Annotated in this window: 52 protein-coding genes, 1 tRNA gene and 2 pseudogenes (1 of these 55 cut by a window edge); 20 read left to right on the top strand and 35 right to left on the bottom strand. The window is 50.9% G+C overall.

Going from position 1 to position 57,191, the window contains the following annotated elements; genetic code table 11:
• The 7 genes and pseudogenes from ACW73I_RS08155 to ACW73I_RS08125 form a co-directional block, all read right to left on the bottom strand.
• Window positions 1-750: the 5' portion of a transporter gene (locus tag ACW73I_RS08155; protein ID WP_458028757.1), read on the bottom strand. Its footprint begins 579 nt before the window's first position; 750 of the gene's 1,329 nt are visible here — the first part of the coding sequence; its start codon is at window positions 748-750; its stop codon lies beyond the left edge, outside the window.
• Between the two features lie 166 nt (window positions 751-916).
• Complete coding sequence (locus ACW73I_RS08150) at window positions 917-1,399, bottom strand: hypothetical protein (RefSeq protein WP_458028756.1); 483 nt, start codon at window positions 1,397-1,399, stop codon at window positions 917-919.
• Between the two features lie 21 nt (window positions 1,400-1,420).
• Window positions 1,421-2,116, bottom strand: coding sequence for a C39 family peptidase (locus ACW73I_RS08145; RefSeq protein ID WP_458028755.1), 696 nt, complete (start codon window positions 2,114-2,116; stop codon window positions 1,421-1,423).
• Between the two features lie 6 nt (window positions 2,117-2,122).
• Window positions 2,123-2,461, bottom strand: a complete 339-nt coding sequence (locus ACW73I_RS08140; RefSeq protein WP_458028754.1) for a hypothetical protein — start codon at window positions 2,459-2,461, stop codon at window positions 2,123-2,125.
• Between the two features lie 99 nt (window positions 2,462-2,560).
• Entirely contained in the window at window positions 2,561-3,757 is a 1,197-nt protein-coding gene (locus ACW73I_RS08135; protein ID WP_458028753.1) for a hypothetical protein, read from the bottom strand.
• A gap of 281 nt (window positions 3,758-4,038) precedes the next feature.
• On the bottom strand, window positions 4,039-4,887 hold the full coding sequence (locus ACW73I_RS08130) for a winged helix-turn-helix domain-containing protein (protein WP_458028752.1): 849 nt from the start codon (window positions 4,885-4,887) through the stop codon (window positions 4,039-4,041).
• Between the two features lie 733 nt (window positions 4,888-5,620).
• Window positions 5,621-5,945: pseudogene (locus tag ACW73I_RS08125) on the bottom strand (ATP-binding protein); the annotation flags it as partial.
• Between ACW73I_RS08125 and ACW73I_RS08120 the strand changes: the two are divergent.
• Together ACW73I_RS08120 and ACW73I_RS08115 are read left to right on the top strand one after the other, a co-directional pair.
• Window positions 5,945-6,342: pseudogene (locus ACW73I_RS08120) on the top strand (IS66 family transposase zinc-finger binding domain-containing protein); the annotation flags it as partial. The pseudogenes ACW73I_RS08125 and ACW73I_RS08120 sit on opposite strands and share 1 nt — an antisense overlap.
• A gap of 481 nt (window positions 6,343-6,823) precedes the next feature.
• Complete coding sequence (locus tag ACW73I_RS08115; RefSeq protein WP_458028751.1) at window positions 6,824-7,336, top strand: O-acetyl-ADP-ribose deacetylase; 513 nt, start codon at window positions 6,824-6,826, stop codon at window positions 7,334-7,336.
• Between the two features lie 14 nt (window positions 7,337-7,350).
• Here ACW73I_RS08115 and ACW73I_RS08110 read toward each other — a convergent pair whose 3' ends face one another.
• Window positions 7,351-7,896: a class I SAM-dependent methyltransferase gene (locus ACW73I_RS08110; RefSeq protein ID WP_458028750.1), complete on the bottom strand. Its 546-nt coding sequence runs from the start codon at window positions 7,894-7,896 to the stop codon at window positions 7,351-7,353.
• Between the two features lie 159 nt (window positions 7,897-8,055).
• Between ACW73I_RS08110 and ACW73I_RS08105 the strand changes: the two genes are divergently transcribed.
• Both ACW73I_RS08105 and ACW73I_RS08100 read left to right on the top strand, forming a co-directional pair.
• Window positions 8,056-8,132: transfer RNA gene (locus ACW73I_RS08105), tRNA-Asp, on the top strand.
• Window positions 8,133-8,271: 139 nt separating this feature from the next.
• Window positions 8,272-8,700, top strand: coding sequence for an Hsp20/alpha crystallin family protein (locus tag ACW73I_RS08100; protein ID WP_458028749.1), 429 nt, complete (start codon window positions 8,272-8,274; stop codon window positions 8,698-8,700).
• A 48-nt stretch (window positions 8,701-8,748) separates the two neighbouring features.
• On the opposite strand, the gene ACW73I_RS08095 is transcribed toward ACW73I_RS08100, so the two are convergent.
• Entirely contained in the window at window positions 8,749-9,246 is a 498-nt protein-coding gene (locus tag ACW73I_RS08095) for an NUDIX hydrolase (RefSeq protein WP_458028748.1), read from the bottom strand.
• A gap of 71 nt (window positions 9,247-9,317) precedes the next feature.
• Between ACW73I_RS08095 and ACW73I_RS08090 the strand changes: the two genes are divergently transcribed.
• A complete protein-coding gene (locus ACW73I_RS08090) occupies window positions 9,318-9,911 on the top strand; it encodes a TetR/AcrR family transcriptional regulator (protein ID WP_458028747.1) in 594 nt (197 codons plus the stop codon).
• Here the strand turns inward: ACW73I_RS08090 and lplT are convergent.
• The 7 genes from lplT to ACW73I_RS08055 all read right to left on the bottom strand — a co-directional run bounded on the left by lplT (window position 9,886) and on the right by ACW73I_RS08055 (window position 18,802).
• Window positions 9,886-11,058: a lysophospholipid transporter LplT gene (gene lplT, locus ACW73I_RS08085; protein WP_458028746.1), complete on the bottom strand. Its 1,173-nt coding sequence runs from the start codon at window positions 11,056-11,058 to the stop codon at window positions 9,886-9,888. The genes ACW73I_RS08090 and lplT overlap by 26 nt on opposite strands.
• A gap of 17 nt (window positions 11,059-11,075) precedes the next feature.
• A complete protein-coding gene (locus ACW73I_RS08080) occupies window positions 11,076-11,867 on the bottom strand; it encodes an NYN domain-containing protein (RefSeq protein WP_458028745.1) in 792 nt (263 codons plus the stop codon).
• A 3-nt stretch (window positions 11,868-11,870) separates the two neighbouring features.
• On the bottom strand, window positions 11,871-14,024 hold the full coding sequence (locus ACW73I_RS08075; protein WP_458028744.1) for an AMP-binding protein: 2,154 nt from the start codon (window positions 14,022-14,024) through the stop codon (window positions 11,871-11,873).
• 210 nt (window positions 14,025-14,234) lie between these two features.
• A complete protein-coding gene (locus ACW73I_RS08070; protein WP_458028743.1) occupies window positions 14,235-15,377 on the bottom strand; it encodes a hypothetical protein in 1,143 nt (380 codons plus the stop codon).
• A gap of 89 nt (window positions 15,378-15,466) precedes the next feature.
• Window positions 15,467-17,434 carry an IPT/TIG domain-containing protein gene (locus ACW73I_RS08065; protein ID WP_458028742.1) on the bottom strand — a complete coding sequence of 656 codons (1,968 nt, stop codon included), beginning with the start codon at window positions 17,432-17,434 and terminating at the stop codon, window positions 15,467-15,469.
• Between the two features lie 187 nt (window positions 17,435-17,621).
• The gene (locus ACW73I_RS08060) at window positions 17,622-17,975 is read right to left on the bottom strand and encodes a glycine zipper 2TM domain-containing protein (RefSeq protein WP_458028741.1); all 354 of its coding nucleotides are present in this window, start codon (window positions 17,973-17,975) and stop codon (window positions 17,622-17,624) included.
• 101 nt (window positions 17,976-18,076) lie between these two features.
• Complete coding sequence (locus ACW73I_RS08055) at window positions 18,077-18,802, bottom strand: DUF6901 family protein (protein WP_458028740.1); 726 nt, start codon at window positions 18,800-18,802, stop codon at window positions 18,077-18,079.
• A gap of 95 nt (window positions 18,803-18,897) precedes the next feature.
• On the opposite strand from ACW73I_RS08055, the gene ACW73I_RS08050 reads away from it, so the two are divergent.
• Window positions 18,898-19,437 (top strand): response regulator, encoded by a 540-nt coding sequence (locus ACW73I_RS08050; RefSeq protein ID WP_458028739.1) that lies wholly within the window; start codon window positions 18,898-18,900, stop codon window positions 19,435-19,437.
• A 73-nt stretch (window positions 19,438-19,510) separates the two neighbouring features.
• On the opposite strand, the gene ACW73I_RS08045 is transcribed toward ACW73I_RS08050, so the two are convergent.
• Both ACW73I_RS08045 and ACW73I_RS08040 read right to left on the bottom strand, forming a co-directional pair.
• Complete coding sequence (locus tag ACW73I_RS08045) at window positions 19,511-20,815, bottom strand: HD domain-containing phosphohydrolase (protein ID WP_458028738.1); 1,305 nt, start codon at window positions 20,813-20,815, stop codon at window positions 19,511-19,513.
• A 2-nt stretch (window positions 20,816-20,817) separates the two neighbouring features.
• Complete coding sequence (locus ACW73I_RS08040) at window positions 20,818-22,614, bottom strand: bacteriohemerythrin (RefSeq protein WP_458028737.1); 1,797 nt, start codon at window positions 22,612-22,614, stop codon at window positions 20,818-20,820.
• A gap of 93 nt (window positions 22,615-22,707) precedes the next feature.
• Between ACW73I_RS08040 and ACW73I_RS08035 the strand changes: the two genes are divergently transcribed.
• Window positions 22,708-23,109 carry a hypothetical protein gene (locus ACW73I_RS08035; protein ID WP_458028736.1) on the top strand — a complete coding sequence of 134 codons (402 nt, stop codon included), beginning with the start codon at window positions 22,708-22,710 and terminating at the stop codon, window positions 23,107-23,109.
• Window positions 23,110-23,114: 5 nt separating this feature from the next.
• Here the strand turns inward: ACW73I_RS08035 and ACW73I_RS08030 are convergent, their stop codons facing one another.
• From ACW73I_RS08030 to yfbR, 3 genes are all read right to left on the bottom strand, one after another.
• Window positions 23,115-25,304, bottom strand: a complete 2,190-nt coding sequence (locus ACW73I_RS08030) for an EAL domain-containing protein (RefSeq protein WP_458028735.1) — start codon at window positions 25,302-25,304, stop codon at window positions 23,115-23,117.
• Complete coding sequence (locus tag ACW73I_RS08025; protein ID WP_458028734.1) at window positions 25,291-25,680, bottom strand: response regulator; 390 nt, start codon at window positions 25,678-25,680, stop codon at window positions 25,291-25,293. Before ACW73I_RS08025 ends, ACW73I_RS08030 begins: the two co-directional genes overlap by 14 nt.
• A gap of 487 nt (window positions 25,681-26,167) precedes the next feature.
• A complete protein-coding gene (yfbR, locus tag ACW73I_RS08020) occupies window positions 26,168-26,773 on the bottom strand; it encodes a 5'-deoxynucleotidase (protein WP_458028733.1) in 606 nt (201 codons plus the stop codon).
• A 142-nt stretch (window positions 26,774-26,915) separates the two neighbouring features.
• Between yfbR and ACW73I_RS08015 the strand changes: the two genes are divergently transcribed.
• The 4 genes from ACW73I_RS08015 (at window position 26,916) to ACW73I_RS08000 (ending at window position 32,689) form a co-directional block, all read left to right on the top strand.
• Window positions 26,916-28,184 carry a glycosyltransferase gene (locus ACW73I_RS08015; RefSeq protein WP_458028732.1) on the top strand — a complete coding sequence of 423 codons (1,269 nt, stop codon included), beginning with the start codon at window positions 26,916-26,918 and terminating at the stop codon, window positions 28,182-28,184.
• Between the two features lie 141 nt (window positions 28,185-28,325).
• A complete protein-coding gene (locus tag ACW73I_RS08010; protein WP_458028731.1) occupies window positions 28,326-28,487 on the top strand; it encodes a hypothetical protein in 162 nt (53 codons plus the stop codon).
• A 444-nt stretch (window positions 28,488-28,931) separates the two neighbouring features.
• A complete protein-coding gene (locus tag ACW73I_RS08005) occupies window positions 28,932-30,359 on the top strand; it encodes a toll/interleukin-1 receptor domain-containing protein (RefSeq protein WP_458028730.1) in 1,428 nt (475 codons plus the stop codon).
• The gene (locus tag ACW73I_RS08000; RefSeq protein WP_458028729.1) at window positions 30,356-32,689 is read left to right on the top strand and encodes an nSTAND1 domain-containing NTPase; all 2,334 of its coding nucleotides are present in this window, start codon (window positions 30,356-30,358) and stop codon (window positions 32,687-32,689) included. Before ACW73I_RS08005 ends, ACW73I_RS08000 begins: the two co-directional genes overlap by 4 nt.
• Window positions 32,690-32,802: 113 nt before the next feature.
• Here ACW73I_RS08000 and ACW73I_RS07995 read toward each other — a convergent pair whose 3' ends face one another.
• Together ACW73I_RS07995 and ACW73I_RS07990 are read right to left on the bottom strand one after the other, a co-directional pair.
• Complete coding sequence (locus tag ACW73I_RS07995; protein WP_458028728.1) at window positions 32,803-34,206, bottom strand: efflux transporter outer membrane subunit; 1,404 nt, start codon at window positions 34,204-34,206, stop codon at window positions 32,803-32,805.
• Window positions 34,196-34,798 carry a TetR/AcrR family transcriptional regulator C-terminal domain-containing protein gene (locus ACW73I_RS07990; RefSeq protein ID WP_458028727.1) on the bottom strand — a complete coding sequence of 201 codons (603 nt, stop codon included), beginning with the start codon at window positions 34,796-34,798 and terminating at the stop codon, window positions 34,196-34,198. Before ACW73I_RS07990 ends, ACW73I_RS07995 begins: the two co-directional genes overlap by 11 nt.
• 79 nt (window positions 34,799-34,877) lie before the next feature.
• On the opposite strand from ACW73I_RS07990, the gene ACW73I_RS07985 reads away from it, so the two are divergent.
• The 3 genes from ACW73I_RS07985 (at window position 34,878) to ACW73I_RS07975 (ending at window position 38,084) form a co-directional block, all read left to right on the top strand.
• Window positions 34,878-35,903, top strand: a complete 1,026-nt coding sequence (locus ACW73I_RS07985; protein ID WP_458028726.1) for an HlyD family secretion protein — start codon at window positions 34,878-34,880, stop codon at window positions 35,901-35,903.
• 84 nt (window positions 35,904-35,987) lie between these two features.
• A complete protein-coding gene (locus ACW73I_RS07980) occupies window positions 35,988-37,487 on the top strand; it encodes a DHA2 family efflux MFS transporter permease subunit (RefSeq protein ID WP_458028758.1) in 1,500 nt (499 codons plus the stop codon).
• A gap of 96 nt (window positions 37,488-37,583) precedes the next feature.
• A complete protein-coding gene (locus tag ACW73I_RS07975) occupies window positions 37,584-38,084 on the top strand; it encodes a cytochrome P460 family protein (protein WP_458028725.1) in 501 nt (166 codons plus the stop codon).
• A 41-nt stretch (window positions 38,085-38,125) separates the two neighbouring features.
• On the opposite strand, the gene ACW73I_RS07970 is transcribed toward ACW73I_RS07975, so the two are convergent.
• A complete protein-coding gene (locus ACW73I_RS07970) occupies window positions 38,126-39,061 on the bottom strand; it encodes a histone deacetylase family protein (RefSeq protein ID WP_458028723.1) in 936 nt (311 codons plus the stop codon).
• 143 nt (window positions 39,062-39,204) lie between these two features.
• Here ACW73I_RS07970 and ACW73I_RS07965 point away from each other — a divergent pair, with 143 nt between their 5' ends.
• Entirely contained in the window at window positions 39,205-39,645 is a 441-nt protein-coding gene (locus ACW73I_RS07965) for an NUDIX domain-containing protein (protein WP_458028721.1), read from the top strand.
• Window positions 39,646-39,666: 21 nt separating this feature from the next.
• Here the strand turns inward: ACW73I_RS07965 and ACW73I_RS07960 are convergent, their stop codons facing one another.
• A complete protein-coding gene (locus ACW73I_RS07960; protein ID WP_458028720.1) occupies window positions 39,667-39,927 on the bottom strand; it encodes a hypothetical protein in 261 nt (86 codons plus the stop codon).
• A gap of 258 nt (window positions 39,928-40,185) precedes the next feature.
• Here ACW73I_RS07960 and ACW73I_RS07955 point away from each other — a divergent pair, with 258 nt between their 5' ends.
• The gene (locus ACW73I_RS07955) at window positions 40,186-42,126 is read left to right on the top strand and encodes an aconitate hydratase (protein ID WP_458028718.1); all 1,941 of its coding nucleotides are present in this window, start codon (window positions 40,186-40,188) and stop codon (window positions 42,124-42,126) included.
• A 520-nt stretch (window positions 42,127-42,646) separates the two neighbouring features.
• Window positions 42,647-43,033, top strand: a complete 387-nt coding sequence (locus ACW73I_RS07950) for a hypothetical protein (RefSeq protein ID WP_458028716.1) — start codon at window positions 42,647-42,649, stop codon at window positions 43,031-43,033.
• A gap of 34 nt (window positions 43,034-43,067) precedes the next feature.
• Here the strand turns inward: ACW73I_RS07950 and ACW73I_RS07945 are convergent, their stop codons facing one another.
• The 3 genes from ACW73I_RS07945 to ACW73I_RS07935 form a co-directional block, all read right to left on the bottom strand.
• Window positions 43,068-44,432, bottom strand: coding sequence for an NAD-dependent succinate-semialdehyde dehydrogenase (locus ACW73I_RS07945; RefSeq protein WP_458028714.1), 1,365 nt, complete (start codon window positions 44,430-44,432; stop codon window positions 43,068-43,070).
• A 212-nt stretch (window positions 44,433-44,644) separates the two neighbouring features.
• On the bottom strand, window positions 44,645-45,106 hold the full coding sequence (locus ACW73I_RS07940; RefSeq protein WP_458028712.1) for a sll1863 family stress response protein: 462 nt from the start codon (window positions 45,104-45,106) through the stop codon (window positions 44,645-44,647).
• A gap of 74 nt (window positions 45,107-45,180) precedes the next feature.
• Window positions 45,181-45,465, bottom strand: coding sequence for a sll1863 family stress response protein (locus ACW73I_RS07935; RefSeq protein ID WP_458028710.1), 285 nt, complete (start codon window positions 45,463-45,465; stop codon window positions 45,181-45,183).
• Between the two features lie 375 nt (window positions 45,466-45,840).
• Here ACW73I_RS07935 and ACW73I_RS07930 point away from each other — a divergent pair, with 375 nt between their 5' ends.
• Window positions 45,841-48,315, top strand: a complete 2,475-nt coding sequence (locus tag ACW73I_RS07930; protein WP_458028708.1) for an NAD-dependent epimerase/dehydratase family protein — start codon at window positions 45,841-45,843, stop codon at window positions 48,313-48,315.
• A gap of 539 nt (window positions 48,316-48,854) precedes the next feature.
• On the opposite strand, the gene smbP is transcribed toward ACW73I_RS07930, so the two are convergent.
• The 5 genes from smbP to ACW73I_RS07905 all read right to left on the bottom strand — a co-directional run bounded on the left by smbP (window position 48,855) and on the right by ACW73I_RS07905 (window position 52,544).
• A complete protein-coding gene (gene smbP / locus ACW73I_RS07925) occupies window positions 48,855-49,361 on the bottom strand; it encodes a small metal-binding protein SmbP (protein ID WP_458028706.1) in 507 nt (168 codons plus the stop codon).
• A 171-nt stretch (window positions 49,362-49,532) separates the two neighbouring features.
• Window positions 49,533-49,976 carry a CBS domain-containing protein gene (locus ACW73I_RS07920; protein WP_458028704.1) on the bottom strand — a complete coding sequence of 148 codons (444 nt, stop codon included), beginning with the start codon at window positions 49,974-49,976 and terminating at the stop codon, window positions 49,533-49,535.
• A gap of 509 nt (window positions 49,977-50,485) precedes the next feature.
• Window positions 50,486-50,917 (bottom strand): YqaA family protein, encoded by a 432-nt coding sequence (locus tag ACW73I_RS07915; protein ID WP_458028703.1) that lies wholly within the window; start codon window positions 50,915-50,917, stop codon window positions 50,486-50,488.
• On the bottom strand, window positions 50,914-51,579 hold the full coding sequence (locus ACW73I_RS07910) for a gamma-glutamyl-gamma-aminobutyrate hydrolase family protein (protein WP_458028702.1): 666 nt from the start codon (window positions 51,577-51,579) through the stop codon (window positions 50,914-50,916). The genes ACW73I_RS07915 and ACW73I_RS07910 overlap by 4 nt, the downstream gene beginning before the upstream one ends.
• Complete coding sequence (locus ACW73I_RS07905; RefSeq protein WP_458028701.1) at window positions 51,552-52,544, bottom strand: amidoligase family protein; 993 nt, start codon at window positions 52,542-52,544, stop codon at window positions 51,552-51,554. The genes ACW73I_RS07910 and ACW73I_RS07905 overlap by 28 nt, the downstream gene beginning before the upstream one ends.
• Before the next feature lie 585 nt (window positions 52,545-53,129).
• On the opposite strand from ACW73I_RS07905, the gene ACW73I_RS07900 reads away from it, so the two are divergent.
• The gene (locus ACW73I_RS07900; protein ID WP_458028700.1) at window positions 53,130-53,405 is read left to right on the top strand and encodes a hypothetical protein; all 276 of its coding nucleotides are present in this window, start codon (window positions 53,130-53,132) and stop codon (window positions 53,403-53,405) included.
• Window positions 53,406-53,790: 385 nt separating this feature from the next.
• Here the strand turns inward: ACW73I_RS07900 and ACW73I_RS07895 are convergent, their stop codons facing one another.
• Both ACW73I_RS07895 and ACW73I_RS07890 read right to left on the bottom strand, forming a co-directional pair.
• On the bottom strand, window positions 53,791-55,110 hold the full coding sequence (locus ACW73I_RS07895; protein ID WP_458028699.1) for a PQQ-dependent sugar dehydrogenase: 1,320 nt from the start codon (window positions 55,108-55,110) through the stop codon (window positions 53,791-53,793).
• Window positions 55,111-55,156: 46 nt separating this feature from the next.
• Window positions 55,157-55,387 carry a hypothetical protein gene (locus tag ACW73I_RS07890; RefSeq protein WP_458028698.1) on the bottom strand — a complete coding sequence of 77 codons (231 nt, stop codon included), beginning with the start codon at window positions 55,385-55,387 and terminating at the stop codon, window positions 55,157-55,159.
• A 684-nt stretch (window positions 55,388-56,071) separates the two neighbouring features.
• Here ACW73I_RS07890 and ACW73I_RS07885 point away from each other — a divergent pair.
• Window positions 56,072-56,839 carry a hypothetical protein gene (locus tag ACW73I_RS07885; RefSeq protein ID WP_458028697.1) on the top strand — a complete coding sequence of 256 codons (768 nt, stop codon included), beginning with the start codon at window positions 56,072-56,074 and terminating at the stop codon, window positions 56,837-56,839.
• The last annotated feature ends 352 nt before the right edge of the window (window positions 56,840-57,191 follow it).

Genomic DNA, 57,191 nt, shown 5'->3' with positions numbered 1-57,191 from the left:
GTCTCCGATACCGATTCCACTCGAGGTAAAAGTTTCGTCGGCATAGCTGGGACTGAGATCTACCGGACGGGCTCGCTGGTCGTCGGTGCGATATACAAAAGGCGCGCGAAATTCGACTTCCCAACGATCGGTAATACCATAACGCGCCGCCAAGGTACCTATCAAGGTATTACGTTTAACCTGGCGGATATCGATCAAACCAACCGCCAAAGCAGGAAGAAAGGTATAGGCATCCAGAAAAACCCGGTAATTATCGCTATAAACATATTGTAGGGATGGTTCAAACACCAATCGGCCTTTCGGCGTCAATACGCCTCCCACCGACGAGCTGAGCCGTGGGATTTCAGGGGGCTTAGGCTTTTCCGAATAATCCGCGGGTGCTTGGCCGACCGGTTTAGCCGGTAATTGATCCGCCTGATGTTGAGCTTGAGCAACTGCCGGGACATTGGCGGGCTTTGCAGGCTGGGCCTTTGCAGTTTGAGGGGATTGTTGAGTTTCAGCAGGGCGAGATTGCTGAGCTACGGCTGGGGGCGATTGTTGCTGAGTTGCCGTCTGTGGCGATTGCCCGGTCAAAGCGTCCAGCCGCGTTTTCATCTGTTCAATAACCTTGTTTTGTTCGGCAATAATTTGCCGCTGATTTTCGAACTCTTTTTTTTGCTCGGCAACGAGTTTCTTGTATTCTTCGATCAAATCCGTCGTTGTCTGCGGCTCTGCGCTAACCTCGGGCACACTGACAAAAAGCAAGCTCATGACTAAAAGCGGCGCATCATAAGGTATTAATCTAAAATTATTCTTATTCTTGTATCGCATCAAATATGCCCTTTTCTTATCGCCCGGTTTTTATAAGTTACACGGCGCGATTTAGACTACCTTATTTGCAGTTAGCAATAAGTGCCAATAACTGTCCAATGAAAAACTATAGATTAGGACTGACTACATGATTAATTAACACGCTCCCGTGATTGTTTGTCAAACTACGCAAGTTACTAAGTTCTACGTTCACTATTCTCACACTTTGTATTAATTGATTATCAAGGCTGTTTTGAATAACGTCGCTGAGCACAGGCAAATTAACATTTTGAACATGATTATCCAGTCCGTTTTGCACTAATTGAAAATTATCCGGTAACTGAAAATTAGACGAAAGCGTCTCTACGCCATTGATGTTTACCGATCTCGCAATGCTGATGTATAAATTCATACCATTGGGCAACTCAAAACCGCCGCGCATCTCGCTGAGTACTTCATCCGAAACAGGTTTAAAATGAGCCAAATAATCATTGCCTCTAAGTTCTTCTACTGCGAGCACTGAATTTGATATGCTGTAAATACAGAGTAAATTGATTAACGCAAATCGAATATGAAACGATAAGGTTATACGGGATTTATAATCACTCATAGTATTATCCTCTCGCGCTTGCTAAAAATCCCAATATCCTGGTTGCAATAAATTGAACGTTGCTAAACTTTCCCTGTTCACCACATCCTCCAGAGGCGCTTTCGGATGTAGAGCCCATTCGTTTGGATCTTGAAAGTGATTATCAACTACCAACTGTTTATCGTTGATTAAAAAGAAAATACGATTTTCCCGCATAAGCTCGAAATCCGTTCTCGGCATTCTTTTTACACCTACCGCCGGATCCCCGACCAAAACCTCATGTTCGCTGATTCCTTTGACAATGACAAAATGCAAATAGCCGTTGTTATTAATGATCGTGATCGCCGGCGCATTGATTTTTACCAAATCATTTAGGTCGATCTTGTATCCATTGGCAATATAGCCATGTCGACCTAGATACATTTTCATATCAAGTAATGAGAATCCCTCTTTTTGTATTTTTTTCTGGTCTCCGTTTTCGTACATATCGACAAAAACAGTCTGCTCGTCAACCTTATCGTTGTAATGAAACGTCAACAAACTGGCCAACGCCGCTGAACCACAGCTAAAATCGAATTGTTGTTTATAAACTGTTTTAAAGCGTCTTTCCGCAAAACTGGTTACTGAAATATTAAAATTTCCGCCGCCTGCTATACCGTTTAAATTAAAAGAATCTGCGCGGGCTATAACAGCGACGAAAAATAATAAAATACAATAAACAAATGCAGATATTTTCATAAAATATCAAGGAATAAATGTCACATTATAAACAGTCGAATCTTGAATAATCACATTGTTGCCACTGTTTTGTATTATCGAAAACATCCCGCTCGCTCCTGCAAACGACCCATTGTCTATAGAATTAAAACCGCTGACATTACTCGTTGCGGAATTGCCTTCCAAAATTGCTATTGCCGTAGATTTACTTAAGACTATCGGAGCTAAAGCGCCTCTAGCTCTCTCGTTATCCAACTCTTCCAGCGTGACCGAGTTTGCCTGTTCGAGAAAATACTGATTTGCATTGTCGGCTTTAACAGTGGAATTAGAAGATATTGAGGTCGCGAATATAAGCCATGCAGCCATTATTGATCTTCTCATACTCAGCTCCCTTTTTTGTTAATTAAGAAGAAGCCGGCGAACGTTTTGTTCGCCGGCAAACCTTAATTGATTTAAATTAAGGGCTTACGGAGTAGGTTGACCGACATTAACATTGCCTTGGAAAGACACTTGTTGTTGCGTCAACGCACCGGCACCTGAGTTTTGAATTGACTGATTCAAACCGGCGAAGTTGTTGAACGAGTTATCGATGGTATTGTTAGTCGGCAGTGCTGCAAGTTCCGTAGGGATATATTCACCCATGCCGGCTCCGGTTACACTTCCGGCCAAATAGGAATTGTTAACCTGAGGTGCGCCACCCTCAGAGTTGATGACAGGAGATGCATCGCCGTAAGATTCCAATTTTGTGATGGTCTCGGTATATGTTGAAGTGGCCGCTCCGGTGTTAGATGAAGCGGAACCGTCACCTTTGGCCATTGAATGGTTATTGGTTGAAGTAGCCGTTCCGTCGCGACCAATTGCTGCAGCTTGATCGGAAGCTTTAGCCATGCTTTTGTTATTCGTGCTGCTATCGCTGTTATTGCTGTCTTTGGTGATCGTTTTGGTGTTAGTGTTATTTGAAGTGGAGGTTCCATCACGACCGACTGATGCTGCTTGATCGGAAGCCTTAGCCATACTTTTATTATTCGCGCTGCTATCGCTGTTATAGCTGTCTTTGGCAACGGTTTTGGTATTGCCGCTGTCGCTAGAATCAGTTGTGCTAGCAGTTCCGCTACCGTTGACTGCAGCGCCGCGATCGTCGGCGTCAACTTTGCCCTTGGCATTCACACTGCTATCGGTTTTAGTAATGGTTTTGGTATCCGTGTTGTTGGCGTCTTTGGTCAAAGTATTGCCACTATAGCTACTATCAGTTTTAGTGATTGTTTTGGTGTCGGTGTTGTTGGCGTCTTTGGTCAGCGTATTTCCGCTGAAGCTGCTGTCGGTTTTGCTGATGGTTTTAGTGTCAGTGTTGTTGGCGTCTTTGGTAATGGTTTTTGTATTGCCACTGTCGCTATTGTCAGTTTTGGTGATGGTTTTAGTATCGGTGTCGGTAACGTTTTTTGTGTAATTTTTCGTCTCGGTAGTGGTTACCGCGCCACCGGTTGCCGTACCGCCTTCACTAGCTGATGCATTGCCTTTACCGGTACTCGTAGCATCGACACTGGCGGTTTGGCTATCTGTCACTTCGTTTGCAGTGTTAGTAGGGTTCGCCCATGCACTGGAAAACGCACCTAAAGCCAAAAGAATGCCGGTTGTTAATACTTTTTGCTTGAACTGTTTCATTGTCGTGTCTCCAAACTAAGTTAAATTTTAAGATTCCATTGTCTCAATGGACTCAATGGAAGTGGAGCACATGATTGTTTAACATAACCAAACAACCGCAGCCACGGCTCTAGTATTTGTTATCTGGGCCTCAATTTTCCATAAAAAAAAGCTCAAAAATAGATTAAAAAATTGAGAAACGTAATTATTTTATTTACAAGCTTGTAATATCTATCGTAAGAAAAGCAGAATTAAACCGATCGCCGCTGACAGGCGTTTGTTCGACTATTGACAAAGTCTAATTATTGATAAACGTGATCGCAGTCCGCAATATCACATTTGTGCGTGTTTAGCTTATATCCAAACCCTTTTATCGTAATAATCCATTTTGGATCATTCGGATCCTTTTCGATCTTTTTTCTGAGTAAATGCATATATTGGTAAAGATCCGATTTCGTGGCTCGGTCATTTTCAGGCCAAATGCGGCTTAATATTTCGTCGGCAGTATAAATACGGTTTAAGTCTGACGATAGGAGTTCGATCAACTCGTATTCTTTGGGGGTAAGATCGATTTTATGCCCGGTCAAATAAACGCAGCGATTGTTATGATCGATATTTAAATCTTGTTCATAAACACTTTCGTCGGTCTTATAAGCTTGAAATTGAAGGGAAGGGTTACGATTAGTGGAACCGAACAATTTATGTCCGCGTCTTTCATTGAACGAGCGCCGCTCTCCATTACGCCTTTCGCGATGACGCCGCTCTTCAACACGGGGGGGGAGAACTGAAAAGTGGCGTTTTATTAGATTATCGATGTGAGCAACGTCTAATGGATATTGGAGCATCTCGTGCACCCATTCGGGTTTTGTGCAAAAATCGCCGTTACTAGTTTTATTCAAACCTATAAATACAACGTCGCCGTTTAATCTTTTGATATTGAAAAATGGGCCGCTTATCGATTTGCTAACACTTTCAAGTAAATCCATCGAAAAGAAAACCATATCCGGTGTATTTCTCTGCAATTCCACAAATCCAGACATATTTGTATGTGTTGAAACGATTCTAATGTCATTATAAAAACAGTAGGCCTTCAATAAGCCAATTATATATTCTTCGTTGCTGATAATCGCAATACTATTTATTTTGTTCATTTTTTTGATGATTTGTTTATAAAATAACTAGATGCCGCTATAATCAGTTTTTCGTACTTTTAATCTATTTTACAAGCCTAAAAAATTAAAATTTAAGCTGTGTATGAATTTGTTAAAATAATGCGGTTTATGCCGCTTCCCTGTTCTTAATAAACTGTTTGATCCAGTTCTAAGTAGCCACACCGTTTGAGCAGTGGTAGGGATCAGACCAACTCCTCAAGCAAAACCACGTTACTGGCATGCCGCCAAGGCCGACTTTGTATTATCTATACACCCACGCTCATTCATATTCGGAAAAGTACGTAAGCAGCAGCTTACAGCTTGGCCAATTTCACAGGTTTGCTGAGTAGTCTCGGAGCATGCGTAGTCTTATCAAAAAAGTAACGATAGAACTTTTCTACTTTGGCGGCGCAGAAATACGGTTATATCCAACGGTGTAGAGCCAATATTCTGGTCTTAGAGCCGCCCGGAAGGGTTGCAGTGTTTTGATTTTGATCGGGTTTGTTTGCAAGCCCGTTGGCGCCGGGCGAAAATTGACCCACCGTACCGGTTGAAATCTGACCAGGAGACGGAGCCGGTTTTTGGACTCGCCGGCTGTGGATAAGTGTAAAGGAAACGAATAGGCCCGGGTAGTATGCCATCCGTTTTCAAGCCGGATTTTTAGAACGGATTCTCCTCGTGCAAAATGTCTTCGGCTGTTTTTTTCGCTATGTTTGGCTTCTTCAGAGCTTTGCCGAAAGCGGTAGGATTCATTGTCTGTTTCAAGGATGTAGCAATGATGCGTCAGTCAATCCAGTAACGAGTGGTCATTTTGGCGTCACTGAACACACTGAACCATTCGGCAAAGGTCAAATTGATGGTGATGACTGCACGGGTTCGCTCGTACGACGGCATGGATGCAGGAGGTAGGGCAACACAGGAGCAGTTGCCGACAGTTTCAGTAGCAGGTGAAACAGCAAGACACCGCCGTCTTTGGAAAACGGCAGGTAGCCCAGTTCATCCGGAACGACCAAATCGGCTTGCATCAAGCGATAGGTCAATTTGCCTTGGTTGCCGGCCGCCAATACCACGTTATGCGGCATCGCCTTTGTCGCCTCATCTGCCGTGCACGGAACACCGCCGCGAACCGGAATCCTGCACCTGCGGCCAATGCGGTAAGGGGTCAAGATCGTCGAAGACATTAGTGAACAACTGGATGTCGAGCCGGCCAAGTTTTTCCGGCATCGCCATATCCGCCCGCAATATGCCCGCCGGCATTGCGAAACCATCACGGCGACACCGACTTGCGCTCTGTGGGTATTCCGCCGGCGGTCATTGATGGCGGCATGGCCGGCTGTCGGTTTGCCGACCTGGCTGATGATCGGCAAATTCCTCGACCATCTGCCGCTTTATCGTTTAGAACAAATCGCGGCGAGGGATGGCGTGATTTTGTCCAGTTCCACCCCGTCCGAATACAAACGAGCCGAGGGCCGTGACATGCGCAGCGAAGAGCGCCGACGCCTGCAGGCGGAAAAGAGCCTGCCCGCATTAACCGAGCTGAAGGGCTGGATTGCGTTGATGCGTTGCGCCGAAACCGGCGATCTGCCCATCGACAACAATCCCGTCGGGAACAGCATTCGCCCCATTGCTTGGGAAAAAGAACTGGTTGTGTGTGACACGAAGGAGGACTCGTGAACTAGCGTTTAAGACAGCAGCATGAGAACTCTATGCTCCAAATTGGACGGAGGAAGACCCTCCGGTCAGGACTTACAAGTGCACTGACCAAACGACCTGTAGCTGCTCAACCCTAAAGGACGACAAACTGCTACCGGTGATCTGGATTAAATCATAACCTACAATATCTGACGAGGTGGAGCGGTCGAGCGCTTACATAAAAATGACTGTATGTGTATTCGACTTAAGAGGTCGGATCGATTAGAAATAACAAGAGGGCTTTATGGTGAACCGTACAATTGAGGTGATACAAGGCGACATTACCCGTTTAAATGTGGATGCGATCGTTAATGCCGCGAATAATTCGTTGTTGGGCGGAGGTGGTGTCGACGGTGCAATCCATCGCGGAGCCGGGCCGCAATTGCTGGAAGAGTGCCGATCGTTGGGCGGGTGCGAGACAGGCGACGCCAAGCTGACCGGTGCTTACCGTCTTCCGGCCAAATATGTGATTCATACGGTTGGACCTATTTGGCGCGGGGGGGTGCAAAATGAAGCCGAATTGCTGGCGTCTTGCTATCGAAATTGCATGCAATTGGCAATCAGGAACGATATTCGATCGATTGCCTTTCCCTGCATCAGTACCGGCGTGTATGGTTTTCCGAAACAGCAAGCGGCGCAGATTGCGGTCGCCACGGTCAATCAGGTTTTGCGACAGTACGACGGCGATATCGCGGTGATGTTTTGCTGCTTTTCGCAGGACGATGCCGAATTATATTCAAGCGTATTATCCGATTAGCTTATATCCTTAAATCAAGCTTGCCGGCTGAAAAAGATCACGTCTTTGCCGATAATGTCGAGATGGCATTGATAATGGTCAGCCAGCCATTGCAGAGTTGAAGCGGAATAAAAACTAATATGGGTCATATCGTTTTTGTAGTGCCAACGGCTGAATGCTGCTGCATCAATGACCAGTTTGGTCATCAGGGCTAATATTCCATGCGGTTTCAGCAACGAAAATAGAATCTCGAATTCTTTGGCCGGCTGCCGGAAGTGCTCGGCCACCTCGGTGCAGGTCACAAAGCCGTAACGGCTTTGCAATAGCATAGGACGATAGGCATAAAACGGATCGAACACTTCGACCCGATGGCCCTGTTCGGCCAGCATTTGAGCCAGCGTCGGTCCGGGGCCGCAGCCGAAGTCCAGGCCGACCGAACAAGGCGGTAGTTTGGCTTGCAACGGTATCGCCAGGCGCGATAAAAATTGCCTATAACCCGGATCGTCGGGCCGATTTTCATGCCGGTCGTAGATGGCTTTTTCCCGGGCCAGGCTCAGATGCTGCTGAGCTGGTACGAACACTAAATGGCATTTGCCGCATCGGTAATAATCGCGCCGCTTGTCGCTATGGAATAAGAAGATGGATGTGCTGAAACAAAGGGGGCAGGCCGTAGCTGACATAAATTTTAGATGGCTATTGACGCGACTTAATTTTACTGTAGAATGCGCGGTTCTAATTGCGGAGCGGTAGTTCAGTTGGTTAGAATACCGGCCTGTCACGCCGGGGGTCGCGGGTTCGAGCCCCGTCCGCTCCGCCACTATGCATTCATCCGAATGTTCTTTCTCTATATTTCGAATATCGGTTTAAGTGTTTTTCAGGCTTGAAATTCCCGATACTGTCACCATAATTTCCTTGCAAAGAAAAACATTTTCGATCTAACGCAGAGGAGATTCAATATGAGCAGCTTAACCCCATTCGGAAGTCACAGCCTGTTTGATGATTTTTTTCGCGACATCAACCCCGGCTATTTTATCAAGCCTTTACACGGCGAACCGTTACCTTCGCAAATTAAAGTTGACGTAAAAGAAAATCCCAACGAGTTCGTCGTTGAAGCGGAAATACCGGGTGCGAATAGGGAAAATATCCATGTAGACATCGACGGGAATGTGATTCGTATTCGCGCTGAAATTAGCCAAGTCGACCGAGAAACCAAAGACGATAAAGTGTTGCGTAGCGAACGCTATTACGGCGAAGTATCACGCAGTTTCCAGTTATCGGCGGATATCGACGAAAGCGCCAGCAAGGCCCGTTATGAGAATGGCATATTGACCCTGAACCTGTTGAAAAAACAAAAACAGGCCGGTCAACGTATGACGATAGAATAAGTTTTGATGGGTCTATCGGGTGGGCGGAATTTTTCCGCCCACTTCAATCTACGCCGTTTCCCGATAACGGCGCCAAATCGTTTTAAAAGTTTCGGTTAGCGTTGCGTCATTTTCGGCTACGCGCGCGTCGATTTCGTTCTGTTCCAGCCAGCGTAGCTCGTCTATTTCATCAACGGCGTGATGAAAAGGGCCGTCGTGCCGGCAGCAATATACTTGTATAAACTCCATGCCCGAAGCAGGTGTTGGCTCCAGTTTGAATAAGGGCGTCAGCGGGGTGTCGATGCTCAGTTCTTCGCGTAATTCTCTCGGCGCGCAGCTACAATAGTCTTCGCCCCGGTCGACATGGCCGGCCGCGGAAGTGTCCCATAGGCCTTTATTCAAGTCCTTAGTCATCGAGCGCTTTTGTAATAGTAATTGCCGTTCGCCGTTAAACACTAATACATGAACCGCGCGGTGCCGCAAACCGAGCGCATGTATTTCACAGCGCGGGCGGTAATCGACAACGTTGTCGTATTCATCGACCACTGCGAGCAATTCATTGTTCATAGCAAACTATCGATTCCGATTGAAAGGTCGTGTATGGTAATAGTTTTTAATTGTGCCTGGTAGAGCAAAATATGGCCAGAAGAAGTGAACACACGTTAGAAGAAATTAGGGAAATGGTACTCGGTGCGGCGGAAACCATTGTTGTGGAACATGGTTTCAACGCTTTGACCGTACGGAAAGTCGCGATGGAGATCGGATATACGGTAGGCAGCATATACATGGTTTTTAAGAACATGGATGATTTGATCATTCATGTTAAAGGTAGAACGCTGGATGAGTTAGCTGACGAGTTGTCCGAAAGGCGGGAATTCGACTCTATCGAAGAGCATATCCTGGCCTTAGCCGATATCTATTTGACGTTTGCCTACAAAAATTTAAATCGATGGCGTATGATTTTTGAGCCGATTAACGATGTGCCCGCGCCGGATTGGTATCTGCAAAAAGTTGAGGATATGTTTTCCATCGTTGAACGGCTTTTTCAACAATTATGCCCCGAACAATCCAAGCCGCAAGTCAGTTTAGCTACTCAAGCGCTCTGGAGCGGCGTTCACGGCGTCTGCGTATTGGCTTTGAACGGTAGTTTAGGCAAAGTCGGTACCGATAATGCGCGTGCTACCGTCAGATTACTGGTGCAAAATTTTATTCGGGGTTGTACCCGGGCGTAGTCTCGGGTAATCTCAATACCACTAAAAATGTGGCGAGCAGTAATAAGACGCCTAATCCGAGTAAGGCGGCAATCGGGCTTACCTGTAACGAAGCCGCCAGCGTATAACTTCCTACCGAAACTAACATCGCGACATTTTGAAAGAAGTTTTGCATGGCCACAGCTCCGCCGCTGCCGATACTTTGTTGTCCCAGTTCTTGTAGCGCGGCATTGATGGGTACGATGAACATACCGCCCGCCGTGCCCATCAATAACAGCATGATACGCGCCGGCCAGACTGCATCGGTCAAGCTTAAACCCATAATGAATAGCGCCATCAAATAGGCGGGAATCCGGGCTCTACGCAAATGTTCCAGAGGAATCAAATGCGGTACCAAGGATGCTCCGGCGATGATACCTAGCGCCAAAAATAAGGTCAGATCGGCAATGTCGCTGGCATTATGCGACATCAATACTAAAGGAGCCCAGGCAATCAGGATTACACGTACGCAGGCGGCCGCGGCCCAAAAAAGCGACGCGCCCAACACGGCAAACCGTGAGCGAGGCATAGACAAAAAGCTGCGGATTTCACGCCAGAACAAACTGATTTTAGAGCCGCCGATAGCGGAGCGGCTGACCATGACCGGTAAGAACAGCGTGGCGGCTGCAGAAATAAGATACATAGCGACGGTTCCAGCGAGTGCCAGATTGATAGAGTAATCCGCCACTTTGGCGCCGACCATCATGCCGCTCAGTATGGCTAATATCGTCGAACCTTCGATCCAACTGTTGGCTTTGACCAATCCTTCGTGGCCGGCGAGCTCGGGTAAGATGCCGTATTTGGCCGGACTATATAAGGCTGCACCGGCTCCGACGATACAATACGCGATTAGCGGCTCGACATTCAAAAGCAACAAAGCCGTGCCCGCTGCTTTGATTAAATTGGCGACGATTAACACGCGTGATTTTGCGTGATTGTCTGCAAGACTGCCAACCCACGGAGCAAGCAGTACGTAGGCCACCAAAAATACGCTTTGCAGAGCCGGTACATACCAACTGGGCGCATGTTCGGTTTGCATTACCATCGCGATGACGGTGAAAAGTATGGCGTTATCGGCAAAAGCTGATAGGAATTGGGCGACTAGAAGAGGATAGATGTATTTACTCATGAACTTAGCTTATGTTTTCAAATTTTTGGTTGCCTTTTATCGCGGTAGAACACATGTAACTGATTTCCGCTACTTTTGATTTTTTCAAGCTTAATTTCGAAAAGATTGGTCGTTTCAATCAATGTGGAAAGCTTGGCGTAGCCATAATTTCTGGAGTCAAAATCCGGAAATTGCCGTTTAATCAAACTGCCGGCCAAGCCTAGCCATGCCCATCCATTTTCGTCAGAGCATTCATTCGCCGCATTTCTAAGCGTTTTAATCAGTTTCGTATCCATACACAGTTGCCGCCTGGTCCATTGACTTTTTTCGATTTCAAGGTTGTTGCCGAAAATCGGTGTTTCATCCGATTCTTCGTCGTCGTCATTATCCAACGATGTAAGGACATCGATATAAATAAAGTCATCGCAAGCGTTGCGAAAAGCGATAGGGGTTTTTCGCTCGCCGACGCCGTAAACACGAATTTGTGATTCTTTGAGCCGCGTGGCTAATTTAGTGAAATCGCTGTCGCTTGAGATCAGCGCGAAGGCATTGAAATTATTTGAATATAACAGATCCATTGCATCGATAATCATCGCAGCATCGGAAGAGTTCTTTCCTTGAGTATAGGAAAATTGTTGAATGGGTTGTATGGCCAATTCGTTTAAGGTGTCTTTCCAATTTTTTAATGATAAAGCAGCCCAATCGCCGTAGGCCCGTTTTACAACGATGTAACCATATTTTGACAATTCGGTGATGATTAGCTTTAACGATGTCAGTTGAGTATTCTCGGCGTCTATCAGTACGGCTAATTTCTTTTCTGCTTGGAACATTCGCTAGCTCTCGTTAAGCAGTAAGGAATCGGCCAATTGAGTGGAGGCCATGTAATCGGTTTTACCGGTGGGCAGCACCGGTAGCTTTTCCACCACAAACACTTTTTTCGGGAGACTAATGGTTGCCACCCCGGGCGAAGCTTCGGCCAAACCCTTGGCCGTGGCGCCTCGGCGGGTCGTCAGGAGGATCACTTGTTCGCCTTTTTTGGCCTCCGGTAAACTGATCGCGGCATGCTGCGCGTCAGGCCAGGCCGCGCCGGCTAATTGTTCTACCGCGGTCAACGAAACCATTTCGCCGCTGATCTTGGCGAAACGCTTGCTGCGGCCTTGAATCTTGATGAAACCGTCTTCATCGACATCGACAATGTCGCCGGTGTCGTACCAGCCCTCGCCGTATAAAGAGCAGGGCGGTACCAGTACGCCGGGGTTATCCGGCAATAGATAGCCTTTCATGATATTGGGGCCGGCAACGTGCAGTTTACCACCGTGTTGTATACCGGGAACGGCTTCCAGTTTGTAAAGCATGTCCGGCATCAGACGTCCGACCGTACCGGCTTTGTAATCCATCGCGGTGTTGACCGAAGCAACCGGAGAGGTTTCAGTGGCGCCATAGCCTTCCAAAACACGGATGCCGAATTTGTCGAACCACATTTGCCGGGTGCTTTCTTGGAGTTTTTCGGCACCCGCCACCACGTAGCGCAGACTATAAAAATCGTAAGGATGCGCCTTTTTTGCATAGGCGGCCAGGAAGGTGTTGGTGCCGAACATGATCGTGGCGCCGACCTCGTAGGCCATTTCCGGAATAATTGCATAATGCAAGGGTGAAGGATACAAGAACGTGGTCATGCCGTTCATGATCGGCAACATGGTGCCTACGGTAAATCCGAAAGAATGGAACATCGGCAGAAAGTTCAGCACGATGTCGGTCGCGTTAAAGTCGATGCGTGACTTGACCTGTTGGTGGTTGGCCAGCACGTTGGCATGCGATAACACCACGCCTTTCGGCGCGCCTTCCGACCCTGAAGTAAACAACACGACGGCGGCATCGTCGGAATCGTAGAAATGGCTTTTGTACCAATAGTCGGCGGTCTTGGCGCCGACAAGACCCTTTAATTTATCCAATGGCGTTAGCGCGGCCGCCATGTCCTCCAAATAAACCAAGTTTATAGATTGTTCTAGTCGGCTTGCGTCCTCGCTCAGATGCGCCAATTCGATAAATTTTCTCGAAGTCAATATGATCTTGATTTTGCCGGTGTTGCAGGCCGAAGCCATGCCGGTCGATCCGATGGAATAATTCAGCATCGCCGGTACACGACCGTATAGTTGGAGGCCGAATATCACGCTCAATGTTTTTGTGGTGTTGGGCAACAGGACACCGACCGTTTCGCCTTCCTTAGTCATCGGTTTAATCAGTCTGCCGAGGATTATGCTGCCGGCAATCAGCCTGTCGTAACTGACCGGTTTGCGTTCCATATCTTCTGCTACCGTGTGCTTACCCCCGTGTATCCGCCGGGCTTCCAGGAGTGCCGAGAACAAGGTTTGCTTATAGTGGCTGGTGGAAAACATGATTTCGGACATGATGTCGTACAACATATGCCCGCTGTGTCTGCGGCGGGCCTTGCCGGTAAACTGGCCGTGGGTGTCGATACGGGTCGGAGGCAGGATGTGTATGGTGATCGGCGGAAACCAGCGTAGGCGCACAATACCTTTTAATTTTGAAAAATGGGTATATTGAGCGCCATCGATGCGGATCGGCAATAGCGTTGCACCGGATTTGTCGGCCACCATGCCCGTGCCGTCGTAGATTTTCATCATGGAACCTGTGACCGTAATACGCCCTTCGGGGAAAATCACGGTTTTGGTGTCGCCTTGCAGATGATGGATCAGCGCTTTCAGCGAAAGGGGATGAGTCGGGTCCATCGGGAACACTTTGGAAAGGCGTAAAAATGGTTTAAGCCACCAAATTTGCGAGATTTGCGTGTTGATCGCAAAGGTAATGTCGTCCGGTAAAAATACCCCGAGCAGCAACGGGTCGAGGTATGAAGTGTGATTCGAGATGATCAATACCCGATTGCCGGCTTGCTGATAATTTTCCAGGCCATTGACTTTGACTCGGAAAAGTAGCGTCAATAAGCCGTGTAGAAATCGTTTTAACATAGTATGCCTCCTTGGAGGCGCATCTTAACAGACGCGCCGAAATTTGCAGGAGACAATATAACGACAAATTAATCAATGTTCAATTTATTGAGTTATTTCGCCGAATCGTTCGACGCTTTTTGAGCTCAGCGCCGGCCCTTGTCGTGGGCGGAAAACGATTGATCTAGAAAAAAGGCTGCGGATTAATTGACGCAGCCTCGGAAGCGAAATTTATCGTACAGCCTTACGGCGATAGGGCCAAAAAGCGATTAAACCGGTTCCCATTAGCCAAAATGGGGCAGGCAGCGGGACGGCGGGCGCCTCGATTTGCAGGTTGGCGGCGGCGTTTTGCGCGCCTAAATACGTACCCAAATCCGCAGCGTCGGGATGCGAGTCGCTACCGCTAAAAGGTTTGGCTTCATGCGTTTTAGGATCATATTCGCCGGCAAATTTAAAGAACTCATAACGACGTATGATCGATTCCGCACCGTTGCCTACCGGCGCGCCATAGCCCGATTCTAATTTGGCGGAATCGGGATTGCCCGGATCGTACTGCAGTAATTGCCATTCTATTTCGGTGTATTGCTTGGCTTGGTCGATGACGGGATTGCCGCCGATCAAATCTTCTAATTCGACATTATTTTCCAGTTCAGTAGTAAATACCTTGACCCAAATGGCCTCGCCAAATTGAGCCTCGCCATCTATTTCCGGTATTTCAGGTTCGGGACTTTCTATGCGGGCGACAACCACCGGCGGGGCCGGAGGCGCAGCCGGATCGGCCGGCGGTGGTGCGGCTTGTTCATTCCAAACCGGGGCGGGTAATACCACCTTGCCATTGCCATTGGTAAGCTGGCCGGCGTTCGAACCGTCATCATGCAGCCAACTATACGTTGTTTTGGTCGGATTAACGCTGGTGCCTACGCCGAAATGGTCGCACGGCGTGCCGGCGCCGTAACCGACGCCGCCGCCGGTCCAACAGTTGTCGCCCGGGGTGATGAAACTGCCGCTGGGGGTGCCGTAATCCCAACTCAGATTGCCGGGGTCCCATAGCGCGGTGTAGCGCACGATACTGCCGAAGTTCGTTCCGCCGTTGTCGTAAGACGTAATCTCGGGAGCGCCGTACCTGACGACGGCGTTGGCGGGATCGTATCCGCGGCCGCTGGGAAAACCGCGTCCGGGACCGCCAAACGTGTCGGTAATTTCGTTCGTACGGACGCCTTCAAGTTCGATTTCAAAGCCGTAAGCGGTCGAGCCGGTGTCGTTGATGACATCGAAGTTGCCTAAAAAACCGATTACGCTGGCCGATGCAATGCCGGGTAGTAAGGTTATGGAAATAGCGGTGGCGTAGGTGTTAATTTTAAATGTTCGGTTCATTTTTTTGTCATCCTTCAGGCGGAGAAAGGTTAAAGCCTATAAATCCCAGTCATGGCGGCCACGGCCGGGATTTAAGATGCTGGTGATATTCAGTCGTCGTCAGGTCCGTTATGACAAGTGTAACAACCGACCGGCCGGCCTTTTTTGACCGTTTTTGTACCCCATTCCGTTTGCCAGGACCGGTCTGTAGCTGCTTTCGACAGGACAGTGCCGGTCAAATCGGCGCCGTGGCAGGCTTTACATTCAGCAGGCGACTGTTTGTAAAAAGCAGGGTGTCCCCTGTCTTCATCGAATGCCCAACGCGTATCGCCGACATTATGCATGCCGTGAGGGCCTTTCAGCGTAAGCGGCAAACTGCCGGGGCCGTGGCAGACGTTGCATTCGCCGATGGTGCCGGCATGACCTTGCAGGGTTTCGGCGGCAACGTCGTCGTTCGGATGATCGCTATCGCCCGGCCAGATCGCATGGGTACTGCCGTGGCATCCTTCGCAGGCAACGCCGCCATGCCCTTTACTGAACCGGAACAACTTGTCGTCGTTTTCGGCGAAACGTTTATTCACGGCAAGGAAAGGCGCGGCCGAAGCGTCGTTTCGGTCGAAGGCGTGCATCAACCGGATTCCGTCGGCCGCCAAGTCGGCGCCGGCCGGCGTCATGTGGTTGACGGCGTCGCCGGTGTGGCAAGATTGGCAGCGGGGTTCATCGGACCAAGCTTTGCGTGTTTGCTTGTCTATCGCCCCTGTCTGAACTATTGGACCGTATGCCAGCAGAGGATTTGATCCGCCGACCGCCTCCATATCGCCGTGGCAATTTTGGCAGGTGACGGTTTCGGTCATTGCGCCGCGCAGGCATTTGGTATCGGCGCCCGGGTGGCATTGGTAACAAGCTTGTTCGGCAGCCGGCGGGACATTGACCGTGTCGCCGACCGGTGCCGGGCTGTCGTAGATGGTTTTTCCGGGAATCGTCATCTTGTCCTTATGAAAGTCGTGCATGACTTGCGACATCCATTTATGGCCTTCTTGAAGCCCCGTCGGTTTTCCATTGCCCGCTAGATCCAACGCGGGCGAATAATGGCAGCTGGCGCAGAGGATCGGTTGCTTACTCGTTAGGTTTTCTTGCGGATGATAGCTGTCGTGTAACAGCAATATATTGGCGCGGGACTGAGCGGAAAGATTGTCGTTGTTCGACCAAGGAATATCGGCTTTACGCGCCGCAATGCCGCCGGTTGCATGGCAATTGCTGCAAGTCGTCTCGTCCGATACGGGAACTACCACGCTGGTTTCCGCCAGCTTGCGCGTCGGGTCGTTGGCGTCGTAGGCAGTGATTAGCAGCATAGGGTAAGGATTATGAGCGCCAAGGTCGTCGACGGGGAAAATCGGGACACCTTCCGCGCTATGCATACCCAGATGGTTGTTCCAGCTAAAGGTGGTATTGGTTTTGTTCGGTGCGTCGGCGGGCATATAAAGGTTTTTGATACCTTGGCCTTCGGTCAGCGCGGCGCCGAACAAATCGGAAACGTGATCCCAAAAATTGGTTTTGCCGATCGAAGTGGAATTGATCGAACCGGCGGTATCGGCAACTGGCGAATAACGTAAAATCACATCGCCGTCACCCAGCAATCGCGGTAAGCCGTTAGCGTTTTGACCTACGACCTGCGCATTGATCGTGTTGAAAGGCGGCAAAATGGAAAACACCGAAAAATCGTCGTCGACGCAGTGCATGCCTAAATCGTTGCTGGCAAGTACCTTGAAATTGCTTAGAAATTCGGTGTCCGAACCTGTGTTATTGGAATCGTAAGTGAACTTGAGTGAGTTGCTTTTTTGCTCACCGCGCGTCATTAACTGCACGTCGACTTGATTCCGGCCTTCTGGAACTGTCGTGTTCACAGAGGTGTCGGTCCATGATGTAATTTCGTTTTCGGCCAATTCGGTAGAACCGAAAAAAATCTTTCCTTTTCGGCTACCAAAATTTTGCCCGTGTAGGGTAATCTTTTGGCCTTGTTGTCCGGTTGACGGGGAAAGCGACGACAAGACCGGATAGGCCGATGCTGCCGTTCTCATGGTTTTCTGTCTGTCACTGGCTTGGACAATGCTTGTGCCAAGCAGTAGGTAACCAAGCCACGCAAATACACAGATACGACGTGCCACTTCCATATCAGCCCCCAATAAAGAGTGTTAGTAGATGCTAATTCTCTGAAAGGTGGGGGCTATAGTCAACTTAATTTTTCATTAAAATTTGTGTGGAAATTTAGCGCGCCATGCCGTTACCAAACAAAGCGCCGGCGGCGGCGCCAATTCCTGCGCCCAACGGATCGCCGTGACTTAATTCGTATCCGGCCGCGCTGCCGATCACGCCGCCGAGCAAGCCCGATGTCGACCGCTGATCGTATCGGGGATAACCGGGAACGGGTACCGGTACAGGCACTACCGTCGGCGCCGGTACATACTGAACCACACGCTCCGGATAATACACTCGCTCGACCTCGACATAATGGCCGTGGTGATGATGTTTATGATGGCCATGCTTGTGACCATGACCGTCCGCCCATCCGGTAGACGTAAATAACAAAACCGCCGATGCAAGTATGCATGTTTTAAGCATGAGATCTCCATTAAAGAGTACGATTAATCCGACGCGGATTTTATAAAGTCTTGCTTAAGAATCAATGGGCAACAAATTAAAAAAACATTAAAAAGTCCGGGCTATTCGTTCGTTTTCGGCATCGATCTCACGCCGTAACTGTCGAACAGATACCGGATTTCTTCCAAATCATCCTCAATTGACCAAGCTACGGCTTTAGATAATAAGTCTAGTAAAACAACCGCATTGATAGTCGAGTCGTTGCCGACGGCAGCTTGCAAGCGTTTGGCTAAGGCTTTATTGACGAGTTGTAACTGTTCATAGTGGATTTTTAACTGGTCCAGGTCTAAATTGAAAGCCAAGCCGTCCTTTCGCCGGAAATATTGAGCCAAGAGGTACATTGACGTTGCACGGTATATGGTCTCGTCTTCGCTGGCCAGCGGCAGATGGAAACGGGCCATAGGCTTAAGATATTCGGTATGCGGACAAGAGCTGGTCGCCATGATCAAACCCGAAATCGAGCTTAACGCGCGTTGCGTGGTGGTATCGCCGCTGATGGTGCGTTCGGGGGTAACGACCTCTAACTTGACGTTTTGATACGAGGGGATGCTGTTGCATAAGCGCAATACCGGTATCAAATTAACGGTGACGGGACAGAAGGGGGTCGTTGCGGGCGTTAGCGGGCAGTTGCTGCATTGGTGAAATTCTAATCTTGCCCAATCCGGCGGGTTTACATTCTGGTTTGGGATCAGACTACAGCTATATTGATCGACGACAATGGCAAACTCGATCAGAGACGTATCCGGAAACAACAGCTTGTATAAGAAATTCAGTCTAGAGCTATTCATCAGTTTTCCCACTCGTTTCTAATTATGTTCTAAACTCTGACAACCCTCGGTGTAAAACGTCGAATTCATATTCAGTCTAGCGCTAGTTTATCAACATGAACGAACATGAAATAAATATTCTATTGGTCGATGATGAAGTTAACGTATTAAAGGCTTTGTCGCGTGTGCTTAAGCAATATCGTTTGACTACTGCGGATAGCGGCGAGGAAGCCTTGCTGCTCGCGCGAGGAGAAACGTTCGATCTGGTGATTTCCGATTACAGAATGTCGGGCCTCAACGGCGTCGAGTTTTTGATCCGGTTTAAGCGCATACAGCCGGATGCTATTCGTATGATATTGACCGGTTACGCCGATCTGGAAGGCGCCCAGCAGGCCATCAACGAGGCCGAAGTGTTTCGTTTCATCAACAAGCCCTGGAGCAATATAGAAATTCTCAGTGCCGTCGAAAACGGCTTGGCCCATCGCCGCGTCTTAATGGAAAATCGCGCCTTAGCGGATCAAGTGCGGACCCAACAAAGCCTGCTGGACGAAAAAGAGGCCATCCTGAGAGCTTTGGAGGCGGAAGAGCCCGGCATTACCAAGGTGAATTGGGGTAGCGACGGGTCGATTATTCTGGATGAAGAGGATATTGAGTAGGGTAAGGGGCTGCCCGATTTGTCCGCTCGTTTTGCGAGGGCACTCGGCCGCTCCGCAGCATCGGGACTAAGCGTCAACCTTCGGCCCGGTCGTGCCCCAAACGTATGCGTATGATCAGGTTTTTATTGTTCTTGCGCAAATTTAAAATATCGTCGACATTTTTGTCAGTCAGCACCTGGTCCTTCAAATACAGCATGCCGTTGCAAAGCACTTCGGCGGCCTCCATGCCCGTTTGCATTTGGGTCCACGATATTTCGATGACCGGCCGTTCGTCCTCGCTTTGGGATTCAGCTAGCAGGCCTACCAATGCGTCGATTACCTCGGGATCGTAGAGTACGCCTTTTTTCGATATTAGCCGTTTTTTCACCTGTTCGGTCGTCATTAGCTTACCGGTGATAGAGCCGTCGAGATAATCGATGTAGTCGCGAATCGGCGTTAGAATTCTTGCACCTAGCGGAATGGCGTGCGTTGCTAATCCCAGCGGATATCCTGAACCGTCGAAATATTCGAATTGATGGCTGATCAGCACGGCGGCGTTGCGAAGGAGTTCTATTCCGGCCAACAGGCTTTTACCTTCTTGCGCATGGTTAAGAAAACGGTTTTTTTGCTGAATGCTCATAGACATTAGCGGTTGAAGCAGCAGGCTATCGGGTAGGCTCATTTTTCCGATTTGCAACAATAAGCCGGCGTAAACCACGTCTTTGATCTCGGCGGCGTCCATTTTCAACCGGGCCGCGATTTCTTTCGCCGTTTCCGCAATATATTTTGAATGTCCGCTTTTGATGCCGGGCCGCATTTCGACGATTCTGGCAAATGCCTTTACCGACTCGGCATACTGCTTTTTTAACGCGTCATGGGTTTGTTCGATCACGAGCAACGATTTACGCAGCTGTTCGGTGCGTTTTTCTACCTTTTCCTCGAGACTAGCATTCAGGACTTTAAGCTGTTGGTTCTGATCGTTGATGATCTCATATAATCGCTGGCGGTCTTCCCGCAAGCGCTTTTGTTCCAGTGCATTATTGACTAGAATCTTCAGCTCGTTGTCTTCCCACGGTTTGCTGCAATAGCAGTAAATCTTGCCGTCGTTGACCGCGGAAATGGTCGATTCAAGATCGGCGTAGCCCGTCAATAAGATTCGCACGGTGTCCGGCCATTGCTTGGTGACCCGCATCAGAAACTCGGCGCCGTCAATATGAGGCATCCGCATATCGGAAATGATTAAATCGATGGGCTGGCGGCGCAGTATTTCTAATCCGGCCTCGCCGCCCTCGGCTAAATGCACTTCGTAGTCGTCAGAACGGAATAAGCGCTTGAGCGCTTTCAAGACATTGGGTTCGTCGTCGACGAATAACAGTTGGGCGGCGGGGGTTGCGTTCATGTTTACTGTGATTCGGCACTTTTGGCGGCTTGGGTCGGCAAATATACTTTGAACTTGGTTCCTTCGCCGACTTTGGATTCCACCTCGAATCGACCGCCATGATCTTTGACGATGTTATACGATAACGATAGCCCCAAGCCCGTGCCCTTGCCGACCGGCTTGGTCGTAAAAAACGGATCGAATATCTTGGCTTTGACTTCTTCAGACATTCCCACGCCGGTATCTTGTACCTCCACCCATAGCCAATCGTCGTTTTCATAGCCGGTCCGAACGCAGATTTTGCCGAAGTCGTCGATCGCATGGGCGGCATTGACCAGCAAGTTCATGAACACTTGGTTTAACTGGGCACCTACGCATTCGAATGGTTTCAGGCCGGCGTATTCCTTAATCACTTCGGCTTTGTATTTCAGCTCGTTATTGACGATATTCAGCGTTGCGTCGATGCCGGCTTCCAGGTCGAACATCTCCCGTTCTCGTTTGTCGATACGCGAAAAATCGCGCAGGTCTTGCACGATCTTCTTCGCGCGGGTTGCGCCTTCCAGCGACTCGTTGACCAGGTCGACCGAATCGGTTTTCAGAAAATCCAAATCGATGCTTTTCTTGACTTGATTGTAAGCCTGGCTTGCCGGATGACCGGCCGGCAGATGCTGAACCAATTGTTCCGCCGATTCCGTTAATTGAATTAAATCCTGAATATATTGTTTTAAATTGTTCAGATTGGAATAGATATAACCCAAAGGGTTATTGATCTCATGCGCGACGCCGGCGGCCAGTTGGCCGATGGACGCCATTTTTTCGGATTGCAGCAGATGGGCCTGCGCTTCCCTGAGCTGTTTGTTTAAACGGGTTTGTTGGTCTTTTTCCGCCTCCAAGATTTTGTTGGCGGCGGTCAGTTCCCGGGTGCGTTCGGTAACCCGCGACTCCAATTGTTGATTGACTCTTAGCAGCGCCGCTTCCGCTTCTTTTTGCGCGGTGATGTCCATGCCGCAGCCCATCAGACCGGCAAAATCGCCGTTCTTGCGTATTCTCGGGACCGCCGTTTCCAGTATCCAGACGATGCGGTCGCCCGGTTTGCGCAAGCGATATTCGATTTGAAATCGAGTGCGCTCGGCCGCCGCTTGCTGGTAGGCTTGCATGACTTTGTTCCTGTCGTCCTCGTGTAGGCTGTCCATCCATTGCTGCTTGTCGACGGTGTTGTTTGTAATCGCAAAGGTTTTAAACCAAAAGCGGTTGCAAAAAATCGGTAAATGCTTGGCGTTGGTAATCCAAATCAAGGCCGGCAGATTGTCGGCCAGTTCTTTGAAACGGTCTTCGCTTTCGCGAAGGGCCGAGTAAAGATTGCTGTGCAAAATATCGAATTGTTCGTGCCGGTCCAGTTCGACTTGGCCGGCGTCGATTTCCTGATTCAGGCTGATCGCCATGATCTTGTCCGTTTTTAACGTGTGCTGATACAGCCAATTTATCAGAAATTCCAGTAGTTCCTTGGAAATAACGCCGGTATTGGTCTGCGCTTGGGCTCGAATGTTTTCGATTTTCTCGACGAAGCCTCGATGTTCGTGTTGATGTCGAGCCAGCATCTCGGGATTGAAGTCCGCGTTGCGCATCAGCTCCTCTTCATGCTGAAAATGATAAACCGTATACTCCACCAATTCGTTCAAGGTTTCGGCTATGGTATGTTGGTCTTCGCCCAAGGCCACCACCTCATCCAGGCGATTGATCAACGCTAGTAGCTTGCGATGCTGGTTATCGACACTTTCGATGCCGACCAACAATTGGTCGTTCCACTCCAAGATGCTCATATCTGAATTCAATGTTTATATGAAATATGCGATGATGTTACTAGTGTCTATTTTTAGGTGCAATAAAACCCTGCAATATCGGGGGAAGAAATAGTGGATAAAGAAAGTTTTGACGGCTTGACGGCACTGTTCGAATCCTCGTTTCCCAAGACCTGCCGTACCTGCGGTTATGTCTACGAGACAGCGGAGCAATTTTTGGCGGAAACCCAAGACATGCAGTGCGGACGCTCTTCGCTGAAGTCGGCGGTCGAAGAAGACGGTTCTAATATCGTCGAAGTATTTAGAAACTGCCGTTGCGGTTCGACGCTGATGGATGAGTTCAGCTGCCGCCGCGATCAGTCGGAAAAAGGCCAAAAACAGCGGCAGGAGTTCGATCACATGTACGGCTTGTTGGTCAGCCGCAATATTCCGGAAGCGGAAGCTCGCGCTGAACTCGTGAAGTTTTTGCGAGGAAAACCGAATAAACTGGCCGAATGGCTTACTCGGAATGCTTAGCCTGTTTAATTCTGAAGCGCCAGTTTGCTTTTTTCCTGATTGAGTTCATAAATCCGAAACGCGTCCTCGATGCTTTCGATCAGCACGTCGTCTTCCCATGGCTTGGTCAGGAATTTATATACCGAGCCCTGATTGACGGCGCTGATAACCGAATTGAGTTCGGCGTAACCGGACAGCACCATGCGCACGGTATCGGGATAGATTTCTTTGACGCGTCGCAAGAATTCGGTACCGGTTAATTCCGGCATGCGTTGATCGCTGATGACCACGCCCGGTTTCTGCGTCGCTAATAAATCGAAGGCCTCGCGAGTGCTGGTCGTGCTCAGGATATGGAAACCCCGGCGGCGCAGGGTGCGGACCAAGGCGGACAGAATATTGGGTTCGTCATCCACGAGCAGTAACACGCGTTCCGGCTTGTCGACTTTCGCCGGCGGAATACCCCGGCTTTCGCGCAACAAGGCGGTAAATTCGTTGCCCGGCAATGGCCGGCTAAAATAATAACCTTGGATTTCCTCGCAGCCGACACCTCGCAAGAATCCGAGCTGGCCCTCGGTTTCGACGCCCTCGGCGATCACTCGCATGCCCAGGCTGTGGGCCATGCCGACCACAGCCCTTACGATCGCGGCGTCGCTAGGGTTTGAGGTTACGTTGATCACGAAAGAACGATCAATCTTGATGCGTGCGACCGGTAGCCGTTGCAGATAACTGAGCGACGAATAGCCGGTGCCGAAATCGTCCAGCGCGAAGCAAATGCCGTTCGCATTCAAATTGCGCATGGCCTGGATCACGTTTGCGGTATCGTGCAGCACGGTACTCTCTGTCAACTCAAGTTCCAGCCATTTAGGTTCCAGTCCGGTCTCAGCCAAAACGCGTCCGACCATGGTTTGAATGTCGTTATTTTGAAATTGCTTGGCCGACAAGTTCACAGCGATGCGTAAAGGGGGCAAACCGTCTTGTTGCCGCCGCAATGCATACATGCATGCTTCGCGCAGCACCCACTCGCCGACATCATTGATCAAGCCGTTTTCTTCCAACAGAGGAATGAAGTCTTGCGGGGATACGAGACCGTACTCGCTGCTTTGCCAGCGTAGCAAGGCTTCCGCACCGATGATTTGTCCGCTAGCCAGGTCGATCTGCGGTTGGTAGTGTAAGACGAATTCTCCTAGTTTCAAGGCTGCGCGTAATGCGCTATCGAGATTGAGCCGTACTAGAGACTGTTGATCCATGTCGCTAACGAAAAAGCGGCAGCTGCTCTTGTCATCCGGGCGTCTTGACGCGTGCATCGCGTACTTTAGTACATCCAGCGGCTTTCCGTCTTGTGGGAACACTGAGATTCCGACGAAAGGTTCTAAGAATAAGGCCTTACCGTCCAGTTTGATCGGGTCGGATAATGTTTGATGAATTTGCCACGCTAATTCTTCCACGCTATCCAACCCGACGGGATTGATTAAAATGACGCCGAATTTAGATTCGTTAAGACGGGCGATCGTCATGGACGGCAGTAAGGTTTCCAAACGGGTAGACATGGCGCGAAAAATGAACTGACCGGCATCCGTCCCGAATAAAAGGGTAATTTCGTGAAATTTTAATAAATGCGGGACTAATACGGCGACTTGGCCGGTCGTCGGGTTTTGGCATGCTTCTATCAGGCGCTCTTCGAACAACGCGCGACTAGGCAAGCCGGTCTGCGAATCGTAATTGGTCAAATAGCGCATCTTGGATTCCATCGCAATACGTTGTTCCATTTGCCGGAGCATGCTCAACGCGAACGAGATATCGTCGACGGCTTCGTTTAATAAGGTCAGTTTGGTATCGCAGAAAAAATCCGGTTCCGTGGCGGCGAGATTTAAAGCGCCGACGATATTGCTTTCAAGTCGAATGGGGAAAGCGGCGCCGGTACGGAAGCCGAAATCCTCTATCTCTTCGCCGATATGCTTGAGTTGGGTAATGCTTGCCGCACCAGCCGAGGCAACGGGCGTCACTTCGGCGTATCCAGGTCCGAGCAGTCCGATCCAAGCCAAACCGAAACCTCCCGATTCAAACGCTATGCGGCAGACGGCCTCGTAAAGTTCTTGAGGCGATTCAACCCGAATGATCGTTCGATTAATTTGAGTCAGCATCGCATACATGCGATTAAGCTGCTCAAGTTCATTAACCGCCTTAACTTGTTCGATTTTCCGGTCAATCACTTCCATGCTTGTCTCCCAATAAGTTGTCGATGCAAGCTTGCAAAGCCCAACGATCGATCGGTTTACCGATCACATTGTCGATGCCGGCTGATTCCAGGCGCGAACGCGAGCCTTCATCGTCAAGAGCCGTCACTACGACTACAGGTATGTGGCGGGTATCGGGGTTGGCTTGCAAGCGCCGAATGACCTCGAAGCCGTCGACTTCCGGCATCATGATATCGAGCAAAATCAGGTCCGGTTGATAGACAGCTACCTCGGTCAATGCAGCCAGCCCGGATTCGGCGCTACGGATCTGATAATCGCCGTCGGCCAACAAGATTTCCAGATATTTCCGGTTCCAAAGATCATCGTCGACGATGAGCAGTTTCGTTGGGACATTCATGTTAGCCGTTCCATGGTATGACTGCCGAGACAAATGTCCTATCGTTCGTCATCGAACACCATTTGCCGGAGAGCTTCTTCAGAACGAAAACATGACGGTTGCGAGCGGCGCTTTTACTCAGCAGGCACACCCTTCCGCTTACTCGAATCCGAAAGAGCCTGTTCGGGAAGTGCGAAACAGATTTAGCTAAAATATGGTCCATTGTCATCGATAATCGATTCTCAACACTAACGCTAGGGCTAGATGGCATTGATGAGATTATCCTATGATAACGCTGTTAAGTTGTTAAAAAAAGGCATATAAGCTTCTTTGCATCGTTTGCTTATGCGGGGTACGCTATGAAAATCCGCACCGGATCCATCCTACCGACACTAACGGTTGTCCTAAAGATAGCAGAAAGTCAAGCGTCTGATTAAAACACCATTAAGCGGCGCCCCGGTATCGCTTCAGCGGTTTTTGATGCCTTTGCGACAATCGCTTACCAAGCTCAATTGGTTTGCATCAGGCCGTCTAGCGTCAAACCGCAACTAGGCACGAAGGCGTTCATAAAGAATACAACTTCCGCTTGTTGTAATTCGCGAATATTTTGCGCCAATTGTTGGGCGGCTATCTCGAATTCGGTATTGCCGGCTTTTAATTCGGCTTGGCATTTTAAGTAAGCGGAAATTTTGTCCGCGGCTTTGATGATTTGCTGATGTTCGGCAGGCAATTGTTCGTGCTGAATCAGGGGGCGAAAGTCGTTTTGCAAAGTGTCGGGCAGCAGATTCAGCAGCTCGGTTTCCGCCTGCCGTTCGATGCGTTTATAGGCATGCAGAATCGCGGGCGAATGGTATTTGATCGGAGTCGGCAAATCACCGGTAATGACCTCTGTGATGTCGTGATATAACGCGGCCGCGGCAACCGCGTTGGCATCGACGGCACCGTCGAAATAACGGTTCTTTATCAAGGCTAATGTATGGGCAATCACGGCGACTTCCCAACTATGCTCCATGACGTTTTCTTCATGGGCGTTACGTTTCAAGCCCCAACGTTTGATCCATCTGAGGCGGCAAAGGTAAGCGTAAAAACTGCTCTTGGTTTCGGTATCGCGCATAGTTTGATCGGAGCTTGATTTTCGATAAGGCAAACGTAAAAATTTTGCCCTCAGTTTAACATGCCGAAGCGCCGATATTTTCGGTTGATTCAGACGCTTGTGGTATTTTGAAAACTCGGTCATTTTCTAAATCGTAGGCATTATGAAAATCGGCATTCAGACTTGGGGTTCAAACGGCGATATCCGCCCGATGCTGGCATTGGCGGATGGTCTAAAAAAAGCCGGTCATCAGGTGACGTTGGTCGTCAGCAGTATCGATAATCAAAGTTACCAAGCAATCAGCCGGCAATTGGGTATTCAGTATAGACAAATACCCGAACGTATCGACTTTGATATGGAAGGATTTGCCGAACGTTCGTTTCGTATGCATCCTTTGAGATGGCTGCGAGCCTTGCTGGACGAAGCGTTTTTTCCGTCCGAACAGGCTATTTTCGAAGCGGCGAAAACACTGGTCGCTGAAAACGATTACGTCGTCGGCCATCACTTTTTATATCCCTTGAAATTAGCGGCACTGCAACAAGGAAAACCGTTTTTTAGCGTGACGTTTTGTCACGGCGCTATTCCAAGTTCGGGAGTCGCACCGCTCGGTTTTCCCAACTTGGGCCGATTTCTAAACCCGATCTGTTGGAAACTATTGGATGCGGCGTTCAACTGGGCGTTGAAACCACCGCTGACGCGGCTCTGGCGTTCGGCCGGACAGATCCCGCCCAATCATATTTTGACTGAGTTGCTGACGTCGCAGCGGCTGAATCTAGTGGCGGTCGATCCGCTGTTCTGCGTCGGTAGCGAAGATTGGGCGCCTCACAATAGAGCTTGCGGTTTTCTTAACTTGTCCGAAGACGCGCGAAACTGGACTTTGTCCGGCGGTTTGGCGGCGTTTTTGGAAAAAGGACAGGCTCCGGTCTATCTGACGTTCGGCAGTTTGCAGCAAGCCGTTCCGGATTGGGCTATGGATTTGTTTTTACAGGCCGTGGACCTGGCCGGTTGTCGCGCGATCGTTCAAACCAGTTCCGCCCGTTTTCCGGCCGAAAGCCGGACCGATACGGTTTATTTTGTAGGAAAGCATCCGCATCAGCCGGTATTCGCGCGCTGTGCAGCCGTGGTGCATCATGGCGGAGCCGGAACGACGCACGCGGCGACTCGGTCGGGCTGCCCATCCGTGGTGGTGCCTTTTATGGACGAGCAACTGTTTTGGGCTAGGCAGCTTCAACATCTAGGTTTGGCCGGCAAACCATTGCCGGCTAAAGCCGTGACGGCGGCGGCGTTGGCTAACGCGATTAGCGTGACCCTTACAATGGAAAAATATAGAAACAATGCGCAAGGAGCGGCGCAAAAAATGCGGGCTAACGACGGCGTTGCTGCGGCGATTAAGCTGTTGGAGAGCCAAATGCGCTCCGATCAAGCGCCGTAATCGGTAAGGGATTGGATGTAACTTTGTTTCAAATTAGGAAACAAATCGTGAAATACTTGGGGTATTGTAAATTAATTGTTTGGCTTTATATTAGTATCAACTTTAAAATTTAATCGGCTGAATTCAGTCAAGGAAACCATCATGAATAGACCAAACAATTTAGTGAGAGACGTTATGACCGGCGTATTTTTTACGACGGGTATATTCGGTTTTATTTCAGGTGAATTCGTACTGTCGACGATGTTATTCGGTGCGGCTTCCCTTTCCACCAATTTGGGATTGGATGCGCCTAAAGAATCTTAAGCTTTTGTAACACTCACGTTGTTTACCCCGCAGCTGCAATGGCTGTTAACTCCACGGCCCTCATTTTGCTCAATGAGGGCTTTTTTTGCTTGTTACGATGAGTAATCGTCACTAGTTTCGTCGGAATCATTTACTGGTAACGCTGTAAATAACGTAGGCTGCGAAAGACATGGTCAAAATATAAATAGCTGCGGAAATCATCGCTCGTTCCTCAATATAGTTGTCGTTGCCGTAGCGTTATACCAGAAATGCGGCGAATGTACATTTCCCAATCTGACTTCATGACCTTGGCGCGTTATAAATCCTTATTGCCGCTGAATATTCATTTTCCTTGCCAATCGATCGAACAATAAGTTCGAGCATTTCAGGTTTGTTAAGGCTAAACTTCAACTCAAAAACCTAGCGCCTGACTTTGGCAGGTAGCATGAAACCGGTTGGAGCAATATGGCAGAAGAATTTAATAATTGGGATTTATTGATCGCCTATATCGAAGATCGAAAGGTTATTCCCGTCATCGGCGATCAACTACTTCAGGTCAATCACAATGGCGCACAAGTGCCGTTATATCAATTCCTGGCCGAACGCTTAATGCAGCATCTGGGTTTGGGGTATCGATGCACGACACCGACCGAACGTCTTGCTATCAATTGCCTGAATGATGTGGTCTGCGAACACATCAAAGCCGGTGGTAAAACCGACGATATTTATCCTTACCTCAGTATCATTTTGCGTAAGGAAACCGACTTCGAAGTGCCGAAAGCCTTGGCGCAACTCGCCGCGATCGATCATTTTGATTTATTTGTCAGCCTAAGCTTCGATAATTTTTTGGCTGATGCATTGAATCAAATCCGTTTTGCCGGACGAGAACAAACATTGCAGCTTAGCTACAGTCCAAGCGGCAGCGATGTCCCGGCGGGCGGAGGCGATTTGCCGGATGATTGGCGGCAGTCCGGCCATCCTGTGGTATTTCAGCTATTCGGACAGGCTTCCATCCAGCCCAATTATGCCGTGAGCGACGAAGATCGGTTGGAGTTCGTGCATTCGTTGCAAAACCCCGACCGCCGCCCCAAGCATTTGTTCGATGAACTGAGCCGCAGCCACTTACTATTTCTTGGATGCCGTTATTCCGATTGGCTGGTACGCTTCTTCATACGCACTTCAAAGAACTTGCCGTTGTCCGCGAGGCATTTCGGCAGCCAACTCCTGGTAGACAGCCAGATGCAAGCGCCGGACAACCAGGATTTGGTGCTTTTTTTAAAGTATTTTGGCGCCAATATCCAAACTTTGCCGATCAGCGCAACCGACTTCGTCGGCGAACTATCCCGCCGTTGGCACAAGGAACATCCAGCCGTCGCCGAATCGAACAATGGCCTTGTTCGTCAGATTTCAGCAGATGAACCGGCCGACATGAAGGACGGAGCGGTATTCATCAGTTATGCCAGCGAAGATCTACAGGCCGCGTTGCGTTTGCATCAAGATTTGGAGGCGGCCGATTTCGTGACCTGGCTGGACAAACAAGGCCTGGAGCCAGGCGATCATTGGGACAGAAAAATTCAGCGCCATATCAACAATTGTGCATTATTCGTGGCATTGATTTCTAAAAATACCGAGCAACGCCGCGAAGGTTACTTTCGTAAGGAATGGCGCTGGGCGGCCAAGCGTGCCGAAAGCTTTGCGGAAGGCGAAGCCTTCATATTGCCGGTCATCATCGACGACCTTCGGATCAGCGACGATCTGAAGCTGCCCGAAGCATTTCTCGCCGCGCAAGCCACCAAGCTGACCGGCGGCGCGACGACAGCGGAATTCGAAACCAAGATAGGGCGCGTGCTGCGAGCCTGGAGCAAAAGCCAAAGGCAGAAGGGGGCGGCATGAGTAGCTTGAAACTCGATGCCGACAACCCGTGGCCCGGCCTGGAATCTTTCGACGAGCCGTCCGCCAAGTTTTTTCATGGCCGCTCAAAAGAGTCCCATGAGCTTTTTCTGGCGCTGAATCGGGCGCCGCTGACCGTGTTGTACGGTCAATCGGGCCTGGGCAAGACCTCCTTGCTGCGCGCCGGATTGTTTCCGTTGTTGCGCGAGGCCGATTATCTGCCCGTCTATATTCGCCTCGATCACGGCGAAGACAGTCCGCCATTACTGGAACAAATCCAGCGCAGTTTGCTGCAAACAGCCGAGGAAAGCCGCTGCGAATTACCGGCATTTACGGATGACGAGAGTCTTTGGGCTTATTTACACCGCGATGACCTGGAAATCTGGAGCCGGGGTAGCCGGCTGATGACCCCGGTATTGGTCTTCGATCAATTCGAGGAATTATTCACGCTCGGTCGCCGTGGGGCGGCGTCAAATAACGAAAATCAGGCATTCTTGGCTGTGTTGGCTTGCTTAGTGGAAAACCGGGTTCCCGCGGCGCTTGAACAGGCTTTGGAAGCCGGGCCGGAGCTAGCCCGCCATTTGGATTTTCGCAAGCAGGATTACAAATTACTGTTGGCTTTTAGGGAAGATTATTTGCCGGAGGTGGAAGAACTCAGGCCCTTGATGCCGTCCATCGCGCAAAACCGGCTGCGTTTGCTGCCTTTGAGCCAGCCTCAAGCATTGCAAGCCGTGGAAAAAAGCGGCGGATCGTTATTGACTCACGAGGTCGCCGAGCGCATCGTGAATTTCGTCGCGTCCGCCCAACAATCGCAGCAGGACGAAGAAAGCGCCAAGCAGTTTTTAAACGATGTTGCCGTCGAGCCGGCCTTGTTGTCGCTGGTTTGCGCCGGGTTGAATAATCACCGCAAACAGCAAGGGCTTGCAACGATTACGGTCGAGTTGTTGAAGAGCTGTCAAACCACCATCATCGAAAATTTTTATAAGCAAAGCTTGGAAGGTTTGCATCCGGCGGTGCGCGCCTTCATCGAAGAGGACTTATTGACCCGTGCCGGCCATCGAGATAGCCGTGCATTGGATGATGCCTTGGCTGTGCCGGGCATCACGCAGGAGGCGATAGATCGATTGGTGACCCATCGCTTGCTGCGTGTCGATGAGCGGTACGGCCAAAAACGCCTGGAATTGATACACGATCGTTTGACGGAGACCGTCAGGATCAGCCGTGATCGCCGACAAAACGAAGAGGCTCAAGCCGCCGCCCAACGTAAGGCGAAACGGCGCCGGAAACGCTTCTGGATGGGGATAGGGGCCGTGGCGTCGTTGATGGCGCTGCTCGCCGCGTTTGCCGGCTATAGCTTCTTGCAATGGCAGCGCGCCGAAGAGCAAACTCGGCGGGCCGAGCAGCGTAAACAAGCGATGATGGATGCGATCAACCGGCTGACTTACGAAGTGCCGGAACGTTTGTTAATGCGCCCCGGTTTGGAACAGTTGGCCCAGCAGATTTTCGAAGCCAACGTCAAAATGCTGGAAGAGTTGCTGGCGCAGGAGGGCGATACGCCGGATGTGCTCAGAGAAAAGGCATCAAACTTCGTTAGAATTGGCGATTTACGCATTCAGTTTGGAGACCTGGACGGCGCATTGCGGTCCTACCGGGCTTGCCTGGAAATTATTGGAAACCTGGCCGAGCAGGACCCCGGCAATAGCCAGTGGCAGCGCGATTTGTCGGTCAGCCATATCAAAGTCGGCTACGTGCTCAGCGCCGAGGGCAATCTGGCCGACGCCTTGAGGGAATACCGGGCTAGCTTGGAAATCGTCGAAGGCCTGGCCGAGCAGGACCCCGACAACAGCCAGTGGCAACAGGACTTATACAGTAGTCATACTTTTATCGGGATAGTGCTTGTAGATCAAGGAGATTTGACCGGAGCACTGAAAGAATATCAAAATGGTTTCGCTATTATCGAACGTTTAGCTACGTTGGATAATCGCAATATTGATTGGCAACGAGAGCTGTCGGTCAGCCATAACAAAGTCGGCGACGTGCTCAGCGCTCAGGGCGATTTGGCCGGCGCCTTGAAGGAATACCGGGCTAGCTTGAAAGTCACAGAACGCCTGGCCGAGCAAGACCCCGGCAACAGCCAGTGGCAGCGCGATTTGTCGGTCGGCGTGTTAAATGTAGGTTGGATATTGGAAAAGCAAGGCAACAAAAAAGACGCGCGCCAGTCTTATCGCCAGGCGCGGCAAATCATTGCACGCTTGCGCGAGCAATCGCCCGATTGGGCGGTGCTTGGCTCAGACCTGGAATGGCTGGATAAGCGCTTGGAAGCCCTGAAATAGCGGTTGATCAATGAACGTGACTTGGCCCTAAATCCTTGGTGGTATTGGAAATAGGTTCAAGCCGGACTAACCCAACATGAGCGCTATGATCGGCTAATCGGTAGACCACGTCTTTAGGTCTGCGGTATTTGTGTATCCGCGCCACCGCCGATGGCTTTATACACCGCAATCAGATTGGTCGAAGTGGCCGCTTCCGAGCGGGCCAATTCGATTTCCGCCAGATATAAGGCGCGTTGTGCCTCCAGCACATCCAAAAACGAAATCACGCCTTCGCGGTAGCGTAATTCGGATAAGCGCACGGATTCTTGCAGGTCGTCTACCGAACGGGCCAGGCTTTGCCGCCGGACTTCTTCCTTTAGGTAATGGGTTAGAGCGGTTTCGGTTTCCTGCAGCGCGTCGAGCACGGCTTTATGGTACGCCAGATACGCTTCGTTTTGTTTGGCGTCGGCCAAGTCGATGCCGGCCTGGATTCGGCCGAAATTCAGCAAAGGCTGCATCATATTAGCGACCGTCCCGTAGGAAAACGACGCGGACTTGAATAGAGTTTCGATGTCGGTGTTACGCAAGCCCAAAAAAGCGGACAAGGAAATTTTCGGAAACAGTTCGGCGATCGCCGCGCCTTGCATCGCCGTGGCCGCAGCCAATTGGCGTTCGGCGGCATTGATATCCGGGCGGTTCCGGACGGTTTCCGCCGGCGAGAATAACAGCGGCCGGACCGGCGCCGTCGGCACCCTGGCTTGGGCGGACAGCTCTGCGTTCAATGTGCCCGGAAGTTGGCCGAGCAAGACCTCCAATCGGCGTTGATTGCCGATTTGTGCGGCCTCGAGCGCGGGGATTTGGGCTTCGGTCGCTTCGGATTGCGCACGCGCGCGCACAACATCGTGGCGGGTGCCCACGCCTTCAGTGTACAGTTTTTCGGTCAGGCTTAAGGTTCGGCGTTGCGCTTCCAAATTATTGCGGGTGATTTCTAATTGGCGTTGCAAGCTTCTATAGGTGATGTAATTGCGTGCCACTTCGGAAGTCAGGACCACCAGAGCTTGTCTGTACTGTTCGTTGGCGCCCGCTAAATCGGCCGTCGCCGCCTCCAAACGGCGCTGCTGCCGGCCGAAGAGATCGATTTCCCACAAAGCGTCGAAGCCGATATCGTACAGATTGTACCTGATGCCGGGGGCAAATCCGGGAAAAGGGTTGTCTTGACGTTGAGCCCCAACCCTGGCATTGACGCTGGGGAACAGTTCGGCGCGAGTGCCGCGGCGCTCGGCGCGGGCTTGATCGACGCGCGCCAGCGCCATTTGCACGTCCAAATTGCCTGCTAACGCTTTGGCCATAAGCCGGTTTAAGCCGGTGTCGTTAAATTTTTCCCACCAATTTTTCAGCGTTTCCGGATCAAATCGCTTCGCGCCGTCTTGTACCGCTTGCCAATGTTCGGGCAGGTCTAGCGTTTCTTGACGATAGTCCGGCCCCATCGTGCAGCCTGCGAGACTGATCAGAATCACGGCCCAGTATCTACGCGGCATAGCCATGCCCCTTCAAGAAGAAGCTTACGACGCTGTCTATCAGATCTTGTTTAGCCGTTGCGGTCAACCCGGTTTCCAATCCTAGCAAACAGCGAAAATGGTGATCGCCCTTCAGCATGTCAAGGAATAGATGGCTGGACATCTCGACATTGGAAATCCGTAAAATGCCGCGCGCATTCAATTCGGCCAGATAAGAAGCCATTTGCCGCAACACGGGCTCGGGACCGGATCGATAAATCAGTTCGCCGAGTTCCGGGAACTGCTGTTGTTCGGCAATGATCAGGCGGTAAAGCTGTATCGCTCCTTCGGCATAAACCAGCTCGACAAATGCGTCGGCGATGGCTCTCAAGCCCGCCGCCGGGTCGTTCAGCTCGGTCCGCACACCGCTTAGCGTGTGTAACAAGGACGCGCACATGCTTTCTATCACGGCGGCGAAAAGTGCCTGTTTACTGTTGAAGTGATTGTAAAGCGTCGGTTTGGAGACCGGCGCCGCCTCGGCGATGGCTTCTATGCTGGCGCCGCTGTAGCCCTGATTGATAAAAGCTTGGGTTGCCGCTTGCAGTATGGCTTGGCGTTTGGCTGATATTTTCATCGTGATTTCGAATAAATTCGTTGCATAAGACCGGAATTCGTTAGTAGACTAAACTACACCGTTTAGTAAGGCAACTATTATGTCCTTTGTTATTTCGAAAAAAAACCTGTCTATTAGTTTGTTTTTCGCAATTGTGTCTGTAGCAGGCATTTTTTATTGGCGGCAGGCGATACATCCTTTCGAGAGTACCGATAACGCTTATCTGAAAGCGCATATCGGCTTGATCAGTCCCAAGGAAAGCGGTTATGTTGCCAAGGTGTTGTTTCAGGATAATCAACAAGTCGCGCCCGGGGATTTGCTGGTCGTCATAGACGACCATGATTTTCGCGCCAAAGTGTCTCAGGCCGAGGCCCAACTGCATGCGATAGCGGCGCGTATCGAAACATTGGAAAGCCAGAAGCGGACGCAAACCGCCAAAATCAGCCAGCAGGTCGCCAATGCCGCGGCCGCCGCAGCCGAGTTGCAGCGGGCCGGGCGGGATTTGACCAGGATATCGAAATTGGCCGCCGACGGTGCGATGTCGGCCCAAAGCCGGGATAACGCCGAAGCGGTGCATATGCAAGCCAACGCGGAACGCGACCGGGTGCAGTCTTCGCGCCTGGAAGCCGAGAGCGAATTGACATCGCTGGACGCACAGATTGCCGAATCGCGCGCTCAGTTGCAGGTGGCCGAGGCCGCATTGGAGCTGGCGCGTATTAACTTGAGCAATACCCGTATCGTCGCGCCTATCGCCGGTGTGATCGGCAACCGGAGCGTCCAGGTCGGGCAATTGGTGCAACCGGGTGCCGTATTGGCCTACTTGATTCCGGCGGACGATCTGTTCGTCGAAGCCAACTTTAAGGAAACCCAAATCGGCGACATGCGTCGGGGACAAGCCGTGGACATCAAGGTGGATGCCTATTCGAATACGGTTTTCGAAGGCGTTGTCGACAGTTTCGCGCCCGCATCGGGTTCGGAATTCAGTCTGCTGCCGCCGGAAAACGCCACCGGCAATTTCACCAAAATCGTAAGGCGGGTGCCGGTAAAGATTAGCTTCAAATCGGGGGACGAAATAGGCCGGCTTAGACCCGGATTGTCCGCGGTCGTTAAGGTCAGAGTGCGGTAAGTCGTCGTGAATAAGGCCGAGATCGCCGCTAACAACGCTGAAGCGCCGGGCGTTAGCGGCCAACAATGGATTGGTTTTTTTGCGATGGTGTTCGGCATATTCATGGCGATTCTGGATATCCAGATCGTGGCCAGTTCGCTCGAGCAGATTCAAGCCGGTCTGTCGGCTACCCGCGATGAAATCACCTGGGTGCAAACGGCCTATCTGGTGGCCGAGGTGGTGATTATTCCGCTATCCGGTTGGTTGGCCCGGGCTTTGTCGACTCGGATCCTGTTCGTGCTGTCTTGCGGCGGTTTTACCCTGATGAGTTTGTGCTGCGCGCTGGCCTGGGATTTGCCGGCGATGGTGCTGTTTCGCGCGTTTCAGGGTCTGTTCGGCGGCGCGATGATCCCGACCGTGTTTGCGGTAATCTACACATTGTTTCCGCCACGATTGCAGCCGGCCATGGTCATCGTGGTCGGCATGGTCGTTACCGTGGCGCCGACCGCGGGACCGGTATTAGGCGGCTACTTGACGGAAGTCGTGTCTTGGAAGGCGCTGTTTTTAATCAATCTGCTGCCCGGCGTTCTGGTTTGTTTGGCGACTTGGTTGTTCGTGCGCGTGGATGAACCCGACTGGCGTTTGCTGGATAAAATCGACTTTCCGGGCATTATTTATATCGTGATTTTCTTGGGCAGCCTGCAATTCGTCCTGGAAGAGGGCGTCAGGGAGGAATGGTTCGAAAGCCGCGAGATCGTATTTTTTAGCGTGTTGGCGGCGGTAGCCGGCATTGCCATGTTTCAGCGCGAACTGACGATAGCGCATCCCATCGTCGATTTATGGGCGTTTCGTAACCGCAATTTTACCGTAGGCTGTATTTTCAGTTTCATCCTAGGCATCGGCTTGTTTACGCTGTTATTTCTGATGCCGGTTTATCTGGCCAGCGTCAAAGGCTTGAACAGTTTGCAGATCGGCCAATACATCATGGTGACCGGGTTATTTCAGTTATTGTCCGCCTTTGTGGCCGGGCCGTTGGCCAAACTAATTGATTCGCGCTTGATGCTGGCGCTTGGACTAAGCGGTTTCGGCATCGGTAGCTGGATGAACGGAAACCTGACCCACGAGGCCGGTTATTGGGAGTTCTTCTGGCCGCAAGCGCTGCGGGGCTTTTCGCTGATGTTCTGTTTTTTGCCGATCAACTCCCTGGCATTGGGCACCTTACCGCCAGACGAAGTCAAAAACGCCAGCGGCCTTTACAATCTGATGCGCAATCTAGGCGGCGCGATCGGTCTGGCCGTGGCCAATACCTTGATGATACAGCTGAATAAACAGCATTACGCGATGCTGCGCGAAGCGGTGACGGCCGGATCGCCGCATGCGCAAAGGCTGTTGCATGGTTTGCAGGAAAATCTATCGGCATCCGCGGTGGCGCATAAAACTACCGCGGCGCTGAAGCAGCTTTACGGCCTGGTCTTGCGCGAAGCCGAAGTACTGACGCTGAACAGCCTGTTTCAAATATTGAGCTTGATTTTTCTATCGGCCTTGCTGCTGATGCCCTGGGTCAGCAAAGTTTCGGCGGATTCGGCGGAAGGGGCCGGGCATTGACGAAAGAGTGAGTATTTATGTTAGCGGCTATCGCTATTGTTGGTTAAAATCCCCAGCGTACCAGTAAACTTTCAACCGCGGATTACGGAGAATGATATGAATTATAAGACGATGATTTCCGGAGTGTTTGCTTCAGCATTGTTGTTTGCCCCTACCCAGATTTTTGCCGAGACGGCGGCAGCCAAAGCCGGCAAGCCGGTGCACGGCGAATACAAAGACTGGTTGACCTTGAGCGTCTCGCACCGCCTCGAAAAAAAATTGGTTCGTGTCATATTAGGAAACGATATTGCCGTTAAAGCCGCCAGGGAAGGGAAAACCAAGCCTTGGCCGGACGGTACCATATTCGCAAAAGTCGGGTGGAAGGAAAAGATTCATCCTAATTGGCCTAATGCGGTCGTACCCGGCGAATTCGCCGGCGCCGAAGCGATGGTCAAGGACAGTAAGAAATACGCCGACACCGGCGGCTGGGGTTTCGGGCATTGGGAGGGCGACAAGCTGGTCATGAACGACAAGGAAAAATCGGAGCCTTGTTTTGCCTGCCACACGCCGATGAAAGATGCCGATTACGTTTATACGGTACCGGTTTTACAGCAATAGTAACAACGAAAACGGGGAGGGGACGTTTATACGTCCCTAGCTCATTTCAGGCCGGCCAGGCTTGCGACATGTGCCGCAGTGCTGGCCGACAACGCTTTCAGGTTGTAACCGCCTTCCAACGTCGAAATGATTCTGCCGCGGCAATATTTGTCGGCTATTTCGACGAGTTGATCGGTGAGCCAGCGATAATCGTCTTCCACCAACAATAGCGAGGCCAAGGGATCGTCCTTATGGGCGTCGAAACCGGCCGAAATCAGCAATAGCTGCGGTTTGAACTTACGAACGGCCGGCAAGACCACCTCAAGGTATTTGCTTCTGAAGGTGACGCCGTTAGTGCCGGCCGGCAGCGGGACATTGACGATATTGCCGACACCGTTTTCCAGGGGATGGCCGCTGCCCGGATAATGCGGCCATTGATGGCTGGAAGCGTATAAAACTTGGGCTTGCTGAAAAAAAGCCGTTTGGGTGCCGTTGCCGTGGTGCACGTCGAAATCGACGATAGCGATGCGTTCCAACCGGTAATGGGTGCGGGCGTATTCGGCGGCGATGGCGATATTGTTGAACAAACAAAATCCCATCGGGTAAGCGGGCATGGCGTGATGGCCGGGCGGGCGAACCGCGCAAAAGGCCTTGTCGGCGCTGCCTGTGCAAATTTTATCCACCGCGTCGCAAAGCGCGCCTACAGCCCGCAATGCGGCGGCTTTCGAGCCGGGCGATGCGACCGTGTCGCCATCGAAGTGACTCAATCCTTGTTCGGGTATGCCGGTCAGCACCCGGTTGATCATGGCCTGCGTGTGGACCAGGGCCAATTTGGTTTCGATATCGGCAGGTAAGGGCGCCTCGATTCGAGATAAACTCCGGAAATCGGGGCCGCTTAAGGCCTTATCGATTGCCCGCAGGCGGTCGGCGCATTCGGGGTGCCCCGGGCCGGTGTCATGATTAAGAAAATCCGGATGATGATAATAAAGCGTGGTCATAATCTTTGCTCCAATGAATACGAGGTTCGGAAGCGTATAATGACGGCTCCAAGTTTATCCCGAAATGCCGAGTTTGCGTACCCGGGTTAAATGTTATTTGCTGACTGGATTCATCCGTTTTATCAAACAACACGAGATTGCTCATGGCCAAACCCGTTACCCCTCTACTCGCCGCCGATATCTTGATCGAATTAATCGATCACCCAGAGCGGCCTTTCGTGCTAATCGAACGTAAGTTTCCTCCTTATGGTTGGGCCGTGCCCGGCGGCTTTGTCGACGTCGGCGAGACGGTCGAACGCGCCGCGATCCGGGAAGCCAAAGAAGAAACTGGTCTCGAAGTGACTCTGACAGCCTTGTTGGGAATTTATTCCAATCCCGGGCGGGATCCGCGCAATCATACCGTTACCGCCGTTTACGTCGGACAGGCGCATGGCATGCCGTTAGCAGCCGATGATGCAAAAAATTGCGGTTTGTTTACCTTTGATAATTTGCCGGCGCAATTGGCTTTCGATCACGCTATGGTGCTTGCAGACTACAAACGATTTGCCGAATCAGGTCTGGTCACGCCATTGCGGGTGAAGTGAAATGAATAGTCCGGACGGTCCTTAAAAAAGTACCGAATGGGCGGAATCAGCATCGTTTTGATCCGTCAGTCGCACTGCATCTGAACGAGGAGTTTTATAGTTTTGATCGGGCAAAAATGGCCGATACCGGTCGCTGATGATGCTGGCGAAATTTTCCATCTCTAAGTTCAGCGAATGGCAGCTTTTCGGCAAGTAACCTTGCGTCTTCTTCGGCTCGACCCGGCCAAAGCGGACTGTCGGACTTTTCAATTCAATGACCGTTGTGAGCCCCTGAGTAGCCATTCAATCCACGTCTTGACCAGTGACAATCTTGTAAGCGAAGAAGAGATTTTAGTGTCCGGTCACTTATCCTTGCCGTTGAAAAGATCGAACAAATGTTTGATATCGGTAAATACCTATTTTCTCAATGTATTTTCGGTGCATCGGGCTGCAGCGAAAGTCCGCGTGATCCAATCATCAGGAACCGAAAGCCTTCCCGGCATTCTAAATTACAGAGCAAGCCGAAAGTTCCGAATTCATCCAACGCCGGAGGACAACGTCATGGGTAAAAACGTAACGCAAAAGCTAATCGAGAGTCATGCCGTCGAAAAAAACACGCAATCCGGGGAAGAGATCGGCTTGAAAATCGATCAAACGCTCACGCAGGACGCCACCGGTACCTTGGTCATGTTGGAGTTTGAAGCATTGGAGATTCCGCGCGTACGGACAGAACTCTCCGTCCAGTATGTGGACCATAATCTTTTGCAGGAAGATTTCAAAAATCCCGACGACCATCTTTTCTTGCGCAGCGCCTGCAAGAAATTCGGCCTCTGGTTCAGCCGGCCCGGCAACGGCGTCAGTCATCCGGTCCATATGGAACGCTTCGGCGTCCCCGGTAAAACGCTGCTGGGTTCGGACAGCCATACCTGCGCGGCCGGTTCCTTGGGCATGCTGGCGATCGGCGCCGGCGGCCTGGAAGTGGCTATGGCCATGGCCGGGGAGCCGTTTTTTACCAAAAAACCCAAAGTCTGGGGCGTCGAACTCACGGGAAAACTTCCCGACTGGGTCAGCGCCAAGGACGTGATTCTGGAAATGCTGCGCCGGCACGGCGTCGACGGCGGCATAGGCAAGATCGTCGAATACTACGGGCCGGGACTGCAATCCCTGAGCGCCATGGACCGTCATGTCATCGCCAATATGGGCGCCGAACTGGGCGCGACCACCAGCGTTTTTCCGGCGGATGACGCAGTGCGGCGTTTCCTGAAAGCTCAGGGACGCGAGCAGGATTTTCGCGAGATTCTCGCGGACCGGGATGCCGCATACGACGAATACGAAGCGATCGATTTGTCGGCTCTGGTACCTCTGATTGCGCTACCCAGCAGTCCGGGACGGGTCGTGCCGGTTCGCGAGGTGGCGGGCCGGGAAATCTACCAGTCCTATATCGGCTCGTCGGCCAATCCGGGCCTGCGCGACTTTTTCATCGCGGCCATGATCGTCGATGGCAAACAGGTGCATGATCGGGTTTCCTTCGACGTCAATCCGACTTCCCGGCAGATTTTGGAAAACATGATGAAAATGGGCGTCTTGGGCAAACTCATCCATGCCGGAGCCCGCCTTCATCAGGCCGGCTGCGGTGGTTGCATCGGCATGGGACAGGCGCCGGCGACGGGCCGCATCAGCCTGCGCACCGTGCCCAGAAATTTTCCGGGCCGTTCGGGCACGAAAGAAGACCAGGTATATTTATGCAGCCCGGAAACGGCAGCGGCTTCGGCTTTAACCGGCGTGATCACCGATCCCCGCGAGCTGGGCATGCCTTATCCCCGATTTACCGAGCCTGATACGGTGATCCTCAACACGGAGATGTTGATCGAACCGCTTCCCGAAGGCGAACCGTTTGCGCTGGAAAAAGGCCCCAACATCAAACCGTTACCCGATTTGGAAGCGCTGCCCGATTCGCTGGAAGGGCCGGTGCTATTGAAAGTGGGGGACGATATTTCCACCGATGAAATCATGCCGGCCGGCGCCAAGGTGCTGCCCTACCGCAGCAATATTCCCGCGATTAGCCGCTTTGTGTTCAGCCAGGTCGACGAAAGCTATTACGACCGGGCGATGAGTGTTCAAAAACAAGGTTCGTTCGTTGTCGGCGGCGCCAATTACGGCCAAGGATCGAGCCGCGAACACGCTGCCTTGGCGCCACGCTATTTGGGCGTCAGAGCAGTCATCGCCAAAGGCTTTTCCCGAATACATTTGCAGAATCTGAGCAATTTCGGAATCCTACCCTTGATTTTTGCCGATCCTGACGATTGGAACAGGATAGAGCAGGGCGACAGGCTTTCTCTTCCCGATGTGCGCGCCGCCATTCGGAATGGAAACATCGTTCGTGTGCTCAATCTGAGCAAGGATGAAACCTACGAGGCCGAGCATTCGATGTCGCCGCATGAAGTGGAAATGGTGCTGGCCGGCAGCCTGATCAATCTGGTCAAACAGAAGGGGCTGAGTTAGAAAAAGTAAAACCGCTGTCCGCTCTCAGTGAATGCCGGTGTTTCAAGACAAGGAACGGCATTTGATACCGCAGAAAGTTTTGTAATCCAGTTTTTCCGGTCAATTTCAATCGTTGTTCCGATTTGCTCATCGGATTAACAAGCGAGTGGAAGCTTGGGCTCGGTAAGGCATCGCACGCAGTCGGGATTTGTCCACTCGGTCAACGAAAAGTGATTCTGATATCACCTGAAACATTGAACATCATTGCTTGATGACCTGACAAACAAACATGGTTATAGTTAGCCCAATCGACAATTGAAACAAAAGGCGTATGGCATCGGGCGTATTGGCGCTGACAACAATGCAAGAAAAGCTTAATTTTATTGTCTAAAAGTAGTTGGCCGCCCCACACAAAAACCGTGCGGAAATTCTTCAAATGAAACTATCAAGGCGGAGTCCCGACGGTTCAGGCTTGATTATCTGGAACTTGAGTTCTGTTGTACTAGACGGGAATTAATTTCATTACTCGTAAGGGGAAGATATGATTTGGCTTTTGCTGTTACATATCTCGGCGGTGGTGTGTTGGTGCGGTTCGCTGCTCTATTTGTTTGCTTTCACAGCGGGCGTATCTTCCCAGCCGACACCGGATGAACGGCAGCGCCATCCGGCATTGATCCTCAAGGTGCTCAGCCACTTCGCAACGCCGGCCGCATTGATTGCCATCATTTCCGGCACGATCATGATGTTTCTGTTCGCCGTACCGGCGATCGAGGGCTTGGCGCTGTATCTGGTCCCGAAAATGATAGGCGCGCGATTTGCTGTTTCCCCGGCTCAACGCGTTCGGTTATTGGTGTTATCTGTTCGGAAGCCTGATCCTGATGTCGAGCCTGCCGTTGGGAATCTCGCCGGCGGCCGGCTGGTTCATTGAATCGTCCCGGTCCGACCAAGCTGTCCTCCGCGCGTCAGCGCACCCAGATCGTCTTGGCGTTGACGAACTCGCGGATGCCTTGGCGGCCCAGCTCCCGGCCGAAGCCAGAGCGCTTGATGCCGCCGAATGGCAAGCGCGGATCACTCTTGACCAGACCATTGACGAAGGCGCAGCCGCACTGCATGCGCCGGGCAAAGGCCTCGCCGCGAGCGCTATCGCCGGTGAATACGGAACCGCCGAGGCCGAAAGGCGAGTCGTTGGCGATGCGTAGAGCATCGGCTTCGTCTCGGGCGCGGATGACGATGGCAACCGGACCGAACAACTCCTTGGAATAGGCACGCATTCCTGGGCCTACGCGATCGAGGATGGAGGCCTGATAGGTCGCTTCCGTCCCCTCTAGCGGAGCGCAACCAGATAGGGCAACTGCCCCGGCGACGATGGAATCGGTTACCTGTTGGTGCAGTTCCTCGCGCAGGTCGGGTCGGGCCATTGGGGCCAGGCTAGTGGCTGAGTCCATTGGGTCTCCGGGAACCAGAGCTTCGACCGCCGCCTTGAATCGCGCCAGGAAGTCCTCGGCAATGGCGTCGACAATGATAAAACGCTTGGCAGCGATGCAGCTCTGGCCGGCATTGAGGAAACGCGAAGTCACGCCTTGAGACACTGCGAGTTCGAGATCGGCATCCTCCAGCACCACGAAGGCGTCGGAACCACCGAGTTCCAGGACCGATTTCTTGATCTGGCCGGCGGCGGCACTGGCGACTGCGCGACCGGCCGGCTCCGAACCGGTAAGGGTGACGGCTGCAACCCGTGGGTCCTTGATCACCCCTTGGACTTGGCCCGCGCTGATCATCAGGGTTTGGAACACCCCATCGGGCAAGCCGGCCTCCCGGAATACCTGCTCGATCGCCAGGGCGCATTGGGGGACATTGGAGGCATGCTTGAGCAGACCGACGTTGCCGGCGGCCAGGGCCGGAGCGGCGAAGCGGAAGACCTGCCACAACGGAAAATTCCACGGCATCACTCCCAACACCGTACCCAGCGCCTGGTAAGTAACCAGGCTGCGTTCAGCGTCGCTCTCGATCAACTCGTCGTCCAGATGTTGACCAGCGGTCTCGGCGTAGTAGTCGCAGACCCAGGCACACTTGTCGACTTCGTCCTGCGCCTCCGTATAGAGCTTGCCCATCTCCAGCGTGATCAGCCTCGCCCAGTCGTCGCGCCGTTGGCGCAGCACCGTTGCCGCCTTACTCAGGAAGACGCAGCGTTGCTGCAATTCCACAGCGTACCAGTCCGCCGCGGCTCTGCCGGTCAAGGCCAAGGCCTCCTCCAGACGGCCGGCATCCCAGGCGGCAAACTCAGCCAGGGTCCGGCCGTTATAGGGATTGATGCTGATAAAACTCATGGCACCGTCCTTCGGAAACCGATCGTACGAATAAACACTAGCGCCGCCCGGCCGCGGCACCGGTTCCGGCTGTTAAGCCTGGCCTTGGCCGACTGCCCGATCGCCTTGGTCTAAAATGGCTATCGCTTGGGACAGCACCCCTTGCTTCCGCTAAAACCCAATCGTTTGCGCACCATTTCGGACCAGGGCGCCGCCGAGTGAATGTCCGCGATTTATTTTTCGGCGGAATCGAATTCCGTTTTCGCCTTGTTCCAGGCGTCGTTGAGGTTTTGATATGCCTTGGCAAAGCCTTCTTTCATGTGGTCCCAAGCGCTCGCGGAGCTATTTTTCCAACTGCCGAATCGTTCCGCCAATTCAATACGTTGTTTATGCAATGCCCGCATCGTGGAACGCGCTTTTTTTCGTGCTGTGCCGTCCATCTCATCCCATTTATCGTCGATACGGGTTTCGAGCTGGTCTAAGCGCTGGTCGAGTTGCATCAATGCTTCGGAGGTTTTGTTTACCGCTTCCTCCCGTTTGTCGCTACCGTACTGCTTTAACACGGCCAACAATTCCAAGGTTTGTTGGTTGACATCTTGAATGGTGGTTTCGGCGTTGTCCGATTTTGCTTGGCTCGCTTGCGTAAAACCCATCAAGGAGACCAGAAAAACGGCGATTAGGCAAAGTTTTTTCATGTTGTTCCCTCGAAATTATTGATACGCATCGACAGTAAAATGCCCTTTAGCCGCCGGTATTCCGCTGGAGGCGTTTAGAATCTATCCGCCGCCGACTTCACGGCATTACTAAACGATCTCCATGCCGATTCGGCGCCGGTTTTTATATCTTCCCAGGCTTCTTCACTGGCATTTTCGACTTCTTCCAGTTTGCTGACGAGTTCACCGCGTTGGGCCTTAATCGCCTGGATCTCTTTCTGAAGTCCGATACGCGCGTCCGCCGCGGTGTTTTTCGTCTTAGCTTCCAGTCTGTCGATATCTGCGTTCCATTCATCGAGTTTGGCTTTCATCTTTGCTACATATTGATCGCGATTAGTCATTGGATTTCTCCCGTTCCGGGTTGAATACGCATCGGCCATTAGGGTCGACGATTGAATATATTGAAGGCAATATAAAATTCACGACTTGGCGGTTTTTGTCGCCGCTGTTTTATGGATGCCAGAATTGTGAAATAGTTCCTTGACTTTTTATACTAAAATTCTGGGGCAGCGCTTTAAGCTGTTTTTTTGATAACGTCGAACAATCGGCCAAATTGCGAGTCGGATAGAACATGCAACTTCGTAACAGGTAAAAAATCACAGCGAACGAATACAAACGTTCAGTTGCACACAGGGATGACCTTGCGCGAAACGCATGCCGGGTAAGCAAAGAGCAATTGCATCTTTAATCAAATCATTCGGGATAGAGGGGAAAGCATGGCGAGTAACAATAAACAGCTTATTCTCATCACGGGCGCTTCCGGCAACATCGGTTCTACACTATCCCGGGCTTTTACCAAGCGGTTTCAGGTGGTCGGGCTAGACAGAACCCCTAGCGAAACAGAGGGCTCGGGTTCGGACCTTGAATGTGACCTGACTTCCGACGATTCGGTCAAACTGGCCCTATATAAAATCAAAGACCGGTACGGCGACAAGATTGCCGCCGTCATCCATCTCGCCGCGTATTTCGATTTCAGCGGCGAAGAGCATCCGCTCTACCAAAGCGTCACGGTCGACGGCACGCGGCGTTTGCTGAAATACTTAAGCGACTTCCAGGTTGAACGCTTTATCTATTCCAGCACGATGCTGGTTCACGAGCCGGGGGCGCCCGGCAGGAAAATCAATGAAGACGCGCCTTTAAAGCCGAAGTGGGCCTATCCGCGCTCGAAAGTGGCGGCGGAACAACAGGTCCGGCAGCACTGCGGCGACACGCCCTATACCATTCTGCGCTTGGCCGGACTGTATGGCGACGACAGCGCGGTGCCGACCTTGGCGTACCAGATCGCCCGGATTTACGAAAGGGATTTTAAAAGCCATCTTTATGCCGGCGACCTGATGGCCGGACAGGCTTTCCTTCATAAAGACGATTTAGTGGAACTCTTTCTCCGAGTGGTGGAATGCCGCAGCGACTTGCCGAAACAATCCGTTATTTTAGCCGGCGAAGGCGAAGTCATGGGCTATCAAGCACTGCAAAACCGCATCGGCTATTTGATTTTCGGCGAAGAGCGATGGAGTACGGTCAGTTTACCGGAACTGGTTGCCAAACCGGGGGCTTGGCTCGAAGACAGGGCGGAGCCATTGGTCCCCGATGCCTTCGACCAAGGCCAAAAGCCCTTTATCAAACCGTTCATGATCGATTTGGCATCGGATCATTACGACCTCGATATCGAACGGGCCCGCCGGTTATTGAACTGGACGCCCAAACATAAAATTTACGACGGCTTGGAACAACTAGTTCTAAGCCTTAAAAGCGATCCGGCCGCGTGGTATCGTCGCAACGGCATCACGTTGCCGGACTGGATGAAAACCGCGGAAGAAAAAAACCGAAATCCGCACCAATTGCGAGAACGGCACGAAATCGAATACCGGGCGCAGCACCGGCAAAATCTGTGGGCGCATTTTTTCAATATGGGGCTGGCCTGCTGGCTTATCGCGTCGCCGATAACTTTGGGATATGAATCGCGCAATTTGTTTTGGAGCGATATTGGTTCCGGCATCGTGCTGTTTATTCTGTCCTTCGTATCGTTGTCATGGCATTGGGGATTTGTACGCTGGTTGGCCGGCACGGTGGGGCTCTGGCTGTTAAGCGCACCATTAATCTTCCTGGCGCCGACGGCTGCGGCCTACCTGAACGATACGCTGATCGGCATGTTGGCCGTCGGCTTCGCCGTGCTGACGCGCCCGGTACCGGGCGTCGCCGCGGTGGCTGCCGAAACCGGGCCGACCGTACCGCCGGGTTGGACCTTTTCCCCTTCGACCTGGTTTCAGCGCATGCCTATCATCTTTCTGGCCTTTATCGGTTTTTTTATTTCCCGTTATTTATGCTCCTATCAACTCGGCCATATCGACGGCGTCTGGGAACCGTTTTTTTTCGGTTCGCCGCACGACCCGAAAAACGGAACAGAAGAAATCATCACGTCTTATGTATCCCGTGCCTGGCCGGTGCCGGACGCGGGCCTGGGCGCCATGACCTACGCCCTGGAAATTCTGACCGGCGTCATCGGATCGTCGCGGCGCTGGCGGACCATGCCGTGGCTGGTGGTGTTATTCGGCATTATGATTGTGCCGTTAGGTGCGGTTTCGATATTTTTCATCATCATTCAGCCGATTCTGCTCGGTACGTGGTGCACACTCTGCCTAATTGCGGCGGCGGCCATGCTGATTCAGATTCCCTATTCATTGGACGAATTAGTGGCGACCGGAGAATTTCTCTACCGCCGCCGGAAACAAGGTAGGCCGTTATTGCGTATATTCTTCACCGGCGATAGCGACGACGGCGAGTGGCAGGAAAAGGAAGACGATTTCGAACAATCCACCGGCACGGTGGTCCGGGAAATGTTCAGCGGCGGCGTGTCCCTGCCGTGGAGTTTAACGCTTTGCATGCCCATCGGGGTTTGGTTGATGTTTACCCGGCTGACATTGGGCGCGGAAGCCGGCATGGCCGATGCCGACCATCTGATCGGCTCGCTGGTGTTGGCGGTGGCCGTTACGGCGCTGGCCGAGACGGGAAGAGCCATCCGATTCTTGCTGATACCATTGGGTAGCGCGCTATTGATTACGCCGTTTGTATATGGCGCCGACGTAGCATCCGTACTGGGAAGCGTCGCATGTGGTGTGCTGTTGATCGGTTTGAGCTTCCCGCGCGGGCCCGTTTACAACAGCTACGGCCTATGGGGCAAAGCGATTGTTTGATACGCTGCCGTTAGCATTGAATTTGCCGGTTTTTGCCGCGTTGGCCTGGGCTATTTAGGGCGCATAATTATACCGATGCGATTGCCTAACAGGCCCTGTTAGCCCGGGCTTTTCTGGCTTGATTCTATTGGCGAGAGCGACGGAAAAGCTAATTTTAGGCGGAATCTGTTCAGGGACCGAAAGCGATCTAAAACAGGTGAGGGGCCTGGCTCGCCATATGGCTAAGCATTGGGGGCATGGGCGATAAAAGAAGAACATATTTTTTGAGCAGGGAATAGGCTCAGCACTGGGATTTCAGCGAAATCATCGATGACGAGATGGCTGCCCGGTTACGCGCCATTAAAAGAGGCCGACTAAGACGAGTTTTATTAGACTATCCTTTTTTCGCCCCCCCGAGATTCTACAGGTTAACAAAGCTCACCTATCGCGATCGGTGCGCAGGGCTATTGCCCAACGCATCCTGCATGGGCTTCCCCCCTTACCCGCTTAGAATATCGGATTGGGTTTTACTTCGATTTTTTAACTTAGTGTCTGACCGGCTATTTATCTTTTGATTCCGATTTTTGGGTGTCCGGGGCTTCTATTGCTTTTTCCGCCGTAGCCGCCTTGCCTTCGCCTGTTACCGCTTCCACCCCTTTGGATTGAGTCGATTGCTTTATATTTTCCACCGCTTCCTTGGATTCAATTGCCATTTCTGCGGCATCGGCATTGGTTCGACTAGTTTGTTTCAAGTGTTCGACGGCTTCTTCGGCAGACGCAGTTGCTATCTCGGCATGAGCCATCTTGCCGTGTTCTATAGAAGCATTCAAACTCTTTGCGGCTGCTTCCAAATGCTTTTTATTCTCGCCTTTGGCGTCTTTGAGCGCCATATTAACTTGGTCAAGCGCTGCTTCGGCATGTTCGACTATCATTGGCGAGTGCCCCATTTGACCGTATTCGATAGCCTCCTTGGCGTGTTTTAATGCGACTGATGTATGATCTTCGGCGAGAGTTAAACGACTGACGCTAAGCAAGAGTCCTAGTATGATGATTGTTAGTAGTTTCATAAATCTATCCTCTTAATTTCACAGGCTTTCAAAACGCCGCCAAGTTCTCCTGCCAGATTCAATGGGCCTGCTTTATGTCTGATGATTGGAGTGCAAGCCCTTAATGAATTAAACGAAAAGGCCGGCGTTATACGGTTTTATTAAGCCGGATTTAGCCGATCAAGCAGGTGCCTACCTACCAGGCGTGCAGATCGCAGCAAGCGTATTGCCGACTTCCATTTCCGTAATATTCTTGACGCTTGCCATGCTCTCTCGAGCGGCCTCTTGAGCCAAATCGGCTAAGGAGATCATGCCGACAACGCATTCGTTTTCGTCAACGACCGGCAATCGGCGAATTTTAGCATCGCGCATTTTTTTCTCGGCTTCGGCTAAAGAATCGTTAGGGTTGCAGGTCAGCACCTCGCGTGCCATCGCTTGACTAACACAAATATCCCGTAACGGTTTTCCCTCGAATAGTGCGCACATAGCAATATCACGATCAGTAATCATCCCCACGATCTTATGCGCGCCGTCTCCTCCGCAGACGGGTAAGCACCCGCAATCTTGATCCCACATCATTTGCGCGGTTTGTTCGAGACTCTGTCCCGGTTGGCAACAGTGTGTTTGTTTGCTCATTATTCGCTGTACTCGCATGACATTACCTCCTGAAAAATGGAAATCACCAAAGTTTCCGATACTCGCAGCATTGTCTGGGTATCTGTTGTTATGTCTTTTGTATTACTCAGGTTCCCTTGTTAAATATTTCCCAACTTGGCTATATCGAAATCGCCAATGTTAGTGCGGTTCTGAACCGATACTTGCGGTGCGCAGAACTTTCCAATTGAGGTTAATGGTGGGCAAAATGTTAGTTAAGCGCAATGAGTGGAAATACCTATTTCTGTTGGGTCGGCTGGGTTTTATGGCATAGTCATTACCTTCATTCAGCCGTATTGCAAGCGGTTTTGTTACGAACCGCTTATCTGTAGAAACATTTTCTAAACGTTGCAATGCCTAATTTGAGCTGATTTAGGCCTAAACTAAAGAGAGCGATCTTTCATGTCGCTGAATTGTTTTCCAGCGTCGATGACGGCCAAATCGTTGTATGTTTAGCGAGGAATTTCGTTCAGGATTAATCGCCCCCCATCTCAAAGTAGATCTTGACCGGCAAGATAAACGACCAAAATATAGCGCAGCCCTTTACCTGCGCCGACCAATGCCAGAAAAAGCCATAACCGGACTTTCATAATGCCGGCGATAAGCGTCAGTGCGTCGCCGCCGATCGGCAACCAAGCGAACAACAGCGACCAGAAACCGTAGCGCTGATACCATCGCTGAGCTTTTTCGATTTGTGCCTTACTGAAATAAAACCAGCGCCGGTCCTGAAAATGAAGCAGATAAAGCCCTAAAAACCAGTTAACGACCGCCCCCAGCGTATTTCCGATTGTGGCTATTATGACCAACATGGCCGGGTCGCCGCCTTCTAGCAATAATGCAAACAGAATGACTTCAGAATAAAAAGGTAAAATAGTCGCCGCAAGAAAAGAGGCTCCGAATAATAAAAGATAAGATGTAGTCATTTTTCCTGCTGTAAAAGCCATCGAAAGATAGCGAATTGGGACGGCAAATACAAAAGGTATTCCGGGTGCCATTGAACACCCATAATTCGTTTATTCGAGGCGGATTCCACCGCCTGAATGATCCGGTCGCGGTCCCATCCTACCGATTTAAGTCCCGCACCGAGCGCTTTGATGGCTTGATGGTGCAAACTGTTAATGCGCAGACTACCTTTTCCGCAGATTTTTGCCAACCGAGAACCGGTATCCAGCCGGACTTGCTTGGTTGGTAACAGGCCGGGCCGGTTATGGGTAAGTTTACGCAACGGCCGAACATCATGGTACAGGGTGCCGCCCAGTACTACATTGATCAACTGAGCGCCTCGGCAGATCCCCAACAATGGTAAATTATCCGCCAGGGCCTTACGAATCCATTCGATCTCCAGCCGGTCGCGCTCGGGGTCGAACTTGACTTTGGCACCAATATCACCGTTGTAATGTTCCGGGCTAATGTCGTTGCCGCCTCCGATGATTAGAGCATCGAGTGGCTCACCGCTCGGCAAATGGTTGATACTGATCCGTTCGGGGACAGCGCCGAGTAGGCGCAATGCTAGAGCCGTACACCACCAACTCGGCGCCCAGGACCGGTTATTTCCGGTTACGCCAACGCGCAGTCTTTTAGCCATTGATCGATATATTTCACCCAATCATTGCGGTTTACACCGATAATTGGACGCTCGGCCTTCAGAAAGGCTTCACTCAGCTTATCGAGCTGATCCGTACGATAGGCTAGTTGCTCCACGACCCACCAGATGTTCCATGAATCCGACAGCGACCAGTCCTCCTGTTCGATATGGCAATTGGGCAGGCGATAATGAAACGTTGGCCGGGCTTTAATTTTCGGGTCGTTTACGGCACGCCGTACTGCGTCGCTGTCTATATACGCCAGCAACGGCAGCAAATCCAGCGCTCGATTACGGCTCGGATTGTATAAAAGATAATCGTCGAAAATCTGATCTACTGACGGGTTCGTCCGAGACAACAACTGTTTCAGATAGGCCTCGGAATAAAGTTCAATATAAGGACTCATTTTGCGGGTGAGGTTGACTTCGTGCGCATCCACCAGCCACCATTGCAGAAGGGCAAACGCTTTGAGGTAGGAAAACAGCGTTTCTGCATTCAGCCTATGAATTTCGGGATTGATATGTACGCCGTAGGCTGCCAGCAGCGATTCTTCGGTATCTACAGCGCCTGCTTGACGCAAAGCGTCGACTATCGGCAGCAATGCTTCAAGATCGGTGACCGGAACGGGAGGGCAGACGACTTCTAAGGGAACCAGTAGTGTCGCCGTCTGCGCTAACAGATCAAGCCACTTCTGTTCGGTTCGGTCTTCCCGCTCGTTTTTCATGGCCTCGCATTTCAGGTAATTCCAGTCAATCTCAATTTTAAAATCACCCAGGATTTTTGTGCGAACTATCCATTCGGCCGCACTCTTCTGTTCCAAATTGCCGCCCAGGGCAGCCTGAAGAACTTCGGCCGTTTGGTCGAGTTTGATACCGGAAAACTCTAATTCAAACCCTACTAGTCTCGGGCTTCCGTCACTTTTATGGATAATGGGCGGAGACTTAAAATGAATTTTTTTATTAGGCATAAAATTGATTATCGGGGGTGTTTTTGCTTTTTAACCCTACGTGTACTGGCGGTACCACTCAAAACTTGCCAGTTCGTCATTGTTTGTGACCTATTGTTTTTACCAATCGTTCAACCATAACTTACTCCGGACTGTTGATTTTCGCCTTGGCTTCTTGTTTCCATTTCAACCACTCGAATAGTTAGGTTTGAATAGGTATTTGTGCTTATTCCATTTTTTTGGGAGCTAGGGATAATGCAGTTTTTACGCATGAGTTGCTAGGCCACGCAAATCAACCAACCATGGCTGAGGTTAAAAATGGCTTCCGCTGCAAACAAAATGAAACTCGAAATGGCTTCAGGTCTTGTACAGCCCATCAATACGTTAGGTTGGCCGGATCCTGACTCCAGGATTGCCGAAGTTGCCTATTACAAAGCCAGCGAGAATTTGAGCCGGGCTGCGCATTTGATGACTGGCTTGATGCGGAAAGAGAGTTATTGACATAGTAATAGAAATGGTAGTAAAGCGCCTTGCAAAAAGTTCGCATGTGTTGTGTTTTGCTTTTCTGATCCGGCAGTTTCCGGGGTTAACTAATAGGGAACAACCATGAAAACGATTATTCAAAGAATAAATGATCTGGCAAATTATCTAGATATTGAAGATCATAGACGCGACGTTGCTTTTGATATTATTTGTAAATTGCGGAAATCGCATGAAGATGCTTCTAACAGCGAGTATTCAAAACAAGAGCTGAACGATTTGATTTTTTCCAAAAATGACTGTTTAGCCCTGAAGGGAGCCAGTGACTTGCCAGAAGAAATGCTCGAAGAAATCAGGAATTTGCAACGAGAAATCGTTGATACTTATGGTTTGCAAGATTAATTTATAAATATAAAAACCAATGCACCTCGGAAATTTAGCAAAACGGCCGCAAGGATGCGGCTAGAACTCAAATACGGATTGGAACAAGCCTGGCATGATCTTAAAACTGCCCTTAACAATACTATTCCTAAGATTAAATAGAATTTCCGCCGACCCGTTGGCTGCATTTTCAGAAACTGTTCGGAAACTCCCTTGCTAAGTCTGGCGATTCAACGCAACCCGAGTTATCGCGGGTGTCGGTCCTAGAATCGGCTCCAAAAACAATCGATTGCGATAGCGACATCTTCAAAATTTTGCCCACTCATATTGCGTAGGCTATCAGCAAACAAATTTATTTGTGTTCGCCCCGCACCAGAGTTTTTGGAATAAGGTGCTATCTGCGGTATTAGTTCGACGGAAGGTCGGCCTTAGAGGGCGTTACGCGCCAGATGGTATTGCCTACATCATCAGCGACCAACAAGGCGGATCGTTTGTCGATCGCGACGCCCACGGGCCTCCCGAAGGCTTCGCCATCAGCGCTGAGAAAGCCCTTCAACATATCGATCGGCTCGCCGAAAGGACGTCTGTCTCTGAAAGGAACGAAGATCACCCGATAACCGCTGAATGGCTTGCGATTCCAAGAACCGTGCTGGCCGATGAATGCGCCTTCACTGAACGGTGCCGGCCACGCCGCACCATTTGAAAAAGTAAGACCGAGCGATGCGGTGTGCGGCCCAAGGGCATAATCCGGTACTCTGGCCTTGGCGACCAGAGCGGGCCGCTGAGGTTGCACGCGTTCGTCCAGATGTCGGCCGAAGTAGCTGTAGGGCCAGCCGAAGAAGCTACCGTCGGGGACATTGGTCAGGTAATCGGGAACCAGGTCGCTGCCGAGTTCATCCCGTTCGTTGACCACAGTCCAAAGCGTTTCGCCATCGGGTCCCCAGGCGAGTCCAACGGGGTTGCGCAGGCCTGAGGCATAGATGCGGGTGTTTCGTCGCAACGGATCCACTTCAAGGATGGCGGCACGGTCCGCTTCCTGATCCATTCCGTTTTCACCAATATTGCTGTTAGACCCTATCGTGACATAGAGTCGCGAGCCATCTTTGCTGGCGAGCAAATTCTTGGTCCAGTGATAATTGATTTGGCCCGCCGGTAAATCGACAATCTTGGTTCCCGGCTGATCGATCCGGGTTTCGCCTTGTCTGTAAGGAAATTTAAGCAATGCATCGGTATTGGCCACGTAAAAATCGTTGCCCACCAGCGCCATGCCAAAGGGGGAGTTGAGCCCTTCGATGAACGCCGTCCGCATCTCCGCGACGCCATCGTTATCGGCGTCGCGCAACAAGGTGATGCGGTTAGCGCTGGGTACGTCCGCCCCAACTTGGATCAATACCCATTTCTTGATGCCGCTCTCCTCCTCGGGTCCGGACGGCGCATTGGTTTCGGCGACCAATACGTCGCCGTTGGGCAACACATATAGCCAGCGCGGATGGTCGAGTCCGGCGGCAAAGGCGTTTACGCTCATTCCCGGTGCAGCGGTCGGTTTGCCATTCGCGGGCCAGCCTACCGCTTTTGCAATATTCACCGTGGGAAACAAGCTCGGGTTAGGCGGCGGCAGTTGAGGATTGGGGCCGGTGCCTGCCGCGATAGGCAATTGCGCAACATCACCGCATGCTGTCAACGCGCTCAAAGCTGCCGAGCATATCAGAGTGTATTTTGGGCACATAATAATAGACCTTGACTAGGGTTGATCCGAGAGACCGGTCTGCCGATCAGCGGCCATCTATCGGTACTACTTTCAGTAGTGTTTCCTGGGCTTTCTGAGATAGTTGGCGATTTTCGTTCGTCAATTTGTCCCAATAAGCGTTTCGACGCTCGCCGCAATAGAACCAGTATTGACTTGGCTCTTCCTCTTCACCGCATTCCACAAACGCCGCATCAAAAAATGCTGTCGCTTCTTCACTTAACTTAATTATTCCCTCTGAAAGTTCTTTTATGTCCATTAATAACGACTTTTGAGCTGATGGGATTAACAAACGTGGAGTTAACGTCGGCTTTTGGTTCAATCGCCGGCATTTGACCAGACAAATCAACAGTCCGCAAGGGGTCGCTCGGCGACTGTCTGCTCTTCAGATTCATCGCCGGAGCTGTCATTGAATTCCGATACCTGAAAGCGGCCGTTCGTCACTGTGTCCAACCGACCCAATCTAGACTATCGCGTTTCTCCATACCGGCCGGTCAGCGAAATCCTGATACTGCGAACTGGAGGGCTACAAAGCAGTCATTGGCAACTTCAACCAATCGGTCATCTGGCTAAGACTAGATTGCCATCATCAGCGACAGTATTTGAATGGAAAGTTGTCTACCAGCTTAGGATCAGGCGTTTGAGTAAAAAAAACAGACCCCCAGCTTTTTGTGGTTCCTTACGTATAATTTGAGTGTCGACGTTGACACTGATGCTAGTATGTTGGATTAGTTGCAAGACATATTTCTATGTGATAAAAACTTACCTATAATTTGTAACTATTGTTAATTTTTTTAGCAAAATATAATTGATTCAACAAGATCAATAGCACCTTTGTTTTATCGTTAACTTTTAAGTGATCGACCGTATACAGGCGCGGATACGCCTCTGAAATGCATATTATTTATGCAGACTCATACAATTTATATCTATAAGGTTGAGTATGATTACGAAATCGAATATCCCCTTATTAACCGCTAGCGTACTACTGGGCATAACGTCATTTAATGTTGAAGCGTCGTTGACCGTTGGTACTTCATTCGGTGAAAGTGTAGTTTATAGCAGTGTCAGTGATGTCACGTGGACCGGAGATGCTAATTTGCTAGGCACCATGATCACAAATCATGGCTACGACACCGTAATTAACGCGATAATTGCGGCAAGTCCGGTCATTTACGACACGCCGAATTTCTACGATATACCATCGAACAGTGGTCAACATATTGTCTCATCCGCAGACTTTAGTGACAGTATTTTGGGTCGTGCCAGTTGGTTTGGTGGCATGGCGTTTGTAGACTATTTGAACGATATAAACTACGCTGGATCCAGCCAATGGGTACTGCCCAATGCCGGGGACAACCCACAGCGTGGGGATGGTGACAATACTGTTTTTGGTAAACTATTTTATAACGAATTAGGCGCTACGACAGTAGAATCAATTCCAGATACCAACTTGTTTACAAATGAACAAGCTTGGGGATATTGGTTCAGTACGGAATACGCGTCAAGTCCCATCTCTGCTTGGAACTTTGTTACTGATGAAGGCGGCACCAAACTGCGCGACTACCAAAAAATCTACACTAATTATGTCTGGGCGATTAGCCCAGGACAACTAGCTGCAGTGCCGGTGCCTGGTGCCGCCTGGTTGTTCGGTAGTGGCTTAATCGGTTTATTTGGCTTGAAACGTCGTCACCACCTTAATCTTGGATAATTCTAGTATTAGGAAGATTGTTTTTTGCGATGGTCGTGATCTTGCCCCAGTTTCACAGACAGATAGCTAAGAGACAAGTTTAAATGCAAACGCCTCTCGGGACGGATATTCCAATTTTGAATGAAGCCGTGTTCGATCGAAATACACTTCGTTATGCTAAAATGGTTCAGTGAACCCGCACGCCTCGAATGGCGGTTATATGCTACAAAAAAGTAAAGCAGTGATTTAATCCACTCTAGATTGGTCGTTGAAACCGTGGTTTTTAGGTCAGTTTGACAAGTGGCTAATAGTTGTAGTGACGCTACCATAATGTTCACTTGGTCGCCGAATTTCGGACGTTCGGTTGAATCAT

Source organism: Methylomonas sp. MgM2, from assembly GCF_054172045.1.
Note: the sequence above shows the minus strand (reverse complement) of the source record. Positions and strands in the feature narration are given on the sequence as shown.

Bases quoted from the DNA above. Each gene is read 5' to 3' on its own strand.
- ACW73I_RS08150 (WP_458028756.1), bottom strand. From the start codon at position 1,399: ATGAGTGATTATAAATCCCGTATAACCTTATCGTTTCATATTCGATTT.
- ACW73I_RS08145 (WP_458028755.1), bottom strand. From the start codon at position 2,116: ATGAAAATATCTGCATTTGTTTATTGTATTTTATTATTTTTCGTCGCT.
- ACW73I_RS08140 (WP_458028754.1), bottom strand. From the start codon at position 2,461: ATGGCTGCATGGCTTATATTCGCGACCTCAATATCTTCTAATTCCACT.
- ACW73I_RS08135 (WP_458028753.1), bottom strand. From the start codon at position 3,757: ATGAAACAGTTCAAGCAAAAAGTATTAACAACCGGCATTCTTTTGGCT.
- ACW73I_RS08130 (WP_458028752.1), bottom strand. From the start codon at position 4,887: ATGAACAAAATAAATAGTATTGCGATTATCAGCAACGAAGAATATATA.
- ACW73I_RS08115 (WP_458028751.1), top strand. From the start codon at position 6,824: ATGGTGAACCGTACAATTGAGGTGATACAAGGCGACATTACCCGTTTA.
- ACW73I_RS08100 (WP_458028749.1), top strand. From the start codon at position 8,272: ATGAGCAGCTTAACCCCATTCGGAAGTCACAGCCTGTTTGATGATTTT.
- ACW73I_RS08095 (WP_458028748.1), bottom strand. From the start codon at position 9,246: ATGAACAATGAATTGCTCGCAGTGGTCGATGAATACGACAACGTTGTC.
- ACW73I_RS08090 (WP_458028747.1), top strand. From the start codon at position 9,318: ATGGCCAGAAGAAGTGAACACACGTTAGAAGAAATTAGGGAAATGGTA.
- lplT (WP_458028746.1), bottom strand. From the start codon at position 11,058: ATGAGTAAATACATCTATCCTCTTCTAGTCGCCCAATTCCTATCAGCT.
- ACW73I_RS08080 (WP_458028745.1), bottom strand. From the start codon at position 11,867: ATGTTCCAAGCAGAAAAGAAATTAGCCGTACTGATAGACGCCGAGAAT.
- ACW73I_RS08075 (WP_458028744.1), bottom strand. From the start codon at position 14,024: ATGTTAAAACGATTTCTACACGGCTTATTGACGCTACTTTTCCGAGTC.
- ACW73I_RS08070 (WP_458028743.1), bottom strand. From the start codon at position 15,377: ATGAACCGAACATTTAAAATTAACACCTACGCCACCGCTATTTCCATA.
- ACW73I_RS08065 (WP_458028742.1), bottom strand. From the start codon at position 17,434: ATGAGAACGGCAGCATCGGCCTATCCGGTCTTGTCGTCGCTTTCCCCG.
- ACW73I_RS08060 (WP_458028741.1), bottom strand. From the start codon at position 17,975: ATGCTTAAAACATGCATACTTGCATCGGCGGTTTTGTTATTTACGTCT.
- ACW73I_RS08055 (WP_458028740.1), bottom strand. From the start codon at position 18,802: ATGAATAGCTCTAGACTGAATTTCTTATACAAGCTGTTGTTTCCGGAT.
- ACW73I_RS08050 (WP_458028739.1), top strand. From the start codon at position 18,898: ATGAACGAACATGAAATAAATATTCTATTGGTCGATGATGAAGTTAAC.
- ACW73I_RS08045 (WP_458028738.1), bottom strand. From the start codon at position 20,815: ATGAACGCAACCCCCGCCGCCCAACTGTTATTCGTCGACGACGAACCC.
- ACW73I_RS08040 (WP_458028737.1), bottom strand. From the start codon at position 22,614: ATGAGCATCTTGGAGTGGAACGACCAATTGTTGGTCGGCATCGAAAGT.
- ACW73I_RS08030 (WP_458028735.1), bottom strand. From the start codon at position 25,304: ATGGAAGTGATTGACCGGAAAATCGAACAAGTTAAGGCGGTTAATGAA.
- ACW73I_RS08025 (WP_458028734.1), bottom strand. From the start codon at position 25,680: ATGAATGTCCCAACGAAACTGCTCATCGTCGACGATGATCTTTGGAAC.
- yfbR (WP_458028733.1), bottom strand. From the start codon at position 26,773: ATGCGCGATACCGAAACCAAGAGCAGTTTTTACGCTTACCTTTGCCGC.
- ACW73I_RS08015 (WP_458028732.1), top strand. From the start codon at position 26,916: ATGAAAATCGGCATTCAGACTTGGGGTTCAAACGGCGATATCCGCCCG.
- ACW73I_RS08010 (WP_458028731.1), top strand. From the start codon at position 28,326: ATGAATAGACCAAACAATTTAGTGAGAGACGTTATGACCGGCGTATTT.
- ACW73I_RS08005 (WP_458028730.1), top strand. From the start codon at position 28,932: ATGGCAGAAGAATTTAATAATTGGGATTTATTGATCGCCTATATCGAA.
- ACW73I_RS08000 (WP_458028729.1), top strand. From the start codon at position 30,356: ATGAGTAGCTTGAAACTCGATGCCGACAACCCGTGGCCCGGCCTGGAA.
- ACW73I_RS07995 (WP_458028728.1), bottom strand. From the start codon at position 34,206: ATGCCGCGTAGATACTGGGCCGTGATTCTGATCAGTCTCGCAGGCTGC.
- ACW73I_RS07990 (WP_458028727.1), bottom strand. From the start codon at position 34,798: ATGAAAATATCAGCCAAACGCCAAGCCATACTGCAAGCGGCAACCCAA.
- ACW73I_RS07985 (WP_458028726.1), top strand. From the start codon at position 34,878: ATGTCCTTTGTTATTTCGAAAAAAAACCTGTCTATTAGTTTGTTTTTC.
- ACW73I_RS07980 (WP_458028758.1), top strand. From the start codon at position 35,988: ATGGTGTTCGGCATATTCATGGCGATTCTGGATATCCAGATCGTGGCC.
- ACW73I_RS07975 (WP_458028725.1), top strand. From the start codon at position 37,584: ATGAATTATAAGACGATGATTTCCGGAGTGTTTGCTTCAGCATTGTTG.
- ACW73I_RS07970 (WP_458028723.1), bottom strand. From the start codon at position 39,061: ATGACCACGCTTTATTATCATCATCCGGATTTTCTTAATCATGACACC.
- ACW73I_RS07965 (WP_458028721.1), top strand. From the start codon at position 39,205: ATGGCCAAACCCGTTACCCCTCTACTCGCCGCCGATATCTTGATCGAA.
- ACW73I_RS07960 (WP_458028720.1), bottom strand. From the start codon at position 39,927: ATGGCTACTCAGGGGCTCACAACGGTCATTGAATTGAAAAGTCCGACA.
- ACW73I_RS07955 (WP_458028718.1), top strand. From the start codon at position 40,186: ATGGGTAAAAACGTAACGCAAAAGCTAATCGAGAGTCATGCCGTCGAA.
- ACW73I_RS07950 (WP_458028716.1), top strand. From the start codon at position 42,647: ATGATTTGGCTTTTGCTGTTACATATCTCGGCGGTGGTGTGTTGGTGC.
- ACW73I_RS07945 (WP_458028714.1), bottom strand. From the start codon at position 44,432: ATGAGTTTTATCAGCATCAATCCCTATAACGGCCGGACCCTGGCTGAG.
- ACW73I_RS07940 (WP_458028712.1), bottom strand. From the start codon at position 45,106: ATGAAAAAACTTTGCCTAATCGCCGTTTTTCTGGTCTCCTTGATGGGT.
- ACW73I_RS07935 (WP_458028710.1), bottom strand. From the start codon at position 45,465: ATGACTAATCGCGATCAATATGTAGCAAAGATGAAAGCCAAACTCGAT.
- ACW73I_RS07930 (WP_458028708.1), top strand. From the start codon at position 45,841: ATGGCGAGTAACAATAAACAGCTTATTCTCATCACGGGCGCTTCCGGC.
- smbP (WP_458028706.1), bottom strand. From the start codon at position 49,361: ATGAAACTACTAACAATCATCATACTAGGACTCTTGCTTAGCGTCAGT.
- ACW73I_RS07920 (WP_458028704.1), bottom strand. From the start codon at position 49,976: ATGAGCAAACAAACACACTGTTGCCAACCGGGACAGAGTCTCGAACAA.
- ACW73I_RS07915 (WP_458028703.1), bottom strand. From the start codon at position 50,917: ATGACTACATCTTATCTTTTATTATTCGGAGCCTCTTTTCTTGCGGCG.
- ACW73I_RS07910 (WP_458028702.1), bottom strand. From the start codon at position 51,579: ATGGCTAAAAGACTGCGCGTTGGCGTAACCGGAAATAACCGGTCCTGG.
- ACW73I_RS07905 (WP_458028701.1), bottom strand. From the start codon at position 52,544: ATGCCTAATAAAAAAATTCATTTTAAGTCTCCGCCCATTATCCATAAA.
- ACW73I_RS07900 (WP_458028700.1), top strand. From the start codon at position 53,130: ATGAAAACGATTATTCAAAGAATAAATGATCTGGCAAATTATCTAGAT.
- ACW73I_RS07895 (WP_458028699.1), bottom strand. From the start codon at position 55,110: ATGTGCCCAAAATACACTCTGATATGCTCGGCAGCTTTGAGCGCGTTG.
- ACW73I_RS07890 (WP_458028698.1), bottom strand. From the start codon at position 55,387: ATGGACATAAAAGAACTTTCAGAGGGAATAATTAAGTTAAGTGAAGAA.
- ACW73I_RS07885 (WP_458028697.1), top strand. From the start codon at position 56,072: ATGATTACGAAATCGAATATCCCCTTATTAACCGCTAGCGTACTACTG.